Origin of the sequence: Pelosinus propionicus DSM 13327 (genome assembly GCF_900114615.1) — a bacterium.
GTDB classification, from domain to species: domain Bacteria; phylum Bacillota; class Negativicutes; order DSM-13327; family DSM-13327; genus Pelosinus; species Pelosinus propionicus.
The window spans coordinates 1-57,671 of record NZ_FOTS01000022.1 but is presented as its reverse complement, the minus strand read 5'-3'; the positions used below and the strand labels follow the sequence as shown (position 1 = coordinate 57,671).

Genomic DNA, 57,671 nt, shown 5'->3' with positions numbered 1-57,671 from the left:
AACACCTGTTGATGCTAAAAATGCTTTTTTTATATTGTAGTTTCTAAGAGAGGCTGTCACTCCTGTACCTGTAAGGGAATTGGTTCCCCGATAAAGTACGCCGCCAGTAGAAATTACATTTAAGTTTGGATATGGAATAGAAGCAGTAATAGCATGTAAATTGGTGGTAACAATCGTTATATTTTGTTTATTAGCCAGAAAAGGAATCATGTGTATCGTTGTGGTTCCAGAATCAATAAAAATAACGTCATCGTCATCTACTAGATCACTTGCGAGCTTTGCAATCTGGCTTTTTTCAACTTGATATTTTATCTCGCGTGATTCGAATGGTTCGCGGGATTCAACACCATTTTTCTGGTTGATTGTAATACCTCCATATACTTTTTTTATCGCTCCCCTTTTCGCCAACTCGCTAATGTCTCTTCGAATTGTATTTTTTGAGACTTTAAAGACATCACACAGCCGATCTAATGAAACATGCTCCAATTGACGTGTATACTTTTCAATTTCACTAATTCGATTGATTTTCAATTTAATACCTCACATTACCGTATTTGGTTAATATTATATGCAATTACAATTCATTATACAAGTTTTTTTGTTAAATGGATGAGTAGGTTTTGATAATATTTTATTCTGAAAAGGTACCTTATTAGGAGATTATTCCTTAATTGTAAAATAAATCGGAGATTTAAAATTAGTAAAATATTCTTAAATGCATTTATCAAGCGTAATAACATACAGAATATTGCTTACTATCATCAGATAAAAGAATATTTATAATCTTTAAAAATTATTATTGACAATAATTGGAAATAATAGTAAATTTATCAATAAGTAATCAAGTTATAATAATGACATAGGCAAATGTGATCATTTTATTGCAATTAAATGATCAAAATTTGTGATGTGTTAGGAAGTGCTAGATTCATATTCTCTAGCCATAAAAAGTATAAACTTTTGGCTGTTGAGGTTGGAATGTAAATGAATCATAAGGAAAGGTGGCATTATTATGTTAAAAATCGGTATCATTGGAGCAGGCAGAATTGGCAAGGTACATACAGAAAGTATTACTAAATATGTTAAAGGAGCAGAAGTAACATTCATTGCTGATCCATTTTTGGATGAGGCTGCAAAACAATGGTCCACATCATTAGGGATTCAGTATACGAGTAAAGACTATCATGATATTTTGGCAAACTCAGAAATTGATGCTGTGTTGATTTGTTCATCAACGGATACCCATTCACAAATTTCTTTAGAAGCGATTAAGGCTGGTAAGCATGTATTCTGTGAAAAACCTGTTGATCATGATGTAGACAAAATTAAAGAAGTACTTAAGGCAGTGAAAAACGCTGGTATTAAATATCAAGTTGGCTTTAACCGACGATTTGATCATAATTTTAAAGCAGTCAAAGAGGCAGTCGATGCGGGGAAAATTGGCGTGCAGCATATCATTAAAATTACTTCAAGAGATCCAGAGGAACCACCTATTAGCTATGTTAAAATCTCAGGCGGCATGTTTTTGGATATGACAATCCATGATTTTGATATGGTCAGATATCTTTCCGGCAGCGAAGTAGTAGAAGTGTATGCAATGGGGGGAGCTTTAGTAGACCCCGGGATTGGTGTGGCAGGTGATATTGACACAGCCATCATCACCATGAAACTTAATAATGGTGCAATGGCGGTTATTGATAACTCAAGGCGTGCGGTTTATGGCTATGATCAACGTGCTGAAGTATTTGGCTCCGAAGGTGCTGTTGCAGTTGGTAATGACAAATCCTCTACAGCGGTTCTTAGTACAAAAAAAGGTGTTATATCTGAAAAACCGTTATATTTTTTCCTGGAAAGATATATGCAGGCATATACTGCTGAAATTCAGGAATTTGTTGCTGCAATCGTAAATAATACCGATGTTCCAGTAAATATTACAGATGGCTTAGAACCTGTCATTATTGGTCTGGCTGCTAAAAAATCTTTGGATGAAAATCGGCCTGTTACAACAGCAGAAATCAAAAATACCTTTGGTTTATAAAAATCGTATCTCGTTAGTTAAAGAATGAAGCATCTACAGGAACGGCTAATATGGAATAACATAGTTGATTTTTTACTGCTATAAAGCATTCGATGTATCGGGAGGTTTATGTATGTGTGAATACCTTTTAAGTCTCAAAGGGATATGTAAAAGATTTCCTGGTGTAAATGCCTTAACAGATGTCAGTTTGGATGTTAAAAATGGTGAAATTCATGCTCTTTGCGGTGAAAACGGGGCAGGAAAATCCACGTTTATTAAAATACTAACAGGTGTGTATCAAAGCAATGATGGTGAGATGCTTTGTGAGGGCAAGGTAGTTCGATTTAACAATACGAAAGAGTCATTTTCTTTAGGGATTACAGCAATTTATCAGGAATTAAGCATATTGCCCAACCTGACAGTTACAGAAAACATTTTTCTAGGTAGAGAATTACGTATTCCAGGGTTTGGGCTATTGGATTACCGTAGAATGAATCAGTTAGCAAAGACGGCTTTACTGGAGCTGGGAATTGACATTGATGTGACTAAGACAGCTAGTGAATATACAATGGGATATCAACAGATGATTGAAATTGCTCGTGCGTTAATTGCCAATGTGAAGCTTATTATTATGGATGAACCAACATCCAGCCTGTCTGGTCGTGAAGTGGATGTTTTGTTGAAAAATATACATATGCTAAAAGAAAAGGGCATTGCAGTTATTTATATTTCCCATCGATTAGAAGAAGTACTGGCCATAGCTGATCGTATTACAGTGATCCGGGATGGCTGTAAAATTGGAACGATGGAAAGAAGTGAAGCGGATGAAGAAAAAATTATTCGATTAATGGTAGGACGCACTTTGGAGGAAAAATTCCCTAGGCACCAAACCCAAAAAGGAGAGATTGCTTTAAGAGTTAGAAATCTAAATCAAAGAGGCAGACTGAAAGACATTTCCTTTGACTTGCATAAAGGAGAAGTGATTGGCTTTGCGGGATTGGTTGGCGCAGGACGTACTGAATTGGCGAGAGCTATTTTTGGTGCAGACAAGATTGACGGAGGAATAATCGAAATATTTGGAAAAGTGGTTAAAATTAATAGCCCAAAGGATGCCATTCACCATGGTATGGCTTTTCTTACAGAAGACCGTAAGGGGCAAGGGCTGATTCTTATGCATGATATTATCGTTAATTCCACGTTGACGGGACTAAAGAAATTTTGCAAGTTTGGATACTTTATCGATCAAAAAATGGTAGTTGCTGAAGTTGATGAGATGATGCGTGAGCTGCAAATTCACCCTGCTATCCCAAAGATGACGACTCGCTTGTTATCGGGTGGTAATCAGCAGAAAGTAGTCATTGCTAAATGGTTGTGCTCAAAGGCAAAAATATTTATTTTTGATGAACCCACCCGTGGTATTGATGTGGGTGCCAAAGTCGAAGTTTATAATCTCATCAATCGTCTGGTTAACGAAGGAGCGGCAGTGATTGTCATTTCTTCTGAATTACCCGAGGTTATGGGAATTAGCGATCGCATTCTAGTGATGAACAGTGGGAAGATAACAGGTGAATTTTCTTGTTTGGAAGTTACACCAGAGGAAATTTTAAAAGCTGCTACAGGAGGTATTAGTCATGAATGCAAGCACGCCTGAAGTTCAAAGTCATGGGGGTACACAAAAAACACAACTTCGTCAGATGATAAAAAAAATGGGGTCACTCATTGGATTAATCGGTTTATCCCTGGTATTGACGTTTGCTTCTCCATACTTTTTAACAATTGACAACATTATGAATGTTGCCAGGCAATCCGCTATAAACAGTCTTATTGCCATTGGAATGTTACTAGCGATTTTAACAGCTGGAATTGATTTATCTGTTGGTTCGATTCTAGCATTGAGTACTGTTATGATGGGGATTGTTGTAGTAAAGATGGGAATGTCTCCTGTCGTAGGCGTGCTGGTATGTCTAGGGATTGGTATACTTCTTGGATGGCTGAATGGAATGATGCTAACTAAAATGTCGCTGCCTCATCCTTTTATTTCTACATTAGGTACGATGAATGTCGCTAGAGGATTAGCTTTGATTGTAACAGCAGCTTCGCCTATTTCCAACTTTCCTGCATCAATACAGTTTTTAGGAGCGGCTTTTATCGGTCCAATTCCTGTTAGCTTTATCTTGGTATTAGTTGTGTATGCTGTATTTCATGTTTTCCTCAATTATACGACTGTTGGACGTTATATTTATGCTGTAGGGGGCAATCCAGAAGCAACACGTTTGTCAGGGATCAATATTGATAAAGTATTAATCATTGTATATACCATTAGTGGCCTCATGGCAGCTCTAGGTGGACTGGTTCTTGTAGGACGAGTCAATTCGGCTTATCCTTTAGCGGGATTAGGGTATGAATTTGATGCGATTGCAGCCTGCATTATTGGCGGTGCCAGTTTTATGGGAGGGGAAGGCACAGTTTGGGGAACGTTGATTGGTTCTATGATCATGGCAGTTTTACGAAACGGATTAAATCTTTTAAGTGTTTCTGCCGAGATGCAAACCGTAGCCATTGGAATTGTTATTATTCTTGCAGTATATATAGATGTTTTGCGGCATAAGGCGGCTGCAAGGGTGAAAACTTGAAAATAAGGTATATGACTAAGTTCCAAGATATTATGTGAGGAGGTGTAAGGGGAAAAAGGTACTGATTACTAACATTCTGGGACTAAAAAATGAGAAAAGAGGAATTAGAATGAAAAAAAACATGTCTCTGTTGGCTGCATTGTTTTTGATGGTCACTCTCATAGTTGCTGGTTGTGGTAGTACCCAGACTCAAACGCAAAAAGCATCCGAAAAAATGAAAGTTGGGGTAGTAGTAAAAGCATTAAATAGTGATTATTGGAAGATCGTAGAATCTGGAGCGAAAGCAGCAGGCGAAAAATATGGTGTTGAAGTAAAAGTTCTTGGCCCTAATACGGAGACCGATGTGACGGGGCAGATTTCTTTAATTGAAGATCAAGTTACAAGAAAAGTAAATGCATTAGTTGTAGCCCCTTCACAAGCTGCGAGTGCAATCCCTGTTTTTAATCGCGCTAAAGAAGCTAAAATTCCTGTAATTCTTGCTGATACGGACGCCGCATGGGATGGGAAGGCTTCCTTTGTCGGTACTGGAAATTTTAACGGTGGTAAACTGGCAGGAGAATACTTTGGGAAAAAACTTCCTAAGGGTTCGAAAATTGTTATTTTACGTGGTGCATTAGGCGATCCTACTCATGATGAACGAGCTAACGGTTGTATTGAAGGATTAAAAGCTGCTGGCTTGGAAGTGGCTGTAACCCAGCCTGCCAATAGCGAACGTTCCATGGCTGTAACTGTAATCGAAAATATTCTGCAAAGTAAACAAGAATTTGCAGCAGTGTTTGCCACGAATGATGAGATGGCGCTAGGAGCAGCCAAAGCCTTAGAAGATGCTGGCAAGAAAATGATTGTTGTTGGTTTTGATGGTTCTCCTGATGCATTGGCTTCTATTAGTGCTGGAAAACTGGATGCATCTGTAGCGCAAAGCCCCTATAATATAGGATTTAAAAGTGTAGAAGCTGCTGTCAAAATTGCTAAGGGTGAAGCGATTGAAAATCGTATAGATACTGGTACGGAAATTGTTAATGCTGAAAATGTGAAACAAAAAAGTGATGATTTAAAAAAGATCTTAGGTAAATAGGTTTCAAATATCATTTAATAATCTTTACAAGCGCATGCATATATGGGATCATTTATACTTTCTTTACTGGTACTTTGCGAATTCAGTGCGTGCGCTTAAAAGAGGAAGAAAGTAAATTTTTGTAACAGTAATACCGTTGTTCTTTACAGAAGTGGCACTTGATTGTGATAAATAGGATCGGATGTGGCTAATATGAAAAAATCAGCATGTATTGAAATGATGTTTACGGAAGTTCCCTTTGAAGAACGTTTTACTTTAGCAAAAGAAGCAGGATTTCAGCATATCGAATTTTGGTCATGGAAAGATAAGGATATAACAAAGATAAAATCCTTATGTGAGAGTTGTAAGCTGAACGTTGCCAGTTTCTCAGGGGATCAAGATTTTTCAATGATCTATCAAGAGGAGAATGATGCTTATATTGCTTTTGTCATAGAATCAATAAAAACTGCCATATTTCTTGACTGTAAGTACCTTGTACTGCATTCTAACGCTTTGGGAGAGGGCGGAAGAGTAGTGAATGCTTTCGATGAAATAAATGCAGATAAAAAATTTGCTAATATGGTTTATGTATTAAAAAAAATAGTGCCGATTGCAGAAAAATATGAGATTACGCTAGTCGTAGAAGCGCTGAATACACAAGTTGATCATTTGAATAACTTTTTAGCCTATACTAAGGATGCTGTGGCATTAATTGATATAGTTAATTCAAAATACGTTAAGATTTTGTATGATGTTTACCATATGCAAGTCAATGAAGGTAATATTATAGATTCCATAACTCGATATATAAAATCAATTGGTTATATACATATAGCTGATGTGCCAGGCAGACATGAGCCTGGCACTGGAGAAATAAATTATAAGAATGTGATGGAGTGCTTGCGGCGGCTTGCTTATGATGGAATGATAGGCTTTGAACTTATTCCATCAAAAGAATCCAAGAATGTGGCCAGATACTTATTAGAGCTATAGGCTTTGTAGTTGTAATATATTGGTACTGCATGAGGGCGATAGACATTAAGATCTCTATAACTTATGCAAGCTTAGGAGGTACATTTTATGAATTTGCGTATTGGCGTGATTGGAACCGGAGCAATTGGCGAAGATCATATTCGCAGAATCACTAATGTTATTACAGGTGCTAGGGTTGTAGCATTATCTGATCTAAATGTGAATCGGGCAAAAAACCTTGCTAAGAAGTATGACGTCAAATTTTATGTAACAGGTGAAGAAGTCATTGAGGCCGCAGAGGTCGATGCGGTTGTTATTGCATCCTGGGATCCAACCCATGCACAGTATGTTGCTGCTTCGATTAAAGCAGGAAAATTTGTCCTATGCGAAAAGCCTTTGGCTACCTCAAAAGAGGATTGTAAAAGAATTGTAGAAGCTGAATTAGCAGGAGGAAAGCAGCTGGTACAGGTTGGCTTTATGAGACGTTTTGATAGCGGTTACAGACAACTTAAAGCTTGCATTGAAAGTGGAGAAATCGGCAATCCGTTGATGCTTCATTGTGTACATCGAAACCCCACTCCAGGACCTAAGCATACGACTGAAATGAGTATCAAGAATTCTGTTATTCATGAGATTGATGTATTGCGCTGGTTACTGGGGGAGGACTTTAAAACTGCTCAGGTCTTGCTGCCGAAAAGTTCCAGTCTTGCAGAAAATGGTCTGCGTGATCCACAGATCGTGCTATTGGAAACCCAAAGTGGAGTCAGAATTGATATAGAGTCCTTTGTGAGCTGTCAGTATGGATATGATGTTCAGTGTGAAGTTGTAGGTGAAACTGGTACCATTCGTCTTCCGGATCCGGCTGCTGTTGTGATGCGTTCCCATGGAAAATTATCCTATGAAATTTTTTCAGACTGGTCAGATCGATTTGTTGAAGCATATAATATTGAGTTTCAACAGTGGGTAGATGGAGTAAAGCTAGGTGTTGTAGCAGGACCAACTGCATGGGATGGATATGCTGCATGCATTACAGCAGATGCTTGTACTGAAGCTAGAGAGAAAGGGACGATTGTTCCCATTACAATGCCTCAATGTTCTGCATTTTATGGTAGATAAAGGAGAAGCTGCCGATGAAGCTATCTTATATACCTGATTCACTAGGATATATGTACTTTGAGGAAATGTTAGACATGGTTCAGAGTCTTGGCGTTCAGGCATTAGAAATTCCAACTGGTCAAAGGCAGCACATCTAAATCTTGATGAGCTTGTTAACAGTAAAATTGCCAGAGATAAATATATGGATGCCTTAAAAAAGCGAGATATTGAATTAATAGCGCTGAACTGTTCAGGCAATCCTCTGGCATATGAAAAAGACCTAGCTGTAACCCTAAAGACATTTCAGCTTGCCCAAATGTTAGGGATTAAAAAGATTATTATGATGAGCGGCCTGCCAGTGGGGTGCAAGGGCGATAGCACGCCTGTATGGGTGACAACAAGCTGGCCGCCCGAAACAAAAGATGTGCTTGACTATCAGTGGGAAGATGTAGCGATTCCTGCATGGCACAAGTTAGTAAAGGATGCAGAAAATTGTGGTATAGAATGCATAGCCTTGGAAAACCATGGCTATCAGTTGGTATATAATCCCGAAACCCTTCTTAGACTTAGGGGTGAAGTTGGCGACATGGTTGGCATGAACTTGGATCCGGGGCATATGTTTTGGATGGGAGGAGATCCCATTGAGGCTGTACGTTTATTAGATAAGGCACTTTATCATATTCATGGGAAAGATTCCAGATTGGAACGCAGAATGGTAGGTGCGAATGGGGTGCTAGATACTAAAACAATTGACCGTTTTGGGGAGCGTTCATGGAATTATGTCGCTATAGGATATGGACATGATTTGCTGTGGTGGAAAGAGTTTTTTTCTGTTTGCCGGATGGTAGGATATGAGGATTATGTGTCTCTAGAAATGGAAGATATGACCATGACTCCACTAGAAGGAGTAAAAACTTCAATTATTGCCCTGAGACAAGCGATTAGCAAATAAAGCATGAACACAATAATTCATTCATAATTCATTTTTCGCATGCAGAATACATAAAAGCAGTATGTAACACCGTTAAATGTTATATACTGCTTTACGTATTATTGATAATACTTATTAATTTAATAATGGAATTTTGGTCAGAAATATGATACATTGTTAGAAAATCGAAAGGAGGAGAACAATGGAAAAAAATGAAATTCACGTTATGTATGGTACTGATTCACGAAAAATGACTTATGAATTGCTAGAGAATATTCAACTTATCAAAGATTTAAATGTGAATATGCATATTGGCATAAAGCCAAATTTGGTTGTCGCTAAACCTGCCAATGAAGGAGCAACGACCTCACCTTCTATAGTGGAAGGCGTAATTCAGTATCTGCAAACTCATGGTTGTAAAAACATTAGTATCATGGAAGGATCCTGGGTAGGGGACAATACGAAACGGGCTTTTAAGATCTGTGGTTATGAAGAACTTGCAAGAAAATATAATGTACCTCTTTATGACTTAAAAGACGATTCTTCGGTCATGCATAAAGTCGGAGATATGGAATTAAATGTTTGTCAAAAACCGCTGCAAGTTGATTTTCTAATCAATATTCCAGTGTTAAAAGCTCACTGCCAGACACTAATGACTTGTGCATTAAAAAATTTAAAGGGATGTATTCCGGATAAGGAAAAGAGACGGTTTCATGCGTTGGGTCTTACGAAACCAATAGGATATTTAGCAAAAGCCATTCCTATTGGATTAATTATTGTTGATGGCATGGCCGGCGATCTTACCTTTGAAGAAGGGGGGAATCCTGTGCAAATGGATCGTATCATACTTGGAAAAGATCCTGTATTGATGGATACCTATGCAGCATCCTTACTTGGCTACACTAAAGAGGACATTGAGTATATTGGTATTGCTGAGAGCATGGGGGTAGGTTCTAGTAATCTTGCTGCAACTAAAATACAAGAGTATAATGTAGGACTCAAGAAAAGCAGTACCTTTAAGCCTTCGAATAAGGTACGGTATTTGACAAAGAAAGTCACAGCCGAAAGTGCCTGCTCAGCTTGTTATGGCAGTTTGGTTCATGCACTTCAGCGCCTGGATGATAGAGACATGTTGAAAAAGATAAAGCAGCCGATCTATATTGGGCAGGACTTTCAAGGCAAGGAATTAGAGGGAATTGGCATTGGCCGCTGCACGAATAAATGCACACGATATGTAGTAGGCTGTCCTCCTACCGCAGCTGATATTCTAAAAGTACTTGAGTCGGTCTAATGCTGTAGAATACTGATTGAATGGGTCATTATACGATTATTTGAATCTAGACAGTTGTTGAGACATTATTCAGTCGATTCTTCCAATCTTTAAAGCAAGATCTCCGTGACGTTTCAATTCGGCCCAAAGCCATAAGCCAATTTTTTTTATGAATTGCATATTGATACCCTTCTCTTAAATTATTTATTATAATTTCAGTATATAGCAAATGGGATTAATTGTAAAAATAAAAGAGAATTCATAAAAAATTGAGAATTACATAAATTATTAGTAGCGTTATGCAGGATTATTAATTTTTAATGCGAATTATCAAAAATATATGTTAGTGGTAGGATGACCGTATTATCTTATAAATAAAAAATAAGGAGGGGCTGTGCTGAAATTTCAATCTGTAAAACAAACGAAAACCTATGCTGAAATTGTGGGGCAAATTAGCAAACTTATTGAACAAGGTGAACTCAAGCCAGGTGAGCGCCTTCCTTCCGAAAGAACATTATCTTCAGCCTTAAATATTGGACGTCAATCGTTGCGAGAGGCACTCAGTGTCTTAGAAGCAATTGGTCTACTTGAAGTCAGACACGGTATAGGCACTTTTGTAAGGCATGATGCAGTATCAAATTTGACGACAATTTCTAAAGAGGATGAAAGTTTGATGAATCCTTTTGAGTTATTGGAAGCAAGACGAGTAATCGAAGTAGAGTTAGTTAGTCTTGCTGCTAAGAGGGCTACTGAAGAAGAAATTGGGGAAATGGAAACAGCCTTAGAAGCATTAAAAAATAATCTAGACGAAGGTCAGCATGCTTTTGAGCTGGATCGAAAAGTCCATTTAGCGTTTGCAAGAGGTGCAAAAAATGAAATATTATATCGAACAATGCTTGAAATAACAGATCAAATGAGTAAACACTTGTGGACAATTATGAAAGAAAAAAGTTTAGAAGTTTTAGGGCGCGGTGAGAAATATCATAAGGAGCACGAAACCATTTTTAATGCTATAAAAAGTAGAGATTCAAAAATGGCTACTCATGCAATGCTGGAACATCTCAAAAATATAGAACGTGCTTTTTTGCAACGATAGAGTAGATGGAACAGTCGATTTGATGACTGTTCGCTATTTTTAAAAAAGCTTTAAAATATTTTTTTTATAACTAGTGGTACGATCACCTAGACAGTCGATTATCGATAGAGTATTTAAGTGATGCAATGCTAGTTTTATATTTTTCGGGTGTATTTCTTTCTAGGGCTATTTTATCGATGATTCCTAGAAAGTTATAAAATATCTTATTCATTAGGTAGATTGTAAAATGTAAATGGAGAGGGGCTGAAGTTTTGTATACACAAAGTTTGGAAGAACTCAAGAAAAGCTGTAAAGATGTTCGGGGAGATATTGTAAGAATGACTGCTGCTGCTGGATCCGGTCATCCGGGAGGCAGCCTTTCTGCTGTGGAGTTAATGACAGCTTTATATTTTAACGTAATGAATCATAGGCCACAAGAAGTAGCATGGCCTGAGCGGGATCGTTTTATCTTGTCGAAAGGTCATGTTTGTCCAGTACTTTATTCTGTGATGGCCAGAAGCGGTTACTTTTCTGTTGAGGAATTACTGACTTTACGTACATTGGGTTCGAAATTGCAAGGACATCCTAGCAGCAAATTGCTTCCAGGAGTAGAAGTTTCCAGTGGTTCTTTAGGGCAAGGGTTATCGATTGCCAATGGCTTAGCCCTATCGGCTAGATTAAATAAAAAGGGCTTTCGGATTTATTGTCTTTTAGGAGATGGAGAATTGCAGGAGGGGCAGGTATGGGAAGCTGTAATGACTGCCGCACACTATAAATTGGATCAAGTTTGTGCTCTAGTTGACTATAATAATTTACAAATTGATGGTACTGTAGAAGCTGTTATGGGTGTTGCTCCCTTAGTAGAAAAATGGCAATCTTTCAATTGGCATACCATCCAAATTGATGGACATGATCTTTCACAAGTTCTTGCTGCTTATGAAGAGGCAAAGCAAACAAAAGGAAAACCAAGCGTGATCATTGCAACTACTGTTAAAGGAAAAGGCTGCTCTTTCATGGAGAATGTTGCAGGCTGGCATGGCAAAAGTTGCAATGAAAAAGAGCTGCAAATCGCATTAGATGATATCTATGGGAAGGGGAACTAATAATGAGCATAAAAATGTTACCAAATCGAGATGGTTATGGTCATGGGCTAATTGAACTTGGGGCAACGAATTCAGAAGTTGTAGTATTAGATGCGGATCTTGCAAAATCAACACGATCTGATTGGTTTGCCGATAAGTTTCCAGAGCGGTTTTTTGATCTTGGTATTGCGGAGCAGGATATGCTTGGTACAGCGGCAGGGCTGTCTTTAGGAGGAAAAATCCCTTTTGCAACTACTTACGGTGTTTTTGTTACAGGCAGAGCATGGGATCAAATTAGAACTACGATTTGTTATTCAGAGCTGAATGTTAAAATTGCCGGAGCTCACGGCGGGATTTCTGTTGGTCCTGATGGCGCTACCCATCAAGCGTTAGAAGATATTGCTTTAATGAGAGTATTGCCTCACATGCAAGTAATGGTTCCTTGTGATGCAGTTGAAGCTAAGAAGGCTACCATTGCAGCAGCTAGTGTAAAAGGACCTTGCTACTTGCGGTTTGCTAGAGAAGCAACGCCTGTATTTACTGAAGAAAGGGATTTTTTTGAAATTGGTAAAGCTAATGTGCTAAAGGAGGGGATGGACGTAACAATTATTGCTTGTGGTCCTATTGTTTATGAGGCTCTATTGGCTAATGAACAATTAGCAGCAATGGGAATCTCGGCTAGAGTTATTAACATGCATACGATAAAGCCTTTGGATGAAGCTGTTGTATTGCAAGCTGCAGAGGAAACCAAGGCAATTGTTACTGCTGAAGAACATCAGGTTGCCGGAGGGCTTGGCAGCGCTGTTTCTGAAGTATTGGTAAAAAATAAACCAGTACCTGTTGAAATGATAGGTATTCAAGATACCTTTGGGGAGAGTGGTACGCCAGAAGAACTGGCTGTTAAGTACCATCTTGTAGCTAATGATATTGTTTTGGCAGCGCAAAAAGTATTGGCAAGAAAATCGAAATAAATAGATTAAGGTATAAAAACTAAAGTTATATAAATATATAACGTGCTTTAAATCTAGCCTGGGCTAAACTATAAAAAACTGGAGGAAGAAACGATTATGAAAATTGTTGTATTAGATGGCTACACATTAAATCCTGGAGACTTAAGCTGGGATGGTCTGAAAGCATTAGGAGATGTTGTGGTCTATGACCGGACATCAGCAGAAAAAACGATAGAAAGAATTGGAGACGCCGAGATCGTTTTCACCAACAAAACCGTTATCGATCAAGAAGTCTTTGCTTCTTGCCCGAACATCAAATTTATCGGCGTATTAGCAACAGGTTACAACGTGGTAGATGTGGAAACTGCAAAAGCAAAAGGAATTCCGGTAGCCAACATTCCAACCTATGGCACTACTGCGGTATCACAAATTACGATTGCGCTTCTGCTGGAAGTATGCCATCATATTGGAGAACATAGCCGGAGTGTACTAAAAGGGGACTGGACCAATTGTCCAGACTGGTGCTATTGGAACTATCCTCTTATCGAACTTGCAGGTAAAACCTTAGGTATTATTGGGTTTGGCAGAATTGGTCAGGCAACGGCAAAGATCGCTCAGGCTTTGGGAATGAAAGTATTAGCCTTTGACTCCTATGAAATTGAAGAGCTTAAAAGCGATACCCTGCAGTATGCCAGTCTTGATGAGCTGTTAGCAAACTCCGACGTAATTTCTCTGCATTGCCCGCTGTTTGACAGTACCAAAGGCATTGTGAACAAAAATAATATTGCCAAAATGAAAGATGGAGTTATCATTATCAATACTTCTCGGGGACCTTTGATTGTGGAAGAAGATTTAGCAGAAGCATTAAATAGTGGAAAAGTATATGGAGCGGCATTAGATGTTGTTTCCTCAGAACCCATTAAAGCGGATAACCCATTGCTTACAGCAAAAAACTGCATTATTACGCCTCATATTGCTTGGGCACCAAAAGAATCCAGATCTAGACTAATGGATATTGCTGTAGATAATCTAGCAAAATTCTTGGCAAATACACCGGCCAATATTGTGAACAAGTAGAAGTTATTATTAGTTTTTCTCGGTCTTAATGCTGCCTATTCAGCAGATTTTTAGATCAAATAAATAAAACTCTCTTCAAGCGGTTAGAAGACCAATCTTCGAAATTGAAAATCGATTGAGATAAAACTTGTTATCAGTTCAGCAAGAGTCTGAACAATTTTAAGATATTGCTTAATACGCAAAAAATACACGATGTTGTGTAAATCCGAAAGAAAATATATACATTAAAAAGAAAGTATGGGGAGCTTCATTTCCATACTTTCTTTTTAATATATGATAAAAATCGGTAAATAACATGCTTGTATTGATTGTTGTCGAGACCTTAATTTAGTATGGTAGATTGAAAAAGAGTTCAGAATACAATCGAGATAGTTAAATACTATAACGATAGATTAGCAGGAATAATTTATGATGATGAAACAGTGTTCCCTTTTCTTGTTTAGCTAGATAATATAACCGAGAACAAAATATTCAGAATAATATTGACATGTTTAAATATTATGATAAAATTAAAAACAAGCTATTGATATTTGATATATCAGATATCAAATATAGAGTCTCTACTTCAAAAAACGCACTTATTTCAGCTTTTTTGTTGCGAATCGAGGGGGTTGTTATCTAAAAGGGCACTGTGCGTAATTGTGTAATTAGGAGGTGAGTTTCATAGGTTACATATGATCATATTGCATTACATAGTGGAGCAGCATAATGATCTAATCAAGGTAAGTATGAAAAAAGGAGGATCAAGTATGTCACAATCCTTAGAAGCGACTGAAAAGGTTACAACATCCTTAGAAAAAAGAACAAATTATCGCTGGGTGGTAATGGCATTAATTTTTATTATATGGGCTATTGCCTGTGCTGATCGTGCGAACTTAGGGATCGCTTTGCCATTTATGAAGAAAGAATATAATATTTCTAATACGGAAGCCGGAGCTATTATTAGTTTATTTTCCTTTGCGTATGGTATCGTGCAAATTCCCATGGGACTTATTTATAAAAGGTTAAGTAATAAGATCACGGGAAGACTTTTTCCCATGTTCATGATATTCACTTCCCTGTTTACTGGTTTGATGGGAACTACTTCTTCTGTGTTTCTGCTGAAGCTTTTCCGTGTAGGGTTAGGGGTTTCGGAAGAGCCTTTGGGGATCGGTTGTACCAATATTATTAATCGATGGTTTCCAGCAAAAGAAAAAGGGACTGCTACAGGGCTTTGGATCGCAGCATCCAAGCTAGGGCCGCTAGTTGTGCCTCCATTATGTGTAGTTATCATTGAATTGTGGGGTTGGAGGGAAATCTTTTTCGTATTTGCAATTCCGGGAATCTTATTTTCCGTTCTCTGGATGATCTTAGTGACAAACTCACCAGAAGATAATAAATTCTGCTCTGGTGCTGAATGCAATTATATTCGTAGTGAAGAAAGTTCCATGTTTAAGCAAGAAAAGCTTAAGACGCCTAGTAGAACTTATAATTTAGGATGGCTGGATACATTAAATCGGACCAAAAAAGTTGTAGAGCTAGAAACAATTCGCCAAGTCTTCTTTTCCTGGAATGTTTTGGGCGTTGCTATTGGCTATGGTTGTATGATTGGGATCAGCAATATATTCATGTCATGGATTCCCACATACTTGATGACATCAAAGGGTTTTGCATCTATTAAAATGGGTTTTTTAGCATCAGCTCCTTTTATGGGATCTGTATTAGGAAATTTATTAGGCGGTTTTATTTCAGATCGTCTACTTGATAAGCGACGAAAACCAATGATGATGCTTGGTGCCTTTGGGACAATTATGATGATGATTGCTTTAATTTATGCACCAAATAATGCTTTCTATTTAGGTGTTACCTTACTTATGGCTGGTTTGATGGTCGGCATCGGCTTTGCAGGGTATTCCGTTTATCCTATGGGGCTGGCAAGTAAGGCAACCTATCCAGTTGCGTTTGGTATTGTAAATAGCGTAGGACAGATTGGCGGTGCATGTGCTCCTTTATTTGTTGGGATGCTGTTAGATGCTTATAGCTGGAATAGTGTTTTTCTTTATATGGCGGGTAGTGGAATTTTATGTTTAACTGCTCTTGCCACCATAGATGAGCCTAGGGTAGAGCCAGAGAAGGCTGCATAAAAATCATAGTAATAACAAATGAGGTGATATCTATGAGATTCATAGTGTATCACCTCATTTTCAATTGAAAACCTAAAGATATATGACTAAAAATTTATATTAGATATAGTATATATAGCTCTTATTGGATCTGTTGGAAATTTATGATAGAATGATATATAAAATATCAATAGCTTGTAGGAAGGATGACTCAGATATGGAATTTGCGATGGATATTACTTCTAAGACTCGGTCTGTCAGGGATGTTGTATATGAAAAACTAAAAGAGGCGATTATAGTAGGGGACTACAAGCCAGGATTTCATTTAAATGAAAGGCAGCTTGCAGAACAATTTATGATCAGTACGACTCCCTTAAAAGAAGCTATGAGACGCTTAGAACAAGAGGGGCTTATAATAACTCGACCTAGAGTCGGTTCTTTTGTGTCAAACGATGTTATGGTTTCTATTGAAGAAATTAATTTAATACGTTCAGCAGTTGAGGGAATTGCCGCTCGATTGGCGGCCACCAAAATAAGTGATGATGAGATAAGCCAGTTAGAAGACGTTTTAAAGGAAATGGAACGTTATACCAAAGAGCGAAATCCGGAAAAAACTTTGGAAATGAATGCTTATTTTCATAAAATGATTGCGATTCTTGCAAAAAATAACTATGTATATAAGCAGATAGAAGCAATTCGTTCCTTTGATTTAGGTCCTAGAAATAAGATATTATCAAATCCGGAAGAATTAGATAGAGCACTTAGAGAGCATCAGCTCATTTTTAAAATGATTTCCATGAGAGATCCTGATGGTGCGGAAAATGCGGTACGATCACATATTCATCGTAGTACCACTTTTATATTAAATATAAAAAAATAGCTATTGAATGTTTGGATCTTACAGGATGCAACATTGCATTTTCGTAGGAAAAAGTTTCATAGTAGTATCCTCATAAACCTTGCATGTTAAGCCAATTATGCTTACATTGCAAGGTTTATAATTGTTTAAGAGCAATACTATAACTTCTATTTAAATCATCTGATACTGCAAATATTGCGAATAATATTGACATGTGAAAATATTGTGATAAAATAAAAAATGAGCATACTGATATATCAGATATCAGTATAGGGTGTCTAATTAAAAAACTCCGATAAGGTGTTTAAAAAAGATGTCATTATTAAAGAAGTATCTAAAAAGATAAATATTTTCTAGTTTAGAAATACAAAGTTAAAGGAGCAATTATGATGAAGAATAACTTAAAAGCACGTTTGAAAAGTGGCGAAAGTGTTATCGGGACTATGATTACAGTTTTTGACAGTCCAGAAATTGCGAAGATTTTAAAGGTATGCGGGTTTGATTATTTTATTATTGACTGTGAGCATGGACCTTATGATTATAGTGCAGTAGCGAATATATTAGCAATTGCTAGAGAAGCTGGGATTCCTGGAATCGTCCGAATCCCAGAGATTAAACGCGAAGTAGTACTAAAATATATGGAAATGGGGGCAGCCGGCCTTTTACTGCCGAATACAGAAACGGTTGAACAGGCTCAATTATTGGTACAACATGCGAAATACGCTCCCTTGGGGAATCGAGGGGTATCACTGTTAAGGGCACATACCGGATTTGAAAAGATAGGGAATGCAGTTGAATACATGAAGAGTGTGAATGAAGAAACAGTACTTATGGTACAAATTGAATCCCTAAAGGGAGTAGAAAATGTCGGGAGGATCTTGGATATCGATGGAATTGATGCAGCATTTATGGGACCGAATGATTTATCTCAAAGCATGGGAATACTTGGTCAGTTTGACAATCCAGATTTCATTGCTGCCATAGATCGGGTAATTTTATCTGCAAAAGAAAGAGGTAAATACTCTGGAACTCACTTAACGTCCTCTGATGCCCTGCAGCCTTGGATCGCAAAAGGGATGACAATAAATTTATGGGCAAATGATGTGGTTCTTATGATGGCTGGGGCAAAAAGTGGCCTAGAAGTGCTGAAAAAATAGAGGATGAATAATGATAAGTAAACACATTGCAAATAAAACCATTATTTTAAATAAATATCCTAATCTGAAGATCGGATTTACAACTGCAAATTTTGCAAAGGCTCTCCCGCCAACTAGATCAAATGTGAAAGAAATAATTGACTATGCTAGTGAACAAGGGTTTACTTTTATCGAATTAAGAGATCCAAATGCTGCACTGGCATTAGATGAATGTAAAGAATTAGCGGATTGGGCCCGTCAAAAATGCATCGAAGTAATTTACGCTGTTAATGTTGGAGGAATGGATCCAAAATATTTTGAGACTTTCGCTCGCGCTGTTGCAAACACCCTTGCCTTTGAAGGACCCAAGATGATTAGAACGGGAGCAAATGGTCCCGAGATGACAAATGATGAGAAAAAACAATATTGGACGGCTGAAGACTTTTCAAAGCTCAAAAAGAATATAAATAAAGCGGCAAATATGGCAAGAATGTTTGGTATAAGCCTTTCTGTAGAAAATGCCCGAGAAGGTTTGCAGGGAGATGGGATACAAACCTTTGGTACGGGGGATTTATTCGGGAAAAATGGTGTAAATGAAAATGTTGCTTGGCAATTGGATACTGCAAATTTCTTTTCTGTATCAAGGGATGTGAGTGACTCAGATGCAGTGAAAACGTTTTTTGAGCAGCATATTGAAAGAGTAGATTACACACATTTGAAAAGTGCTAAAGACGGAAAATCCCATTCGATACTTGGAGAAAATACGCTGCCTTTAGAGTTATATTTAGACGTTCTATCCAAAAAAAATAAAGTATACGTAGCAATTGAATTATCTCCTGCGGAAGAATTAGAGACTATCTATGAGAATCATAAAAAGAGCATTGCTTATCTAATAGAAAAGTATTAAAAGTCAGTTTGTAATTTTTGTTTTTAATAGTTTACAGTGATTTAAGATGTTAGGACTTAATAAAATGTGGCTGATGTTATTAATGGTTAGGAGGAGCAAGATGTCACAATCTGCAGAACTAAAAGAACCGGCTTATGCTTCCCAAGAAAAGAAGACCAATTATCGGTGGGTAGTAATGGCACTTATTTTTGTCATATGGGCTATTGCCTGTGCTGATCGCGCTAATTTGGGTATCGCGTTGCCATATATGAAGAAAGAATATGGAATTACGAATACAGAAGCTGGCGCTATTATTAGTTTGTTTTCCTTTGCTTACGGTGTAGTACAAATTCCCATAGGGCTTGTTTATAAAAGATTGAGTAACAAGGTGACAGGTAGATTATTTCCAATATTCATGATTTTGACCTCTGTATTTACGGGTTTGATGGGGACAACTTCTTCCGTGTTTTTATTGAAAACTTTTCGCGTTGGTTTAGGCCTTTCAGAGGGGCCGCTGGGAATTGGGTGCACCAATATCATTAATCGGTGGTTTCCTGCTAAAGAAAAAGGGACGGCTACTGGGCTTTGGATTGCAGCATCAAAGCTGGGACCATTAATTGTACCGCCGCTGTGCGTTGTAATTATTGAATTGTGGGGCTGGCGAGAAATTTTTTACATTTTTGCTGCCCCAGGAATACTATTTTCAATTTTGTGGATGATTATGGTGACTAATTCCCCAGAGGATAATAAATTCTGTTCTGGAGCTGAATGTCACTACATTCGAAGTGAAGAAGGTTCAATTATTAAAGAAAAAAATAAATCAGAAGGCCGCAGGCAATATGATTTAGGATGGTTAGATAAGTTAAATCGAACCAAAAAGGTTGTGCAGTTAGAAACTCTTCGTCAGGTATTTCTCTCTTGGAATGTGATTGGAGCTGCTGTTGGCTATGGTTGTATTATTGGTGTAAGTAACATTTTTATGTCGTGGATACCTACTTATCTTATGACGGTAAAAGGATTCACATCGGTCAAAATGGGATTCTTAGCGTCAGCGCCATTTCTAGGCTCCGTCCTAGGGAATTTGCTGGGAGGATTTATTTCAGATCGAGTGCTGGGGAAACGACGTAAGCCTATGATGATGCTCGGTGCCTTTGGGACAATCGTGATGATGGTTGCTTTAATTTATGCACCTAATAACGCTTTGTACTTGGGTTTAACATTATTGTTGGCTGGTTTGATGGTCGGCATCGGTTTTGCTGGATATTCTGTTTATCCTATGGGGCTGGCTAGTAAAGCTACCTATCCTGTTGCTTTTGGTATAGTGAATACCGTGGGGCAAATAGGTGGTGCTTGTGCTCCATTATTTGTTGGAATGTTATTAGATGCGTATAGTTGGAATAGTGTTTTTCTATATATGGCTGGAAGCGGCATATTGTGCCTAATTGCTCTTGCAACGATAGATGAGCCAATCATTGAGTCATCCAGTGCTCAATAAGAAAGGAGATGCAGAATATGGATATTAGTTTCATAAAAGGCGTAATACCGCCAGTAGTAACGCCCGTAAATAAAGATGACCAAGTAGATGAAGTGGTTTTTCGTCAAATTATTGAACATGTCATAGGTGGAGGCGTGCATGGTGTATTTGTATTAGGCAGTAATGGTGAATTTTATGGTCTTGACTATAATGAACAAAAGCGTGCTATTGAAATTGCAATTGATCAGGTAAGAGGACGAGTTCCAGTTTATGCAGGAATTGGAGCGATTACTACAAAAGAATCGGTTAAGCTTGCTAAAATGGCTGAAGAAGCAGGGACGCAAGCAATTACGGTTTTACCCCCTATGTTTATTAGTCCAAACGAAGAGGAATTGTACCAGCATTTTGTGACGATTGCTGAAGCAACATCGCTTCCAATACTCATTTATAATAATCCTGATCGTTTAAAGGTGAATATCTCAGCGAATCTTGTTGAGCGATTAGCGAATATTCCTAATATTGTTGGGGCCAAAGACAGTAGTGGCGACTTAACCCTGACTTCCGAATATATCCGCAGGACACGAGGTAACGGTTTTAAAGTGATGGCTGGCAGAGATACAATGATATTAGGTACGTTAGTTTATGGCGGCGTAGGATGCGTTGCGGCTACTGCCAACATTGCTCCAAAGTTAGTGGTCAAAATCTACGATACATTTATGGCTGGTGATATACAAGGATCACTAGAAGCTCAATATAAGCTTGCTCCATTGCGAGTAGCTATGGGGCTTGGCAGCTGGCCAGTGGTAACCAAGGATGCAATGAACCTTATCGGCTTTCAAGCTGGCGATCCAATTAAACCGAATACCAGCTGCTCAGAGGTTAATATGGTTAAATTGAAAAAAATTCTAGAAAATATGGGATTAGTTAAATAATATATGGAGGTAGTAAGAAATGATTGAATCTATGAAGAAATACATGAAAGTTGGAATCGTAAATTTTATGGCCTATCCTACGACGATAAAAGGAGAAGGTTCAATACTGGAATCCGCTAAAAAAATTGCTAACGATGATTATTTTGATGCGATTGAATTAACCTGGATCAAAGACAAAGACACTAGAAAACAAGTGGCAGATGCCGTAAAAACAGCAGGATTAACAGTAGGTTACGGCTGCCAGCCAAGGCATCTGACTACAGGATTAAACATCAACTCTCTGGATGAAAAAGTACGCCTCGAAGCCCTTGCATCTCTAAAAGAAGGAGTAGACGAAGCCTATGAGTTAGGTGCTGTAGGTTGCGCATTTCTTTCGGGAAAATATGAAGAATCTAAAAAAGAAGAAGCCTTCGCTGCATTGGTAAAATCAACAAAAGAATTATGTGCGTATGCCAAATCGAAAGGTGATCTAAAAATTATTCTCGAAGTCTTTGACTATGACTTTGATAAAAAATCACTAATCGGTCCTGCGTCACTTGCGAAACGTTTTGCCCAAGAGATAAGAGCTGAATATGATAATTTTGGTCTCATGGTAGACTTAAGTCATATTGCCCAATTGCATGAAACCGTTGAAGAAGCGATACTGCCGATCAAGGAGTATATTGTTCATGCTCACATTGCCAATTGTGTAGTAGAGGATCCAACCATGGAAGGGTATGGAGATTTACATCCGCGCTTTGGCTTTCCAAATGGTGTCATAGGTGTAAACGAAATCGTTCACTTCTTGCGAGTGCTTATGGATATTGGCTTTATTAGTGAAGCCAACCGTCCGATAGTAAGCTTTGAAGTAAAACCTTGGGGAGATGAAGACCCTGATTTGGTAGTCGCGAACGCAAAGCGTGCTTTAAATTTAGCCTGGGCTAAACTATAAAAAAACTGGAGGAAGAAACGATTATGAAAATTGTTGTATTAGATGGCTACACATTAAATCCTGGAGACTTAAGCTGGGATGGTCTGAAAGCATTAGGAGATGTTGTGGTCTATGACCGGACATCAGCAGAAAAAACGATAGAAAGAATTGGAGACGCCGAGATCGTTTTCACCAACAAAACCGTTATCGATCAAGAAGTCTTTGCTTCTTGCCCGAACATTAAATTTATCGGCGTATTAGCAACGGGCTACAATGTGGTAGATGTGGAAGCTGCAAAAGCAAAAGGGATCCCGGTAGCCAACATTCCAACCTATGGCACTACTGCGGTCTCACAAATTACCATTGCTCTCTTACTGGAAGTATGCCATCACATTGGAGAACATAGCCGGAGTGTGCTAAAAGGCGACTGGACCAATTGTCCAGACTGGTGCTATTGGAACTATCCTCTTATCGAACTTGCAGGTAAAACCTTAGGTATTATTGGGTTTGGCAGAATTGGTCAGGCAACGGCAAAGATCGCTCAGGCTTTGGGAATGAAAGTATTAGCCTTTGACTCCTATGAAATTGAAGAGCTTAAAAGTGATACTCTGCAGTATGCCAGTCTTGATGAGCTGTTAGCAAACTCTGATGTAATTTCCCTGCATTGCCCGTTGTTTGACAGCACCAAAGGCATTGTGAACAAAAATAATATTGCTAAAATGAAAGATGGAGTTATCATTATCAATACCTCTCGGGGACCTTTGATTGTAGAAGAAGATTTAGCAGAAGCGTTAAATAGTGGAAAAGTATATGGAGTGGCATTAGATGTTGTTTCCTCAGAACCCATTAAAGCGGATAACCCATTGCTTACAGCAAAAAACTGCATTATTACGCCTCATATTGCTTGGGCACCAAAAGAATCCAGATCTAGACTAATGGATATTGCTGTAGATAATCTGACAAAATTTTTGGCAAATACACCAGTCAACATTGTGAACAAGTAGAAGTTTATTTCAGAGTAGATTATAGTAAAAGATAGATTAATAATTAGTTAGATGATAAAATAAAATGATGAGAATGAGAGTATGAAAATGATTTCATACTCTCATTCTTACATACAGAATGAAAAAGATACCTAGATTGATAAAGGATGTGATGGGAGATGCGCATTGTTGTGGCCCCTGATTCATTTAAAGGGAGTGCATCAGCTGTAGCTGTAGCAAATGCTATGGAAGCAGGAATATTATCGGTTTTCTCAGATGCTGAGGTAATAAAAGTACCAATAGCGGACGGAGGAAAAGGTACAATAGAAGCTCTTGTCGTAGCTACAGGTGGGCAAATCATTACCGAAACTGTACTTGGGCCATTAGGAAATCCATTAGAGGCTCATTGGGGAATACTTGGCGATGGAGAAACCGCTGTCATTGAGATGGCAGCTGCATCCGGTCTGCCTTTGGTACCTCAGGACAAACGCAATCCTTGCATCACGACTACTTATGGAACAGGTGAATTGATAAAGGCAGCTCTTGATCGGGGAATCCGCAAATTAATCATTGGAATAGGCGGCAGTGCAACAAATGATGGCGGAATGGGCATGGCTTGTGCTTTAGGAGCAAAATTTCTAGATGCTGTTGGTAATTCCTTGCCTAGTGGAGGGGCAGCATTACAGCAGTTGACAAAGATTGATGTTAGTCAAATGGATGCACGTTTAGCCGAAACGACGATAGTCGTAGCCTGTGATGTTGATAACCCTTTATGCGGACCGCAGGGTGCATCGGCTATTTATGGCCCGCAAAAAGGTGCTACGATAGAAATGATTGCTGAATTAGATGCTGCATTAGCAAAATTTGCTGCGATTGCTAAGCAGGTTACAGGGAAAGATGTTGCCCAATATCCAGGGGCAGGAGCTGCTGGCGGTCTTGGAGCAGGCTTACTGCTTTTTACCAATGCCAAGCTATTGCCTGGTGTTGAGATTATACTTGAGGCAGTACGCTTTTCTAATATTGCCAGAGAAGCTGATTTTATCATTACTGGTGAAGGGTGTACTGATTTTCAAACTGCTTGTGGAAAAGCTCCAGTTGGTGTAGCGCGTATTGCTAGAACGCATGATGTTCCTACTTTTTGCCTATCAGGCAGTTTAGGCAAAGGATATGAAGAAGTATATTCTTGTGGTATTACAGGCTTGATGAGCATTATTCCTTCGCCAATGAATTTAGCTGATTGCATGACAAATGCTCCCGAATTGATAGAAGCGGCAGCCGAACGATTATGCCATGTCATAAAAAGGAGCATGAAGCTGGGGGATAGAAAAAATAAAGAGATTAGAAAAGCTCATGTCCTGTATTAGGATATGAGCTTTTCTTTATTTGGATCTTTTCAGTTCTAATAAGAAGAAAAAGGGAACATCTCTCTAATTAGCTGCCTTAGTACAGATGATAAATTTGAGAAAAGAGAGCAAAAATACGAAATAGAAAGCGCAAGTCTTTTTAAAGTAATACAAAAAAATGACAAATTTAGCAAGGAATTAGGTCGATCTTTGTGGAACCAAGTCATATATATTTGTTGTAACTATGTAAAGTATTTGCAAACCGAATGTGCAGGAAAGGAGTTGAGTGCCATGAGCAGCAAACTAATTTTTAGCATTTTTATTATGGGATTTGTTTTGCTTGGCAGCGGGTGTAATCACAATACGATTGGGCAGCAGCAAAATAAGAAGGATGATATTATTATTGCCAGTGCCAATCCTATGACCGGCAACTCTAAAGAGTTTGGCAGTATGAAAGTTAAGGCCATTCAATTAGCCGTAGAGGAAGTAAATGCAGCTGGCGGAATTCAAGGCAGAAAAATCAAGTTATTGGTGGGGGATGATGCCAGCTCACCAAAAGAAGCTCATAAGTTAGCAGAAAAAATAGCTGCAGATCAATCTGTAGTCGCAGTACTTGGCCATTGGAATAGTGCGAGTACTATGGCCGCTAGAAATGTATATAATGGTGCGGGGATTCCTGTAATTACAGATTCGGTAAACAAAACGATTACAGATGGTACAACACCCTATGTGTTTAGGGTTATACCAACAGATAAGGTAGAAGCAGAGCAACTAGGGGAATATTCTTTTTATCAGCTAGGGTTAAAAAGAATGGCTATTATTTACACAAATAATGATTACAGCAAGGGGATGAAAGACTATTTTCGTGAGAGGCTGCAGCGCATTGGCGGTGAGATTACAGCGATTGAAATTTTTTCTGAAGGACGAACTACGGATTTTACCTCTGAACTGTATAAAATAAAGTATTCAAAGCCTGATGGGCTTTTTATAGCGGGCTATTCTTCAGAAACAGCATCCATTATTCGCCAAGCAAGAGCGATCGGACTAGAGCTTCCCATAATCGGCACGGATGGAATTAGCTCAGAAGAATTTATTTTGTTAGGGAAAGAGGCAGTAGAAGGGGTCCGTTTTAATGGATTTTTTTATAATGGTATACAGGAAAATGGATCAGAAGAATTTAGAAAGCGTTTTCAAAATCGGTATCATAAAGAACCTGACAGTTATGCAGCCTTAGCTTACGATTCAGCTCTATTGTTAATTGAGGCGATGAAAAAGAATGGTATTAGCCGTGAGGGGATTTATGATTATCTTAGTAAGGTGGAAAATTATCCAGGTGTTACAGGGCATATTACTTTTGATCAGCATCATGATGTGAAAAGTAAGATAACGATACTGACGATTCGGAATGGAAAGATTATCAAGGATGATATACAGCTTTAAGGGAGCCGATCTTGGATAGGAGGTTAAACAGCATGAAGATTCGCTCTCAGCTGCTTTTAGTAATGGTGATATCATTATTTTTTATGACCTCACTTGTTACTGGGGTACAGATGTATACTGCTTACAATCAAGAGAAAGAAAGTATGCACGGAATTCTGCAAAATCAGGCTTTGCAATTTAGCAACCAAGTGGAAATGTGGTTTACTCTCATAAAGCAAGGCGGTCACCTTTTTGTAAGTGAATCTTTTGTTCAAAATGCAAATCAGAAAGAAATGCAAAAGCTTTTGGGCAATATGCATAATGAACTAAATGTTTTTGATGATCTTATTGTAGCAAAGGAAAATGGCGAAATTACTAATATTTATCCTCATAATCCCAGTGTAATTGGAAAGAGTATGGCAGGTTACAATTATTTCCAAACTACCATTACATCGAGAAACGCTCAAATTAGTAAGGTATTGCTTAGCCCTACCACTGGAAAGCCTGTTATTGTCATCACTCAGCCAATCATAAAAGAAAATGGGGAGTTAACAGGCGTATTATTGCAAAATATTAAGCTAGATGCATTACAGGATATGAGTGAAGATGCAAAGATTGGACAAACGGGCCAAACTCTTGTATTCACTTCTGATGGAAAAATAATTGTACCGCAAAATAGTGAATCTTCAGAGTATATTTCTTATATTTCAGGTGAGCTTAATGATTTATTTAAAAAAGATTTACGTAGCATGGGGAAGTTTACTAGAGAAAATGGAGAAGCAGCTATGGTTGCCACAGCTCGTGTAAAAACTCCGGGGTGGGGTATTGCTGTTACTATTACACAAAAAGAGGTTTTACAAGGTTTTTATGATAGTATTAAATACGGTGTGATTACTTTCTGCATTATATTTCTATTAATTTCTTTTGTTTCCCTCTTAATTTTTAATAAACTATTTCGTTCAATTACTACGGTGACTAAGCATTTTACGAGTATGAATGAGGGAAATTTTGCCTCTGCAAAAATCAGTGAAGAGGTAATTCACTCTGCTCCGCAAGAATTGCAAGAACTTTGTACAACTTTCAATACAATGTCACAAACGATTCAAAACAATATAGATGTAATTCAGAAAACAAACGAGGAGTTAATGGTCAGCGAAGAACGATGGCAGCTGGCGTTACAGGGGAATAATGAGGGAATTTGGGATTGGGATATAAAAACTGACCAAGCCTTCTTCTCTGCCAGAGTAATGCAAATGTTTGGGTATGATGATGTAGAAGAATTTAAGAGTATGGGGGAATGGCGAAAAAGAATCCATCCAAATGATTTTGAAAAGATTGAGCAATTTCTTCAAGATTATCTTGCAAAAAAAACAGATTTTTTTCGTGGAGAATATCGTTTTTGCTGTAAGGATCATAGCTTTAAATGGGCATTTGTAAGTGGGCAAGCCGTTTGGGATGAACAATGTATGCCATTGCGAGTCGTCGGCTCAATTAGTGATATTACGCAGCGTAAAGAAGCCGAGGAAGCATTGCACCAAGTACATGAACAGCTAGAGATTAAAGTGGAACGCAGAACAGAAGACTTGTTGGCAATGAACGAAGAATTACAAGCCGTTAATAAGGAATTGCAGTATGCATTAGAGAATTTGCAACAAACGCAAGCGCAGCTCGTGCATGCGGAGAAGATGGCTTCTCTTGGCAGTTTAGTTGCTGGAATTGCTCATGAGATTAATACGCCAGTAGGAGTAGGAGTAACAGCTACTTCTCATTTACAAGAAGTTACGAAGGAGTTTGCTGCGTTGTATGCCTCTGGTGATCTTAAACGGCGAGATTTGACCAATTACTTGGAGGATTCTGAAGAAGCTTTATCTATTATTTTTTCTAATTTAGAGCGAGCATCTCAATTAATTCGCAGCTTTAAACAAGTTTCTGCAGACCAATCAAGTGAAGCACGACGTATTTTTAATATCAAACAATACCTAAATGAAATTTTATTGAGCTTGCAGCCAAAAATCAAGCGAACAAGGCATAAAATAATACTTAAATGTAATGAAAGCTTGCAAATTGATAGCTTTCCTGGAGCCTTCGGACAAATTATCACCAATCTAATTATGAATTCTTTAATTCATGCTTATGATCCTGATCAAGAAGGAACGCTTACTATTGCTATATTTCAAGAAGTGGAGACCATATTCCTAATCTATTCTGATGATGGAAAAGGCATGAGTAATGAAGTAGTAGCGCAAATCTTCAATCCTTTTTTTACAACAAAACGAGGTATGGGGGGAACTGGTTTAGGATTATATATTCTATATAACCTTGTTAAAAAACAGTTTAATGGCACAATTGAATGTGAAAGTGAATTGGGAAAAGGGACGAAATTTATAATTGGCATTCCAGTAGAGAGGGAGACACATAATGACAAAGAATGATGATGAATTATTGTTTGAAAAATGGGAAGAGGAAATAGTAACATCAGATGGCGTTCTTCCTAGTCTGAGTGGCAGATGGAAAGTCTTAATCATTGATGATGAAGAAGAGGTTCATCATGTAACTAAATTAGCACTTCGCCGCTTTACTTTCGATGCTAAGCCTGTAGAGTTTTTCAGCGCATATTCATCAAGTGAAGGGCGGCAAGTATTAGCGGAGAATCCAGATATAGCTGTGATATTGCTGGATGTGGTAATGGAAGAAGAAAACTCAGGCTTGGAATTGGCACGTTATATTCGGAATGAATTACAGAATCATTTAGTTAGAATCATACTGCGGACTGGTCAGCCTGGTCAGGCTCCCGAACATGATGTTGTGGTAGAATATGATATTAATGATTATAAAGAAAAGACAGAACTAACGTCCCAGAAGCTGCATACTACTTTAGTAACAACTCTGCGATCTTTTAGAGATTTGAGTATTATTGATATGAATCGTCGCAGTTTGAAGCAAATCATTGATTCATCAGCTACTATTTTTCAGCTTCAATCAATGACGAAATTTGCTTCTGCGGTATTATCACAGCTGGTTGCAATTTTACACTTGAATCCGAACGCGTTATATTGCCATGCATCTTCTTTTGCTGCAACAAAAGAAGGGATAGACGATTTTTGCATACTAGCTGCAACTGGTGCCTATGAAAGATTAATTGGTACTAAGCTGCAGAAAGATATAGAAACGAAAGTTGGACAAGATATTGAAACAACATTTCAGCAAAAAAAGAGTCTGTATTTCCCTGATCGTTTTGTAATTTACTTTTGCAGCAAACAAGGCTCAGAAAATGTAATTTACTTAGATGGGGTCGCTTCTTTAAGTGTCTGGGATAAAGATTTAATTGAGGTTTTTTGTACTAACGTATCTATTGCTTTCGATAATATTTATCTAAATGAAGAAGTAGAAGATACACAAAAAGAAATTCTCTTTACATTAGGAGAAATTGCTGAAGCACGCTCTCAGGAAACAGGATGCCACGTGAAAAGAGTAGCTGAAATCGCAAAATTATTAGCATTAGCTTATGGGCTTTCTCCCGAAGACGCAGAAAAATTACGTTTAGCTGCTCCGATCCATGATGTCGGTAAATTAGCAATTCCAGATGCAATTTTAAATAAACCAGGTAAACTGACTCCTGAAGAGTTTAATATTATGAAAAGGCATTCACCTGTAGGCTATGAAATGCTAAGAAAATCAAAGCGCTCTATATTAAAAAGTGGAGCCCTTATCGCTCACGAACATCATGAACGATATGATGGCAGCGGATATCCACAAGGACTTGCAGGAGAAGAAATACATATTTATGGCAGAATTGTAGCATTAGCAGATGTTTTCGACGCCTTGAGAAGTGAGCGTATTTATAAAAGATCTTGGTCATTAGATGAAATATTACATTATATCTCCAAAGAACGAGGAGCTCATTTTGATCCGAAATTAGTAGATTTATTTATGAATAAGTTAGATGATATTCTACAAATATGCGAAAAATTCCCTGATTGCTAACGAATTAAAATAGTAGTTTAATTTATCAAAGAAGTTGGAGCCGATTCATAAAAAAAAATGCTTGGTATTAATCTAGAATTGTTAGTTTTTATAATTTTTTAAGCAAATAATGGAAGGTATTTGAAAAATAAATGGCGAATTTTATCAAAATACATCTGGTATATCAAAAAAATAGATAAGTTTTTAGTAAGATAATAGCAAAAAAACAACATTTATAAAAAAATAGGGAGGTAAAAGTAATGTACTCTTTTTCCTCACTTGCAGAATTTGCCATTCTGCGGGATTCAATAAAAAGAGAATTGGTTCAAACTTGTGAAGAAGATGCTCTTCGTTTATTTATTGCCATTAATGAAGGTGTTAATAATGCGATTTTTCATGGCAATAAGGAAGATAATACTAAAAAGGTTCAGATCATTATCGAAAGATCACCTGAAGATGTACAGATTATTATTCGAGATGAAGGTGACGGGTTTGTAAATACAAAGAAATCTGCCGATATGGAATTATGGGATGAAAATGGGCGAGGTCTTGACTTAATTGGCCTTTATGTAGATTCTTGCTGGTGGAATACAAAAGGTAATGAGATTACCTTAGTAAAAAAAATTAATCCTACCTATTGCAAGCCTTTTGGAACATGTACCAGTATATAAGATAAGAAATTTAACATGAAGAGGGGATATACAATTGGAGATTACTACAAATGTTAATGAAAAAGAAGTTATTGTAACGTTAGCAGGAAGTATGTATGTGGAGGATGCTGCTGTTTTACGAGAAAAGCTAATGGGATTTATTGAATCTGGATATAAACAATTTATCATTAATCTGCACAATGTAGACTATATTGATAGTTCAGGTCTTGGTGTACTTGTCGCGATTCAAAAGAAGGTACTGCCGAAAGAAGGGCATGTAACCTTGACAGGTGCCAAGGGCGTTGTAAAAGAACTATTTGAATTAACAAGATTAAACAAGGTATTTACGATGCAACCATAGTAAGGAGTTAGGCAGATGAGTGTTTCACAAGGGATCTTTAGCGGCATGTGTAGTTATTGCCAGCGTTTTGAACTGTTTAATATGATCAATGATGCATTGCTATTAATTGATTTCGAAGATGGAAAAATATTATTTATGAATCAAAAAGCACTGGAACTGTATCAATATACCAAAGAAGAATTTTTGACCTTTTTCGCCTATGATATCGCAAACAGTTCAATGGAAACGATGCGAGAAAATATGGAGCTAGCTAAGACACATAAAGAAGGGTATATTTATACTACCAACCATATTAAAAAAGATGGTACGATTTTTAAAGTTGAAGTAAGCGCTCGTTATATGACGCTGCATGGAACTCCTGTTTTTGCTGCAGTAGTCAGAAACTTGACTTTTGATGGGAAAATGCGAGAAGAAATTCAAATTGCTGGTAAAGTGCAACATAGAATGCTGCCACGGGATTTAGAAAATGAATTATTTCGTATTCGATCAGTTTATCAGCCTCATCATTATGTTAGTGGGGACTTATATGATTTTGTATATGAGGAAAAGTCCCAATTGTTGTTTGGCATTATGATTGATGTTATGGGACATAGTGTCGCAGCAGCACTGCAAACGAGTATTCTAAAATATCTTTTTTTAAAAGCGATTAAGAAGAATATTACGATAAGTGATAGGTTGGCATGGATAAATAAAGAAGTGATGCCCTTCTTTAAAGGAGGACAATTCGCTGGTGTATTTTTATTTGAGTTTGATTTTAGATGCAATACTCTCACCTATGCAGCGGGAGGAATTAATCATTTTATCATCTTAAAAGAGCAAGGGCCGCAGATTGTTAAAACACCTGGACTTTTCTTAGGTATTAATGAAGATGAGGTCTATGATCAAGGCAGTTATCATTTTACATCTGGTGAAAGTTTTCTTTTTTTAACAGATGGATTGTTCGAGAGAATCGTACAGCCTATGGATCATGAACTTGATTTCTGGAGTATTCATGAACTGTCTAAAAAGATTATTAACAGCGGTGAGTGTAATGATGATGCTTCAGGTGTGGGAATTTTAATCCGCTAAAAGAGTTTTTATAAAATGACTATTTCAAGATTGGTCAAATCTTTTCATAGTTGGAAAAATAATGATCAAAGGTGATGAGTTTAAAATGAAAATAAATTTAAAGATAGGCGCAAAAATTGCTGTTAGCTTCGCAATTATAATTGTCTTGATCTTTATTATGGCAGTTAATTCATTTATTTCATTAAATCATGCAAAAAATGATTTGGAAAATATCAAGCAGGCAAATGTCCGCATGGCGATTGCAGATGATATTGCAATTCAATACAAGATTACTGTATCGGATCTTCGTGCGTATGCCGCCTATGGAAGTGAAGTATATTTAAATCGAATCAATGGTGATTTTGAAAAGGTTATACAGCTAGAGAATGATTTTTTAGCACTTGCCAGACCTGAAAAAAAACAGGAATTTCAAGCCGTAATTGATGAAACGGTGAAGTATAAAAATACAATCATGGCAGAGTTTGTGCCACTTGCAAAAGAGTATAATCGACTGGTTGCAGCAGGTGATTATACTAAAGCACAAGAAGCCAAAGTCAAATTAGCTGACTTTGCCAAGAGGATAGCATCTCAATCTCAGGCTATTGAAGAGGCGTTAGACGGTTTTGCTCAAAGCAACGTTGAAGTGGCAAATCATTCGATAAAAGAAAGCATAAGTTCGAATAATACTGTAATTATCACTTCAGGAGTCATTAGTTTTGTGGTGCTAGTGTTAGGCATCATCATTGCAATCACTTTAACAAATATGATTCGCAGACCTGTCGTCAAACTCACTGAAATTGCGCATCAATATGCAAATGGTGATTTGCGTAAACAAGTTGAAGTTACCAGTTCAGATGAAATTGGTGAGTTGTCAGCTTCTCTGCAAGAAATGCATAAAAACTTCGTGGAGATGATTACGAATATTCGATCTGCATCAGGGCAATTAGCGAGTGCATCAGAGGAAATGGCGACGTCCACGGAGGAGGTAACTTCTTCTAGTGAAGATGTATCCAAGAATATGCAGCACCTAGCGCAAGAAGCAGATTTAGGCAATCAATCCATGTTGGAAGCATCTCAAGCACTAGTAGAGCTGTCCAGTCTTATTCAAATTGCAAAATCAAAATCAGAAAATACTATTACAAACTCCGAAAATACATTGCATGCAGCAGAAGAAGGGCGTAAAAGAGTTACTGAATCAGTGACAAAAATGGACAATATTAAAGAGCAAACGCAGAATTCCAGTCAAGTCATTGAAGAACTGAATACCTATTCACAACAAATTTCACAAATTACAAATACCATTACCAACTTAGCAAAACAGACCAATCTTTTGGCTCTTAACGCGGCGATTGAAGCTGCCCGAGCGGGTGAACATGGACGGGGATTTGCTGTTGTTGCCGAAGAAGTACGTAAATTGGCGGAACAATCCGATCAAGGTGCTCAAGAGATAACTTCCTTAGTGAAGATGGTCACTGAAAAAACAAACCTTGCAGTGACAGCTATGGCTCAAAATGCTGTTGAGGTAGATTCTGGTGTTTTTACAGTTAATGAAGCAGGAGGCGCTTTAGATAGTATTTTGCAGGCTGTGAAGCAAACAGTAACAGAAACCAAAGATATTGGAGAGGTAACTTCCTCGGAAGTTGCTAGTTCCGAGCAGATTGTAAAATTAATTAATGGTCTTGCAACGATGATAGAAAGTGTTGCAGCTCATGGCGAAGAAATTGCAGCTTCTTCTGAACAGCAGTCAGCAGCCATGCAGACGGTAGCAGCTAGTGCGGAGGAAACAAGCGCTATGGCACATCAATTAAGAACTTCTGTGGAGAAGTTTAAATTATAAAGAATGGCAAGACTGGTTAATGAAAGAGAATAGTAAGAAGATCTTGTCGATGATAAAAAACTGACAAGGTCTTTTTACTATTTTTCTAACGCCTGTATAGAATCATAGGATAAGAAAGAAGCCATGACGGAAATAATGTCTTTAGAAGATATAAATATAGAGTTGGAGGATCATGAATGTTAATCATGTATGTTATATTAATCGTCGTTGTGCTAGCCATCTTTTGGATTAATTGGCGATTGTTAACGCAGTGGTTTCTTAATGGTAATTTTTCTAGTAAAAATCATATATATTGGTTTATAACGGGAATGGCTTGGTTTTTTATTAACTATAATTGGTGGTTCCAGCCAGATGCTGCTTTTTTCTATCGATGGATAGCCCCAGCTGTAGATTTTGCTTATATTTGGATCATCAGCGGAGTTATTTTACTTTGTTTTTTTCCTGGATTATTTGCTATAAGAAGGCTGATAGATCTTACAAATATAAAAAAAGAAACTGGTAAGATGGACGTTAGTCGCCGCACTTTTTTACAAAGTATGCTTTATGCTGCTCCAGTACTATCCTTAGGAGTAAGTGCTAAAGGCGTATATTCAGCAGAAAAGGAAATGGTGGTCAAGCGTGTAGCGCTGCCTTTTGAAGAACTTTCTCAAGAATTGGCAGGGTTTAAAATAGCACAAATCAGTGATACCCATTTAGGACCTTTTTTTAGCTTGGAACGATTGGACGAAGTATTGCAACTGGTTGTAAAAGAAAAACCCAGCATGGTAGTGATAACAGGAGATCTAATTGATGACTTGAATCTACTTGACACAGCAATCATAAAACTTAGCGAATTCTGTTCTTTAATACCATATGGTGTCTATTTTTGTTGGGGTAATCATGAATATTTTCGAGATATTAATCGAATTAGCAAGGCTCTGCATAATAGTCCAATTCAAGTCCTGAAGAATAGTAATATTCCAGTTCGGGTAGGAGAAGCACTCATCTATATAGTAGGAGTTGATTATCCTTGGCCTAAAGATAGTGGAGAAAAGGAACGTACGCGACAGCAATTTATGGAAAAAGCTGAAAGAAATATACCTGAAGATTCCTTTAAAATATTATTGGCACATCATCCCGACTTTCTGTTTAATGCATTTTCATCACAAATACCTCTTACATTATCAGGACATACTCATGGAGGGCAAGTTAATATTTTAGGAAAGTCATTATTGCCGGTTAGTTACCATTATATGCGTGGTCTTTATCAGGAAGGTGATTCATATGGATATGTTAGTCCAGGAACGGGACAGTGGATACCTTTTCGACTGGGGTGTCCGCCTGAAATTAGTGTATTTACTTTAATGATTAAGGATCAAGAATAGGCTAGGTATTTTTTCCTTATGGTAAAAGTGCTGGTATAATTTAAGCTAGAGATCAGGAATTGTTATATTGTTCGCATAGTATTAGCATTCAGGAATAATTTCATTGATAATAACCAAATAAAGTTGAAAGATTGTGAGGAAGATGAGAAGCCCTAGAAAGAGCAAAAGCTAGTGGTTTCCCTTTTTTGTTGGCACATAGTGTACATTATAGGAATCGATACATATCAAGATTATGTATTTTGTATTTTCACAGTTAAATTGTTGTCTTTTTTAAAATTTATGATATGTTAATATAGTACTTTATGAGTGGTAGGATTATTGTTTATAGAAACTAATTGATTTCTTGGTTTGAGGTAAAAATTAGTTTGCATATAAAAATCTTAAAGAGAGGAAGCATGAAATGAAAAAATTTTGTACGTCGCTTCATTTTCAAGTATTTTTTTCCATCGTTTGTGGGATTGCCTTAGGACATTTTTATCCTGGATTTGGTGAGAGCATGAAGCCCCTCGGTGATGGATTTATAAAATTGATTAAAATGATTATTGCTCCAATTATCTTCTGTACAATAGTAACTGGCATTGCTGGTATGGATGATATGAAAAAAGTTGGCAGGGTGGGAGCAAAAGCATTGATTTACTTTGAAGTTGTTACAATCTTTGCTTTGATTATGGGATTATTTGTGGTAAATTGGTTTGAGCCAGGGGTAGGCATGAATGTTGATGTCAAAACGTTAGATACAGGGTCGATCTCTGCTTATACTACAGCAGCCAAGGCTCATAGCACAGCGGATTTTATTATGAATATTATTCCTTCAACCGTAGTTGATGCGTTTGCCAAGGGGGATATTTTACAGGTGCTGCTATTCTCTGTTATGTTTGGTGGCGCATTGTCAGCCATGGGAGGCAGAGAAACTAAATTGTTTGGTGTTATTACAGAAGTTTCTCATGCATTGTTTGGAATTGTAGATTTTATTATGAAGCTGGCTCCCATTGGTACTTTTGGTGCGATGGCTTTTACGATTGGTAAATACGGCATTGCTTCTTTAATACCCCTTGGTAAGCTGTTAGTTTGCTTTTATGCTACCTGTACTGTCTTTGTCTTTGTGGTCATTGGCTTGATTGCAAGGTGGGCGGGATTTAATATTATGAAATTCATTTCCTATATAAAAGAAGAATTCTTGATTGTACTGGGGACTGCATCTTCTGAAAGTGTACTGCCTCGCATGATTAATAAGTTAGAAAAGCTCGGATGCTCAAAATCCGTCGTTGGTCTCGTGATTCCAACAGGGTATTCTTTTAACCTTGACGGTACTTCTATCTATCTTACAATGTCAGCTATTTTCGTAGCCCAGGCTACTAATACGGATTTAACCATCGTGCAGCAGCTGACAATTCTTGCGGTACTGCTGCTGACTTCGAAAGGAGCCTCTGGAGTAACAGGAAGTGGCTTTATTGTACTTGCTGCAACCTTATCAGCAATACCAAGTATTCCTGTAGCCGGATTGGCTTTAATATTTGGCATTGATCGCTTTATGTCACAAGCAAGAGCAGTAACGAATCTAATTGGTAATGGAGTTGCTACCGTTATTGTTGCAAAATGGGAAAATGAATTAGATGAGAAAAAGTTTTTTCAGGAGCTAAATGAAATAGGTGAATCAAATCCGGATGAGGATCTATTGCAAAATCAAAATCCATAATGAGATTGAATAAAACAGGCATTGCTTTTAAGATAAAAGCAATGCCTTCTCATTCTATTCGCTGCTCTTTACAGTGCTGCTAAAGGATAGAGTTCTGTATTTTCTTTATTCACGCGTCTTTGAAGGGCTGTGAAGACTTTTTGTGATTCACTAAGAAAGGCAGCCGGATTAGCAGAAATTTTATTTGTAGTGGCAAAGTTGCTTTTAAATTCTTCGAATACTTGAGCTAAACCACCCATTTCTGCGTAAAAATTTTGGCTGATCGTTTTGACGCTACTGTTACTGTGATTCATTAAAGAAGGATATAAAAACTTATCTTCACTTATTGCATGAATTTTAAGCTTTCCTGATAATTGATTTAACAGCAGTGCAATAGCTGATGCATGAGCTTTTACCTGCCCTTCTGATTTATGTATGGATATTTTATCCATCAAAGCAAAAAAATCTTGATGCTGTCTTTCTAGATTCCCTGTATCAATCATGATTCATCCTCCACATCATTTTTTTAGTTCTTATATAGTAAGTATAGAGTAGAATATGTATAGATACTGTGATGCTTGTCACAATAACAGTATAGAATCTATTCTTCTTTATTTTTTGACGAATCCTTTTCGGCATCGTACAATATAAAGATATAGCATGTGATTAAAGGTCATTACACAGCATGTACTATTAGGAGGTAAAAGTGGCATATAATCCAGCGAATCCAATGATTGTTCAAGGCGATTTCTCAGTGTTGCTAGAAGCGTATCACCCTGATTTTGAAATCGTGCGCAGCGGATTGTCTGCATTTGCAGATTTAGAGAAGAGCCCTGAACATATCCATACATATCGTATTACTCCTCTATCTTTATGGAATGCTGCAGCCACAGGCCAGACTGCGGCTCAGGTGCTTGAATTTTTACTAGCCTATGTGAAGTTTCCTCTGCCTAATAATGTCTGCCGTGATATTGAAGGCTACATGAGTCGTTATGGCCTGGTTAAACTAATGTCATACCCGCCAATGATAGCAGAACATGAAGCTGATAAACTTGCTGTGCCTGGAGAGTTTTTGTATCTATACTCTCAGGATATTCCTACGATTATGACCATTGCTGGACACAAAGAGACTAAGACTATCTTTACAGCAAAATTAGATGAACATACCTTGGTTATTCCCGCAGGGAAAAGGGGGATTATAAAGCAGCTTTTAGTAAAAATAGGCTATCCTGTTGAGGATCTAGCTGGTTATGTTGATGGTGAAGAATTAGCAATAACGTTACGCCAGAAAGATTTAGCTGGACGGGAATTTGCCTTACGGGATTATCAGAGGCAGGCTGTTGAGCTTTTTTATGATAGCGGTCGAGAGACGGGTGGATCAGGGGTCTTGGTTTTACCCTGCGGTGCAGGTAAAACAATAATCGGCATCGGGGCAATGGAAAAAATCGGCATGAATACGCTGATATTGACAACCTCAACTAGTGCTGTACATCAATGGATGAGAGAAATTGTAGAGAAAACAGATTTGCCGTCAGAAGTAGTTGGTGAATATTCAGGAGACCGAAAAGATATCTGTCCCGTAACAGTTACTACGTATCAAATGGTAACCTATCGGCCTGTTAAAAACGGTCCCTTCCCTCATTTTGAAATTTTTAATGCCCGGGCTTGGGGATTGGTTATTTATGATGAAGTACATACGCTGCCAGCGCCTGTTTTTCAAGTTACAGCTGAATTACAGGCAAAGCGCAGGTTAGGTTTAACGGCTACCTTGGTGAGAGAAGATGGAAAGGAAGCGGATGTCTTTACTTTGATTGGTCCCAAAAAGCTTGATGTTCCATGGATTGAAATGGAGAGTGCTGGCTGGATTGCTACAGCGGTTTGTACAGAAGTACGCGTGCCCATGGATTTTTCCCTGCGCATGGAGTGTGCCCAAGTACCAGAGCGAATCGCTTATCGTATGGAAGCAGAGAATGTTGATAAGCTAAAGGCTATTGAATATATTTTGCATAAACATGCTGGAGAAGGTATATTGATTATTGGTCAATATATAAAGCAGTTAGAAGCTATTGCAGACTATTTTGGATTTCCTCTTATCACTGGTAAGATGGCAAGTGTAAAACGAGATGAGTTATATCAAGCATTTCGTAGTCGAAAAATTCCAGTACTAATTGTATCTAAAGTGGCTAATTTTGCCATTGATCTGCCTGATGCAGCAGTAGGTGTACAGGTTTCCGGAGCCTTTGGCTCTCGCCAGGAAGAGGCTCAGCGCTTGGGCAGAATCTTACGGCCTAAAGATGACGGACGGTCAGCTTATTTTTATAGTGTAGTTTCCAAGGATTCTCGCGAGCAGGAATTTGCTCACCATCGTCAATTATTTTTAACAGAGCAGGGGTACCAATATCAAATTCTGGATTTTGATGAAACATTGGCAAGGGAAGGAATGGGGAATTTTGCCAAATAAGAAATTATCCTTACGTTTGGATCATGCATATACCTTAGAAGAAATTTATGCATTAAATAAAACAGCCTTAAATAAAATGTGCTGGCTATTTGATGTAAGTGGCTGGGTGGGTAATGTTCCTAATTTGCTACGTGAGGCTATCTTCCATATCCCACGATTTGCGAGTGTATATCATGATTTGAGAGAAGAAGAGCAAAATATTATAGCTTTTTTATGTGAATTTGCTGGTAAGCCAGTAGCGATGGATCAAGTATATGAAAAATATCTTTTAACGGTACCCGCGAAATTAATTGATGCTGCGGTAACTGATTTGCTGCAGAAGGGGTGGCTGTTAGAAGGGCAGATGCCTCAGTCATTATTGGTAATACCCGATTTTAAGAAAACACTAGATAAAATGTCAGCATTTTATTATTTTTTAGAAGCGCAGCTTCCGGCCACGCATTCTGCAATTGATAGTGGAGGACAGTCTCTTACGGATTTGATTGAGCTATCCGCATTTTTGTATGTAGAAAAACCAAAACTTACTGTAAAGAAATTTATGGCAAAATCCGTATTGCGTCGTTTAATGTCACGTTTGAGTCCTGCAGCAGCTGATGGATGGGAAGAAGCCGCTGATGAAAATTTATATACCAATATGACACGTATGCTTTTAGGGATTTTACAAGAAATAGGAGCCTTAAAGATTGTAGTTGATAAAGGTGACTGCTGCTATTATCAATTAAATGGAGAGAAATGGGATGATTTTATATTTTCACCATCACCCCATCGTTTACTCTACATTTTGAGCTGGCAAATTTCCCGCATTCAATATCATAAGGGCGGAAGCCTGCCTTTTATTGCTAATTTATTAAAATATGCAGCACAAGTAAAAGGAACGTGGTTAACTGGAGCGTCTTTAATGATGAAAAGTATTCTAGATGAATCTTCCGTGCTTTTTCATGCCAAAGATCCTTTTAGCAGTGAAGAGTGGTTAGAGGCAGTGGTATTGGAGCCGCTTATGTATTGTGGATTATTCGAGAAGACTACAGTCGAATTACCAACCCAATGGCTTACAGAAGAGGAAATGCCACGAAATTTTTGGCGGTTGACTCCTTTGGGATTGGCCTTGTCCCAGTGGCTGGCTGAGGGGAAAGATGCAGGTAAGGCTATAAGTCAAATGATTAAAATTGATCTATATCATAAAAATACAGAAGAGATCTTTGCACTCTTATTTGATAATTTTCGGCAAGTTTTACCTGTTGAGCTAGAGCAGCAGTTGATCATTCAGCCGGATCTTTCCTTTTTTGTCCCCAAGAATGTAAGTCCTTACGTAGTGTGGATGTTATCGGTCTTTGCTGAAACTCAGGTGCAAGATTATGTTTACCAAGGAGGATTTACTCGCAACAGTGTACTTCGTGCGTTAAAGGGAGGAGCTTCAGTTGATGATTTATTTGCGCTGATTGCTGATCATAGTAAAGTTCCTCCTGCGGAAAATGTGCTATGCACGCTGCAGCAGTGGGCTGCTGCTTATGATAAAACTTTGTTTTCCAGAGCGATGATATTGGCTTGTGATACTCCTGAAATGGCAACGGAGATTCTTGCTCAAGGTAAATTATCAAATTGGATCATTGGTTTGGTTGGGCCAAAAGTTCTGCTGATAAAGCCAGATGGAGAGGGAAGTATTCGTAAATGGCTAGAAAAGAAAAATTGGGTTCCAAGACCCGGAGTCACTGCTGGAGAAGGGTTATATACTTGGCTGACAGCAGGAAAAAACGAAAAGTAACTGGATTTGTGCTATAATGTAGGTATAAAAATTTAAGACGATAGGGTGAGTAGAGTATGGCGAAAATACCTAAAAATTTAAGTGATACAGCTATGTTTGGCGATTATAAGGAAACTCTTACTTTTGAAAATGAAAATTATGAGGAAGAAGCAGCTGCTTCTCAGCCAGTGAGAGGGATACAAAAAGATAATAAGAACTATGTGAGTGAATTTTTTACGCCAGAATTGCAGGAAAGGGTAGGCAAAGCGTTACTTGACTTGAAAGTTAAACTATATAAAGAAGGAATTGTTGATTTTGATATTAAGGTAACAGCTCAGGATAAACAAATCATATTGACAGGTGTTCCTAGTAAAGCGGAAAAGAGAAAAGCCAAATAATTGGAGGTCCTATGAAGGAAAATGCTTTTTTATTTCTTAAGAACTGGTTTCAGCATTATGTTCATGGGTTTTATTCTATGGATGCGCAGCTGCAATTTCATATTCGATTGAAGGAAGAGCACACGATGCGGGTACTGGAAAATGCCAAGCGAATTGGTACTTGGTTATCTTGTACTTTTGAACAGATGCAGCATATCAAAATTGCTGCATTGCTTCATGATATTGGTAGGTTTCAGCAATACCAGACCTACAGAACTTTTAATGATGCATTGTCTGTAAATCATGCTCAATTGGGATTGGAAGTTTTGCAGGAATCGGGCAGTCTGCAAGCTGCTGGGCTAAATGATCAAGAACAGAAGATTGTTAAAAATGCTGTATTATATCATAATCGACGTGAGCTGCCAATCGATGAAAACTTGGAATGGTTAACTCCTGCAAAGATTGTTCGAGATGCAGATAAGATTGACATTTTTTCCATGTTAGTTACAAAAGAAGAGGAGAACAAAATCCCTTTGCCCCTAGAGCTAGGAAACGATACTGGGTATTCAGCAAAAATCGTTAAGGACATACTACAGGGGAAATTAGTGGAGTATCCAGACATCAAGACTGGAAATGATTTAATGCTTTTTCGTTTATCGTGGATATATGATATCTACTTTTCCTATTCCTTTTCCTACATAATAGAGCAAGGGTATATTGAAAAGCTGATAGCTGCTCTACCTGCTCAAGAGGAGATTGCGTGTGTTCAGCGGTGTTTATGGCAATACGCTAAAGAGCATGCTATTAAAAAATGAATTTTGATAACAATACCAATAAGGGGTAAGAAGTAGGAGTGAGGGGAATATGCAGGGGACTTTAGAATTGCCAGAAGGTACGTTTTTAATTCGGATTGCTTCTCTAAGTGATATTAAACAAATTACAGAGATTTATAATCAAGGCATACAAGACCGAATTGCTACATTAGAAACAAATACAAAAAGTGTCGAAGAAATGATAGCGTGGCTGAAAAACAGGAGTTCGAGGCATAAAGTATTAGTACTTGAAGATGCAGAGAAAAGGATAAAAGGCTGGGCTTCACTCAACGTTTTTAATGCACGGGAATGTTATAAAGGTGTTGCTGATCTTTCCATTTATATTAATAGAGAAGAACGAAATAAAAAGCTTGGGAAACATTTATTACTAGCTTTAATTCAAGTGGCTAAAGAGGAAGAATTTTATAAGATGGTATTGACTACGCTGGCCGTTAATCGTACAGGACATAAACTTTACTACGCTCTTGGTTTTACAAAGGTTGGTACTTATGTAAAACAAGGAATGTTAGATGGAAAATGGATTGATGTGCATGTGATGGAAAAATTCTTATTAGATTAAATAATTGGTATTCCACAACTGTCTTAACAGACTGTTGTTTTTTATTGTATTTATTGGATATATTAAATCACAATTATTACTGTAGGAGGAGGCGATATTTCCCGGTAATACTTTTCTTGCTATACAAGCAGAACTGTCAGGATGGCAAAGGGACATGTCCAACACTTTAAAGAAAGAAGATGACAAAATGTATACAACCACACTCTGTTTCTTGCTTAAAAAAGATAAAATTTTGCTTGGCATGAAAAAAACAGGCTTTGGTCAAGGAAAATATAATGGTTTTGGTGGTAAACTTAAAGACGGCGAAACAATATTGCAGGCAACTGTAAGGGAACTGAAAGAAGAAAGTGGCATTCAGGTCGCTGAGGGGCAGTTAGCGTATGTAGGTAAACTTGACTTCATTTTTCCCGCAAGCCCTCAGCTGCGGCATGATGTACATATCTTTCTAGTGCATACCTGGCAGGGAGAACCAGTAGAAACGAAAGAAATGAAGCCTCAATGGTTTTCACAGTCTGATATTCCTTATAATGAAATGTGGCAGGATGATATCTATTGGCTGCCTACAGTCTTGGCAGGAAAGATCATAGAGGGCACAGTAATTTTTGCCGAAAACAATGAAGATGTAGCTGAATTTAAATTTTTATAACAGGAATAAGAAATAAAGCCTCTTCTATGCTGTCAGACATAGTAAAGGCTTTACTGCTTTAATTAAACTAGAAGGAGCTACGTCCAAATCTAGGGTGGCATACTGGTCTTAAGCTAAGTTTTAATATAAAAGATAAAGCTTGCTTCAGATTGAGATCTTGTCGTCCGTTAGGTGTTTCCAAAACACATAACGGGTCTTCCATACCAATTTCACTGGCCGGCAAATAGACATATTCTGCAGTGTTATTATCACCAAAAATAATGCCTCTCTTAAGATGTGATGCTGTCATTCTGCTCATAGAATACCTCATAATAATTTATAGTGCTTAATTGATTATATAATATTCAGAAGTAAAAGTAACTAGGTATTGATTTGCAGTTAAATTGATTAAATTTTCTAAATTTACAGCGAATTAATGTCCGCCTGCAGGAGATAATGAAGATTTATAGAACTATAGTAAATGTATTTAAAATACATTTACTATAGGAGATCGGTTTTACCTTCAAATAGTAAAGAGGAAAGGGATATAATTAGGAGGAAAGAAAAATGTTGGGAATATTATTAGCACTTATAGTTACGTCAATGGTTGTCTACATGATTTTAAAGCAATATAAGACACAAGCTGTTTTGGTTTTTGGTGGTCTTATTCTTATGTCATGTGCTGTTATTTTTGGGTTGGGAACAATTTTACCAGTAAAGGAAAGTACAGGATTTATTTGGTTTGATTTATTTGAGTTTATAAAAAAGACGTTGAGTGGCAGGGCTGCTGGTCTTGGCCTTAGTATTATGGCAGTGGGAGGCTTTGCTCGATATATGGATCATATTGGGGCAAGTAAGGCGTTGGTCAACATTGCCATTAAACCTTTGCAAAAGCTTCATGCACCTTATGTAATGCTGGCTGCATGTTATTTGGTCGGTCAGGTATTAGGCTTGTTTATTAATAGTGCTTCTGGTTTAGGAATGTTGCTCATGGTTACGATGTTTCCTATTTTAGTGCGTCTAGGTGTTAGCCGATTAGCTGCGACGGCTGTTATTGGCACTACGTTATGTTTAGATTGGAGTCCTGGAGATCCTGGCAGTGTATTGTCAGCGAATACGGCTGGCATGGACATTGCAACGTACTGGACTCAGTATCAAATTCCTGTTGCTCTAACCGTAATGGTGGTAGTTGCTGTATTACATTATTTTGTCCAACAGTGGTTTGATAAAAAACAAGGACATATTGTAGAGCGGGCAGAGATAACCACGAATAAAGCAGAGGAAGAGCTTCCACCAGGTATTTTTGCTTTGTTACCTGCTGTACCTTTAGTACTGATTTTGGCTTTTAGCGATATTGGAATTAAGGGAATTAAAATGGATATTGTGAATGCAATGTTTATTAGTCTATTTGTAGCTATGATTTTTGAGTTTGTTCGTAAACGAGATATTAAAAAAGTATTTACTGATTTGCAAGTTTTCTTTGATGGTATGGGTATTCAGTTTGCTGCTGTAGTTACCTTAGTCGTAGCTGGGGAAACTTTTGCTCAAGGGTTAAAATCAGTGGGAGCTATTGAATCGATTATTAGCTCTGCCCAATCCGCGGGATTTGGCGGCGCAGGTATGATTATTGTCATGGTATCGATTATTGCTATATCATCTGTAGTAATGGGTTCAGGCAATGCACCATTCTTTGCTTTTGTTGCTTTGACTCCTGTTGTAGCCGCTAAGATGGATATTGCTCCTGTTTTAATGCTGTTGCCGATGCACTTTGCTGCAAGTATTGCCCGCAGCATGTCACCAATTACTGCGGTTATTGTAGTTGTTTCCGGTATTGCAAATGTATCGCCAATTGATGTAGTAAAACGTACGTCTATTCCCATGATTGGTGCTCTGATTGTGAATGTAGCTGCTACTTTTATTTATTTTTATCGCTAATAGCATGTAAGGGCCCTTTCATTTTACTCTTGGAGATGAAATGAGAGGGCTTTTTTGTTGTGTATAACTCTTTTACTTACCCAGAATAGGATAATAAAAAGACTATTTATTTAGTAAGTACTTCTATTTTGGGAGGGGGAGATATAAATGTGGCGAAGTATTGAACAAGTTATTTATTTTCCTAGCAAGTGTATGGGAGCCTATACTGCAATTTTTATCATAATCTGGTTAGGAGCCTGGATTCTAAATGGGTTAAAAAGTACGCAATTTGATTTATTTCAATTTCGTGATACCTACATTTGGTTGATGACCCAATTAAATGCGACACATGCGATTAATTCTATCTGGAATACTCCAAAGGGGACTTGTCCAGGTGATTTAGGAATAAAAGATGATATGACGGGTAAGTCTAACTGTAGCTAGATCGTATCATCAATAAAATGTTTGCTCCATTGAAAAGAAGGTAGAATATAAGACATATCGGATATATGCTAATTGATGGGAATTAAATTTTCATAAAAATAAGCCAATACGGTATACTGGAGTAGAGTGAACGCTGTGATAAGTAAGAGGGGAAAAGAAATAGACCTTTTCCCCAAGTCGATTTTATGATAGAATTTATGGATATAGAAGATTTTGGGAAAGGCGTATTTTGCCCAAGAACTATAATCGTTATAATTAAAATAGATTGCTCATATTGAAGATATAATAACCATTGAATAAATACACGTAAAATAAAGGTTGGAGGGATGCAAAGATGAATCTATGGATTAATGAGGCGCAAACAAAAGACTTAGAACTAAGAGCGCGCGTAAGAGAAACATTATTTATGGGGAAATCTGATTATCAAGAGATCGCGGTAGTAGATTCAGAACAATTCGGCCGTATGTTAGTGCTGGACGGTGTGTTTCAAACATCGGTGGCGGATGAATTTATTTATCATGAAATGATTGTTCATATTCCCTTATTTGCCCATCCTAGCCCTAAGAAAGTACTCGTTATTGGTGGTGGCGATGGTGGTACAATTCGTGAGGTTGTAAGGCATGAATGCGTTGAAAAAGTAGAAATGGTTGAAATTGACGGATTGGTCGTTGATGCTTGTAAAAAATTCCTTCCAGAAATTAGTGAAGCTATTATTCATAACCATCCTAAATTGGAGCTTAAAATTGGTGATGGTATATCTTATATGAAGGAAGCTGAAAATAAATATGATATTATCATTGTAGATTGCTCCGATCCTATCGGTCCAGGGAAAGGGCTATTTACACCTGATTTTTATAGTAATGTGTATAAGGCTCTAAAAGAGGATGGACTGTTTGTACAGCAAACAGAATCACCTTTTTATCATCAAGAATTAATTACATATGTAAATAAAGAGATTCGCCAATTATTTCCTATTACGAAACTGTATTTGGCAAGCATTCCTACTTACCCTAGCGGATTACATTGCTTCACTATAGGCTCCAAAAAATATGATCCGATTCAAACGAATAGTGAAAATGTTCAAGAGTTAATTACCCGTTATTATAATAACGAAATTCACAAAAGCTCATTTGTTCTGCCTAGTTTTGTACAAGAATTATTAAAATAAAATTGAAAAAAGTTAGTTTACCCTATTGCATTTATGGTTAAGATAATTTATAATAATAAATGTTGTTATTCCTCGATAGCTCAGTTGGTAGAGCAATCGGCTGTTAACCGATCGGTCGTAGGTTCGAGTCCTACTCGAGGAGCCATATGTGGCCCGTTGGTCAAGCGGTTAAGACACCGCCCTTTCACGGCGATAACGGGGGTTCGATTCCCCCACGGGTCACCAAATAGCTACGGGCGATTAGCTCAGCTGGGAGAGCGCCTGCCTTACAAGCAGGATGTCGGCAGTTCGATCCTGTCATCGCCCACCATATTATAAGTTGTAATGAGTATTGGAATGAAGATTCTGATACTCATTTTTTATATCATAATCTTATTGTTATGTGCTTTTATTCGTAAAAGTGGAGGAGCAGGAAAAAAAAAGCTTTTGACCGAATTGTGAATGAAAGAGATTTTGTTTAGTTAAAACGCGATCAATTTAATGATTGAAGTTTTCTTATTGTTAATAATATAGTGTAGGGGAGCATAGTAATGGATGCAAAAGAGCGACGAGGAAGATTATTAGAGAAACTAAAGACAGCAGAACAGCCATTAACAGGAACTCGACTGGCAAAAGAGCTAGGAGTGAGTCGCCAAGTGATTGTTACGGACTTTGCTATTTTACGAGCTGCAGGAAATGTGATATATGCTACGCCTCAAGGATACCTGTTGCCATTAGTGGATAGCTCGAAGAGTATAAAAGCTACTTTAGCCTGTAAGCACGGTCAAGATGAGTTGGAAGAAGAACTATCTATTATTGTGGATAATGGTGGCAAGGTACTTGATGTTATAGTAGATCATTCTTTATATGGGGAATTAAAGGCGAATTTGATGTTAGGATCACGTCGGGAAATTGGAGAATTTCTGCATAAGTTAAAGGATGGTAAGGCGGAACAGTTAGCAAGCATCACTGGTGGCGTACACTTGCATACTATAGAAATTCCTAATGAGGAAGTTTTGTCTAAGATCAAAGAAGAGCTAAAGGGGAAGGGGATTTTGATGCTGTCCTAGCTGCCTTTTCTCACATGGTTAGCAGCATCTTTGCGGAAAGTTTGTCTATAGCAAAAAAAACAAGAGATTGAGGGCAATCGCTCTCAATCTCTTGCTTTTTATTATTCTTTAATTTGTTCAGCAATGATTTCTGCAACATGCTTAATTTTAATAGTAGGAGCTTGTTTATCCAGTCCACCTTGGATTTGCATCATGCAGGCTGGGCAGGCTACAGCAATTACTTCAGCACCACTGTCTTTAATATTATCAATTTTCTTCTTTAAGATTGGCATAGATAGCTCAGTATATTTCACACCGAATGCACCGGCCATGCCGCAGCATTTATCACAATCTTTCATTTCTACGAAATCATAACCAGGTGCAGATTCCAATAGTTGTCTAGGTTCAGTGTGCACGCTAAGACCACGCTTCATATGACAAGAATCATGATAGGTTACTTTTTGTCTGCCACTCGTTTTGGTCAGACGACCAACTTTATCATATTCACCGGCAACAAAGCTGGTAAATTCCCGTACGTTATGAACCAGTTTTTCGACTCGCTTGCTCCATTCTGGATCGTCTTTAAACAACTCTACATAGGTAAGATGCCAAGTTTCAGCGCAAGTTGGGCAGGCAAACATAATATAGTCCGCTTTCGCTTCTTCAAAGGCAATAATGTTTTGTTTGGCAATCTTTCTTGCCGTTTCATGGTCGCCCATACCTAATACTGGCTTACCGCAGCAACTTTGATCTTCAGGGAAGACAACTTCCATATTGAGATCTTGTAGTACTTTATAAACGGACTCGCCCGTTTCAGGGAAGATAAAGTCTATATTACAGCCACTGAAGAAAGCAACACGTTTCACTGGTTTGTCTATCTTTTTAGTAACTTTTTTCACTCGATCTCTAAAAGGTTTGTCTGCTACAGCTGGTAAGCTGCGGTCAGCTGCTAAGCCAGCAAAAAACAACGGCAAATGTCTAATCACACGTCCAGTGGTAAATGGTTTTTGTCCAATTGAGGCCAAGCGAAGTAAATTATGGAAGACTTTTCGATTGGCAAGAACGTTTTCAAAGACTGCTTTCACGCCAAAAGGCAAGCCATCTTGCTCAACAGACTTAGCTCGAAGATATTCAATTAATCCAGGAATATCAATTTTTCCAGGGCAAATTTCAGTACAGCGACGACAGCCAATACACATTTCATTAATTTGTTTAAAATCGTTCATACTATTTAAAAGGGCTGTTAAAATGGCACCAATGCCGCCAGCATAAATGTGACCGTAAACATGCCCGCCAACCAAGGTATAAACAGGGCAAACATTCAAACAGGAAGCACAACGAACGCATTGGTAAATTTGTTTTAACTTATCGTCTTTTGCTGCTTTTAAACGTCCGTTGTCAAAAAGAATGACATGAAGTTCTTTTTCTTGTTCTACCCATTGACCATCTTTCTTGACTAAAGCAGGAGCAGCACCGGAAATCATGCTCATATAACTAGTCATAAGCTGCCCCGTTGCATTTCTTGGTAAAGTTCTCAGAATGGGAACAGCATCTTTAATGGTAGGAATTAATTTCTCATAGCCAATAATAACGACTTGAATTGGTGGTAATGTCGCTACTAAGCGAGCATTTCCTTCATTTGTTACCAATCCGGTGGCGCCATTTTCTGCAATGCCGAAATTTGCACCGGTAATACCCATATCGGCTTGTAAGAATTCGTCTCTTAAGGCAATTCTGGCTTCTTGAACCATGTAAGCAATATCAGGCTCAATGTCTTTATTAAGTTCCTGAGAAAAATATTGTGCAACTTGATTTCGGTCAAGGTGAATAGCAGGCATGACCATGTGTGATGGTTTATGTCCAGCAATGGAAATGATCCATTCTCCTAAATCTGTTTCTTTAACATGTAATCCTTTTTCTTCTAAAAAGTGATTCAGATGAATTTCCTCAGTAGCCATAGATTTGGATTTAGCAATTCTTTTGACGCCTTTCTCTTTACAGAGATTAAAAAGATATTCTTTTAATGCATCTCCATCTTTGGCGCGAAATACTTTACCACCTCTTTTGGTGACTTGTTCTTCAAATTGATCAGCGATTTTTTCCAGGTTTTCCACGGTTTCTATTTTCATATCTCTTACAGAGTTACGTAGGGAATCGATGTCATCAACACTTTCATAAGCCTTAGCGCGAGCGATTGGGTATGCTTCTGCAAAGCGATTTAAAGAACCGCGCAAGGTTTCATCCATTAACTTTTCATTGATTTCTTGTTTTAGATTACGATTGCTAGACATTATTTCATACCTCCCTTATTTCTTCATCAATAGCGATAATTACTAATTGACTAGGTCCGTGTACGCCGATGGTTAATACCCTCTCAATGTCGGATGTACGACTAGGACCAGTGATGAAGCTGATATAACCGCGATCAAATACTTTAGAAATTGTTTCAAAGGCTGCTGCTATGGTAGGAACCACATTTGCACTATTCATTACAACAATCGATATAGGAGGGAGAGTCGTAATGAGACGTTGTTCAATGGCAAGGCCATCTTCACAAACACTGCCCGTTTCCGCAATACCAAACTCTACACAAGCAACACCTACATCTGAGGTATCCGCATGGGTTCGAATATCTGATTGTTCAGTATATAATTTTACATTCAAAGGTTCTAGTATAGTAGGAAGATTTAAAGGGGATACTACTTCTGGAGTAGCCACTACTTTTTTTGCATCACTGGATTTTATGATCTCGGCAATTACTGACTGGGCCTCTGCTGCTGTTTTGACTCTAAATACCTTAGCTGCAACATTTTGGGCACGCATTGCAAATTCTTCAAAAAATGCGGTCCCGACGCTTTCGGGTGGAAAAGCTTGTTTCCAATTATTACTTACTTTCTTCATAAGTCACGCCTCGCTTTTTATTAAAATAAATTATAAATTCTGGATGTAGTGGTCTGACCAGTATATTCTAACTGTAAGATATAAATTCCTTCTAAATGTGAGAAAAAACATAAAATTTTATTTATTTGAATTTTTTAAATATATAGGCAGGAATTTGGCTGAGTCTGTTGAAATATTATATCTATGGTCAGACCACTAGTCCAGTGAGATGACTAAAATACTGGTTGATCAAAGAGAGGTGAGAAGAAGATTATACCAGTGAAAAGGACTAATACGATTTAAAAATGATGGAAAAACATAAAAAAGAGGTGTTTATTTAATGACATGGACTCAAGTTTATGATCCGATGAACAATTTGGCGCTCTCATCCCTTTTCGCAGCAATTCCTATTATTGTAATTTTCTATCTTTTGGCTATTCGCCGTACTCCAGGACAAATTGCAGGTGCACTAGCTGCAGGATCGGCAGTGTTAGTAGCTATTTTTGTATATAAAATGCCTGCGGGGATTGCAATTACTGCAACAGCTATGGGTGCTTTATATGGTGTATTCCCAATATTCTGGATTGTTCTTACCGCTATTTTCATCTATAATATGACGGTAGAAACGGGACAATTTGAAATTGTAAAAGATTCAATTGCGACGATTACTGACGACCGTCGTTTACAAGCACTTTTAATAGCTTTTGGTTTCGGTGCTTTCTTGGAAGGAGCAGCAGGCTTTGGTACTCCAGTTGCGATTTCTGCTGGGATGCTAGTAGGTCTTGGGTTTAATCCTCTATATGCAGCTGGATTATGTTTGATCGCTAATACGGCTCCTGTAGCCTTTGGTGGAATTGGTATTCCTATTATTGTTGCTGGTCAAGTAACAGGAATTGATACTATGAAAATTAGTGCTATGGTTGGTAGACAATTACCTTTCTTATCCATTATTATTCCGATCTGGTTAGTTGTACTAATGTCAGGCTGGAAAGCTGCAAAAGAAGTATTGCCTGCATGTTTAGTTGCAGGGATCTCTTTTGCTGGTGTACAATGGTTTTCTTCCAATTATATCGGACCAGAACTTCCCGATATTTTATCTTCACTTGCTTGTATTATCTCTTTAACGATTTTCTTAAAATATTGGAAACCTAAAAGCATTTGGCGCTTTGCTAATGAACCCGCACCTACTCTTGTTGCAAATCGTGCAGCATTAACTTTTGGTAAAGTAATGAAAGCGTGGTCTCCATTCATCATTTTGACTGTTATGGTTATCTTGTGGGGCTTAAAACCAGTAGTAGCAGCTTTGGATGCAGTTACGCTGAAATTCTTAGTACCAGGTTTGGATAAAGTCGTTATGCAGGTGGCTCCAATTGCGAAAGTGCCAACTGCGATGGCAGCTCTTTATAAACTTAACTGGCTTAGTGCAGCAGGTACGGCTTTGTTTATTGCAGCAATCATTACAGCCTTAGTTTTAGGCGTTGGTCCTGGAAGATTCATTTCCATTTTCACTAAAACGCTAAAACAATTAACAAAACCTTTGATTACGATTCCTTGTGTTCTTGGTTTGGCTTATATTATGAATTATTCCGGTATGAGCTCAACTCTTGGTTTATTCCTTGCAGGTACAGGTTCTTTCTTCCCATTCTTCTCCCCATTCTTAGGATGGTTAGGTGTATTCTTAACTGGTTCCGATACTTCTGCAAATGCGTTATTTGGCAACTTGCAGGCTGTTACAGGAACACAAGTTGGTGTTGATCCTATTTTGACAGTTGCTGCTAACTCTTCCGGTGGTGTTTGCGGTAAGATGATTTCACCACAAAGTATTGCAGTAGCTACTGCAGCTACTGGATTAGTTGGTAAAGAAGGCGATTTGTTCGGCTTTACAGTTAAACATTCTCTAGTGCTGGCTGTTATCGTTGGTATTATGACCTATGTGCAAGCTTACTGGCTGCAATGGATGATCCCATAAGATTTCCCAGTTAGATGAATTCTATACTAAAGTCTAGACTTATGTAAGAAAATAGTATATTATAAAAGAAAAATGATTATAAGTGATGTAATAGATAATCATCATCGTTACTAACACTTATCTAGTACATGGCGGGCGGCAAACTATGCAGCCCGCCATGTATTTAACTGATAAATCGTACTCCTTATCACTAACATTTATAGATCTCTGCAATGATTAAGGGAGATGGGGGATTATATGTTTAAACCAGTTAAAACCAAAAAAGTTTATGAGGAAGTAATTGAACAAGTTAAGCAGCTTATTGTTATCGGGGAATTGCAGCCAGGTGACAAATTATTATCTGAACGTGAATTATCAGAGAAGCTAAATGTTAGTCGTGCTTCTATACGGGAAGCTTTCAGTGCTCTAGAAATAATGGGAATTATAACGATACGTCCAGGAGAAGGTAGTTTTGTACGTCAGGTGTCTTTTGAAGGAATGCTTGAGCCATTATCTTTTTTATTACATGTAAACGTTGATGATGCAATGAATTTATTAGAAGTAAGAAAAACCTTAGAAGTAGAAATTGCCGCGTTAGCAGCTACTCGTGCTACGCCGGAAGATATAGAAGAGATGCGTGCGGCCCTGCATCGCATGGTAGATGAAGTGAATGATGGAGAAGTGGGTGATAAGGCAGATGCAGAGTTTCATTTTGCAATACTTAAAGCTGCTCATAATCCAATTCTGATTAAATTAATGGGAGCTGTTTCTGATTTAATGAATAGCACTTATCGGTTCTCCAGGCAAAAAATCTTTATGGAAGAAAATATGCAGAATGTTTTGTATGATTCTCATTGTTCGATTTTTCAGGCAATTGAACAAAAAAAACCTAACCTGGCTAGGAAAACAATGGGAAAACATATAACTATGGTAGAAGATTCATTAGTTCAACTCAAACGAGGTGGAATTACATCTTTAACCAAGAATGACAAGAACTTTGTACACAATAATATAAAAGCAGATTTTGGCTTTCCATCCTAACGGTTGGAGAGCTTTTCTTATAAAATATGTATGTTGAGCGGAGGTTTTTCGCAAACTAACTCTTGTCACCAAGAGGTAGAAACGTTATAATACAAACATGTGACAAGACAGATGTTAATTCATTGGAGGACTTTATGGATATTATTACAAGGTTAGAAAATGTGCCTGTGACCAAATTCCACTATCGTTTATTGGTAATCACTGGGTTAGGGTGGATGTTTGATGCTATGGATACTGGCATTATTGCTTTTGTTTTGCCCACGCTTGCAAAAGTATGGGGGCTGACTAGTGCGCAAGTTGGCTATATAGGAAGTATTGGCTTGGTGGGGATGGCATTAGGAGCTGTATTGTCTGGATCAATGGCGGATCATTTTGGACGTAAGAAAGTATTTTCAGCTACGCTTGTGATGTATAGTGTAGCTACAGGCTTGTGTGGCTTGGCATGGAATTTTGAGTCTTTATTATTGTTTCGATTTTTGGTGGGTTTCGGTCTAGGCGGACAACTTCCAGTAGCCGTTACCCTAGTAAGTGAATATGCGCCGCCTACAGCTAGAGGACGTTTTGTAGTATTATTAGAAAGCTTTTGGGGAATCGGATGGTTAGTTGCTGCCTTAATTTCTTATCTAGTAATTCCTAGCTATGGCTGGAATATCGCTTTTTTTATTGGTGCATTACCTGCCTTATATGTATTTAAGGTTTGGAAGTCAGTGCCAGAGTCAATTCCTTATTTGCTCGGCAAAGGAAAAGTTAAAGAGGCTCATGATCTTGTTAGCAAGCTGGAAGAGGCTGCTGGAATAAGGCCTGTTGCCAGCATCATTGCACCAGAGAATAAAGAGATAAAAGTAGCTGTTTTTGCAGATCTTTGGAAAACGCAGTTTGTTAAACGAACAATCATGTTGTGGATTTTATGGTTTGGTATTGTATATTCCTATTACGGTATATTTACTTGGCTGCCGTCATTAATGGTAGGACAGGGATATACTGTTATTAAAACCTTTGAATATGTACTAATTATGACATTGGCTCAATTACCGGGGTATTTCGCTGCGGCTTATCTCGTAGATCGCATAGGACGTAAAGCTACTTTATCTGGTTTTTTAGCTGCTTGTGCTGTATGTGCCTATTTTTTTGGGCAAGGTGGAAATGCTACGATTGTACTCTGGTGGGGCAGTATGATGTCATTTTTTAATTTAGGAGCATGGGGAGTCGTATATACCTATACGCCAGAGTTATACCCGACTAAAGTTCGTGCTTATGGGTCTGGTTGGGCAGCTGCTGTAGGTCGTATTGGCGGAATTTTAGCACCTACGGTTGTAGGCTATATGATTTCAGGAAATGATGGCTTTAATAAGGTGTTTATGATGTTTACCATTGTAATGTTAGGGGTAGCGGCTATCGTTTGGTTTTTAGGAGAAGAGACAAAGGGCAAGTCTTTGCAAGAAATTAGCAGCTAAGCCTTAGGTGTTGCCTACCTGCTGTTTTTGATGCTATAATAACGTATCATTAGGTAAGGTGGTTTTGCTATGGGAATTAGTATGTTGATTGGGTTAATCGTTGCATATTTTATATATAATGATGCAAAAAAGTTAGGTAAATCTTTTTCTTCGTCACTGCTTTGGGCTGTAGCTAGTATTCCAATGCCCATTATAATCGTTCCTTTATATTTGTTGCTTGGTCGTAAATCCAATATAGACAGGCGGAGGAACGCTGATCCAGATGTTATTGATATAGAAGCAACTGTGGTAGAAGAGACCACCCCTTGCCCTATGTGTGGCAGTAAGGTCCAGGAGAGTTTTTTAGTATGTCCTTATTGTAAGCATACTCTGCAGTTAAAATGTCAGTCTTGTGGGAATAATATAGAGAGGGAAGCTAAAGTGTGTCCTTATTGCCAAGCGCAGATTGATTATAAATGATGATAGTTTATAGTGACAATTGATTAGACAGGGCATTAGTTTTATGATATAATGAATTTTGTGATTTAAACCATTCATGTGCGCCCGTAGCTCAGGGGATAGAGCATTGGCCTCCGAAGCCATGTGCGTAGGTTCGATTCCTGCCGGGCGCACCATATAGAAATTCAAGCCTTTGAGGGTTTACCTCAAAGGCTTTTATGTTTACTTGGGAAACAGCTTGGGTAACAACAGTAGCAGACTGATTAACTCGTAGAATACATTTTTGCATATCAATATCTTGTCTTCGAAGTCCTAAATGAAATGAACAGTTCATACTGGTGTTAGCCTTAGTTGCAATGCAATATACAGTAAACCCTGATGATACGCTGCAGTCGATTGCTGAGCAGTATTGCCAGGGCGATGATTCTCGACAGGTTGCAGAGTTTCGCGAGGGGATCAGGGAATTGAATTATGATGTAATTGGTGAGAGTGATGTGTGGGCGGGGATGAAATTTCAGATTAACAGTTGGGAGTGAGTCTACTTGCTATCGGAATCGGATTCATCCTGATTATTCTCGTTCAGCGGTTTGCTCATGGCAGGCTGTACACTAGACATAGATACTAAACTAGTCGCTCCTTCTTGCCACATCTGGTATCCGTAGATAAGGATAGCTAGCGCAGTAGTGATAAGTAATATTTGAGAATAAGATATGTAAGCTTCCCAAGCACCACGCTGAATAAACCAATCAATCAGGAAAAATATTAAGATATAATCTAAAATGATATTTGTAATAAGAAACAGCCAAAAGTGTCCATAAGTGTATTTGAAAATCCAGATTGTACCAATAAAATAAGCACCATAAATGAATATTGGCAAATTTATAAGAGGGAAAAAAGACTCTTTTACTGCCCACCAATGCAAGGTAATACCAGACTCAAAGATAAAAGTAAATACAAACCCACAAAATAAAGAAACGGGCATAAACCGCCTTAGATCGTCCTTTTTTAGAAATAAGGCAGATGACCATGAAAATATTAAACTTGCCCAGAATAACGTTTGATTACTCGTATATACCATCTCCAATAAACTGGATGTTATAGTATTTGTTATTTTTGGGTAATTATGTGCAATGCAGGGATTCAATGACCTTAACTAAAGAAATCATAGCCAGATAAAGAAAGCGCAGCATCAGCTGGATTCTCTCAAGTTTGGAAATGTAGATTTTATCATACAAAACGGTGAAGTCACCCGAGTCGATATATGACATGTCATTATGAGCAAAATTATAGACGAGTGATGCCAATCTCGAAATAGAACTATTACCGTCTTACCTTTGAAGTGCCCCCTGTCAAGTAGACAGTATAAAAACAAAAAGTTTTATGATGCCAATCATTGAGTTGTGGTTGGCATCATTTTTTTATGCGGCTGTATTCAAAAGATACTGTCTATACTCTAGTGGAGTCATACAGTTGAGCCTCTTTTGATATCGATGATTATTGTAGTACTCTATGTATTCGTTGATCGCCTTTTCCAAATCGTCGTAGGAATTGAACTTTTTAAGATAATACATCTCTGATTTCATCATTCCCCAGAATGCCTCCATAGGACCGTTATCTATGCATCTTGAGACCCTGGACATGCTTTGTGTCATGCCTGCATCAA

The 57,671-nt window shown here is 37.9% G+C and carries 54 protein-coding genes and 4 tRNA genes (1 of these 58 running past the window's edge); 51 read left to right on the top strand and 7 right to left on the bottom strand.

Annotated features, from left to right (window positions below; translation table 11 throughout):
* Nucleotides 1–531, bottom strand: the 5' portion of a protein-coding gene (locus tag BMZ99_RS13135) for a DeoR/GlpR family DNA-binding transcription regulator (protein WP_090937908.1). The gene continues 234 nt to the left of window position 1, outside the view; 531 of the gene's 765 nt are visible here — the first part of the coding sequence; it begins with the start codon at nt 529–531; its stop codon lies beyond the left edge, outside the window.
* 481 nt (nt 532–1,012) lie between these two features.
* Between BMZ99_RS13135 and iolG the strand changes: the two genes are divergently transcribed.
* From iolG to BMZ99_RS12985, 31 genes are all read left to right on the top strand, one after another.
* Nucleotides 1,013–2,038 (top strand): inositol 2-dehydrogenase, encoded by a 1,026-nt coding sequence (iolG, locus tag BMZ99_RS13130; protein WP_090937905.1) that lies wholly within the window; start codon nt 1,013–1,015, stop codon nt 2,036–2,038.
* 112 nt (nt 2,039–2,150) lie between these two features.
* Nucleotides 2,151–3,668: a sugar ABC transporter ATP-binding protein gene (locus BMZ99_RS13125; protein ID WP_090937903.1), complete on the top strand. Its 1,518-nt coding sequence runs from the start codon at nt 2,151–2,153 to the stop codon at nt 3,666–3,668.
* Entirely contained in the window at nt 3,649–4,650 is a 1,002-nt protein-coding gene (locus BMZ99_RS13120) for an ABC transporter permease (protein ID WP_090937900.1), read from the top strand. Before BMZ99_RS13125 ends, BMZ99_RS13120 begins: the two co-directional genes overlap by 20 nt.
* A gap of 109 nt (nt 4,651–4,759) precedes the next feature.
* Entirely contained in the window at nt 4,760–5,725 is a 966-nt protein-coding gene (locus BMZ99_RS13115; RefSeq protein ID WP_090937897.1) for a sugar ABC transporter substrate-binding protein, read from the top strand.
* A 192-nt stretch (nt 5,726–5,917) separates the two neighbouring features.
* Nucleotides 5,918–6,697: a TIM barrel protein gene (locus tag BMZ99_RS13110; RefSeq protein WP_090937894.1), complete on the top strand. Its 780-nt coding sequence runs from the start codon at nt 5,918–5,920 to the stop codon at nt 6,695–6,697.
* Nucleotides 6,698–6,784: 87 nt separating this feature from the next.
* Complete coding sequence (locus BMZ99_RS13105; protein ID WP_090937891.1) at nt 6,785–7,792, top strand: Gfo/Idh/MocA family oxidoreductase; 1,008 nt, start codon at nt 6,785–6,787, stop codon at nt 7,790–7,792.
* Between the two features lie 14 nt (nt 7,793–7,806).
* A complete protein-coding gene (locus tag BMZ99_RS27380; RefSeq protein WP_281246796.1) occupies nt 7,807–7,929 on the top strand; it encodes a hypothetical protein in 123 nt (40 codons plus the stop codon).
* 44 nt (nt 7,930–7,973) lie between these two features.
* Nucleotides 7,974–8,723 carry a sugar phosphate isomerase/epimerase family protein gene (locus tag BMZ99_RS13100; RefSeq protein WP_245754960.1) on the top strand — a complete coding sequence of 250 codons (750 nt, stop codon included), beginning with the start codon at nt 7,974–7,976 and terminating at the stop codon, nt 8,721–8,723.
* Between the two features lie 181 nt (nt 8,724–8,904).
* Nucleotides 8,905–9,993 carry a DUF362 domain-containing protein gene (locus tag BMZ99_RS13095; protein WP_090937888.1) on the top strand — a complete coding sequence of 363 codons (1,089 nt, stop codon included), beginning with the start codon at nt 8,905–8,907 and terminating at the stop codon, nt 9,991–9,993.
* 373 nt (nt 9,994–10,366) lie between these two features.
* Complete coding sequence (locus tag BMZ99_RS13090; protein WP_245754959.1) at nt 10,367–11,068, top strand: FadR/GntR family transcriptional regulator; 702 nt, start codon at nt 10,367–10,369, stop codon at nt 11,066–11,068.
* 266 nt (nt 11,069–11,334) lie between these two features.
* On the top strand, nt 11,335–12,150 hold the full coding sequence (locus BMZ99_RS13085) for a transketolase (RefSeq protein ID WP_090937968.1): 816 nt from the start codon (nt 11,335–11,337) through the stop codon (nt 12,148–12,150).
* Nucleotides 12,151–12,152: 2 nt separating this feature from the next.
* Nucleotides 12,153–13,100, top strand: coding sequence for a transketolase family protein (locus tag BMZ99_RS13080; protein WP_090937885.1), 948 nt, complete (start codon nt 12,153–12,155; stop codon nt 13,098–13,100).
* A 96-nt stretch (nt 13,101–13,196) separates the two neighbouring features.
* Nucleotides 13,197–14,156 (top strand): D-2-hydroxyacid dehydrogenase, encoded by a 960-nt coding sequence (locus tag BMZ99_RS13075; protein WP_090937882.1) that lies wholly within the window; start codon nt 13,197–13,199, stop codon nt 14,154–14,156.
* Between the two features lie 749 nt (nt 14,157–14,905).
* Entirely contained in the window at nt 14,906–16,279 is a 1,374-nt protein-coding gene (locus BMZ99_RS13070; protein ID WP_090937879.1) for an MFS transporter, read from the top strand.
* A 196-nt stretch (nt 16,280–16,475) separates the two neighbouring features.
* Nucleotides 16,476–17,138, top strand: a complete 663-nt coding sequence (locus BMZ99_RS13065; RefSeq protein ID WP_090937876.1) for a GntR family transcriptional regulator — start codon at nt 16,476–16,478, stop codon at nt 17,136–17,138.
* A gap of 365 nt (nt 17,139–17,503) precedes the next feature.
* Nucleotides 17,504–18,274 (top strand): HpcH/HpaI aldolase family protein, encoded by a 771-nt coding sequence (locus tag BMZ99_RS13060; protein WP_217645084.1) that lies wholly within the window; start codon nt 17,504–17,506, stop codon nt 18,272–18,274.
* A gap of 10 nt (nt 18,275–18,284) precedes the next feature.
* Entirely contained in the window at nt 18,285–19,160 is an 876-nt protein-coding gene (locus BMZ99_RS13055) for a sugar phosphate isomerase/epimerase family protein (protein WP_090937874.1), read from the top strand.
* A gap of 100 nt (nt 19,161–19,260) precedes the next feature.
* Nucleotides 19,261–20,634 carry an MFS transporter gene (locus tag BMZ99_RS13050; RefSeq protein ID WP_090937871.1) on the top strand — a complete coding sequence of 458 codons (1,374 nt, stop codon included), beginning with the start codon at nt 19,261–19,263 and terminating at the stop codon, nt 20,632–20,634.
* Nucleotides 20,635–20,651: 17 nt separating this feature from the next.
* Entirely contained in the window at nt 20,652–21,545 is an 894-nt protein-coding gene (dapA, locus tag BMZ99_RS13045; RefSeq protein ID WP_090937868.1) for a 4-hydroxy-tetrahydrodipicolinate synthase, read from the top strand.
* Nucleotides 21,546–21,564: 19 nt separating this feature from the next.
* Nucleotides 21,565–22,476, top strand: a complete 912-nt coding sequence (locus BMZ99_RS13040; protein WP_090937866.1) for a sugar phosphate isomerase/epimerase family protein — start codon at nt 21,565–21,567, stop codon at nt 22,474–22,476.
* A gap of 23 nt (nt 22,477–22,499) precedes the next feature.
* Complete coding sequence (locus BMZ99_RS13035) at nt 22,500–23,459, top strand: D-2-hydroxyacid dehydrogenase (RefSeq protein ID WP_090937863.1); 960 nt, start codon at nt 22,500–22,502, stop codon at nt 23,457–23,459.
* Between the two features lie 158 nt (nt 23,460–23,617).
* On the top strand, nt 23,618–24,802 hold the full coding sequence (locus tag BMZ99_RS13030) for a glycerate kinase (protein ID WP_090937860.1): 1,185 nt from the start codon (nt 23,618–23,620) through the stop codon (nt 24,800–24,802).
* A 270-nt stretch (nt 24,803–25,072) separates the two neighbouring features.
* Nucleotides 25,073–26,221, top strand: a complete 1,149-nt coding sequence (locus BMZ99_RS13025) for an ABC transporter substrate-binding protein (RefSeq protein WP_090937857.1) — start codon at nt 25,073–25,075, stop codon at nt 26,219–26,221.
* 32 nt (nt 26,222–26,253) lie between these two features.
* On the top strand, nt 26,254–28,632 hold the full coding sequence (locus BMZ99_RS13020) for a cache domain-containing protein (RefSeq protein WP_090937854.1): 2,379 nt from the start codon (nt 26,254–26,256) through the stop codon (nt 28,630–28,632).
* Complete coding sequence (locus tag BMZ99_RS13015; RefSeq protein WP_090937851.1) at nt 28,619–30,184, top strand: response regulator; 1,566 nt, start codon at nt 28,619–28,621, stop codon at nt 30,182–30,184. Before BMZ99_RS13020 ends, BMZ99_RS13015 begins: the two co-directional genes overlap by 14 nt.
* A gap of 239 nt (nt 30,185–30,423) precedes the next feature.
* A complete protein-coding gene (locus BMZ99_RS13010) occupies nt 30,424–30,834 on the top strand; it encodes an ATP-binding protein (RefSeq protein ID WP_090937848.1) in 411 nt (136 codons plus the stop codon).
* 34 nt (nt 30,835–30,868) lie between these two features.
* Nucleotides 30,869–31,174: an STAS domain-containing protein gene (locus tag BMZ99_RS13005; RefSeq protein ID WP_090937845.1), complete on the top strand. Its 306-nt coding sequence runs from the start codon at nt 30,869–30,871 to the stop codon at nt 31,172–31,174.
* A gap of 15 nt (nt 31,175–31,189) precedes the next feature.
* Nucleotides 31,190–32,242, top strand: coding sequence for a SpoIIE family protein phosphatase (locus tag BMZ99_RS13000; protein WP_090937842.1), 1,053 nt, complete (start codon nt 31,190–31,192; stop codon nt 32,240–32,242).
* 85 nt (nt 32,243–32,327) lie between these two features.
* Nucleotides 32,328–34,058, top strand: a complete 1,731-nt coding sequence (locus BMZ99_RS12995) for a methyl-accepting chemotaxis protein (RefSeq protein WP_090937839.1) — start codon at nt 32,328–32,330, stop codon at nt 34,056–34,058.
* Nucleotides 34,059–34,234: 176 nt separating this feature from the next.
* A complete protein-coding gene (locus tag BMZ99_RS12990; RefSeq protein WP_090937836.1) occupies nt 34,235–35,422 on the top strand; it encodes a metallophosphoesterase in 1,188 nt (395 codons plus the stop codon).
* Between the two features lie 400 nt (nt 35,423–35,822).
* Complete coding sequence (locus tag BMZ99_RS12985; RefSeq protein WP_090937833.1) at nt 35,823–37,118, top strand: dicarboxylate/amino acid:cation symporter; 1,296 nt, start codon at nt 35,823–35,825, stop codon at nt 37,116–37,118.
* A gap of 68 nt (nt 37,119–37,186) precedes the next feature.
* Here the strand turns inward: BMZ99_RS12985 and BMZ99_RS12980 are convergent, their stop codons facing one another.
* Entirely contained in the window at nt 37,187–37,600 is a 414-nt protein-coding gene (locus tag BMZ99_RS12980) for a hemerythrin domain-containing protein (protein WP_090937830.1), read from the bottom strand.
* A gap of 203 nt (nt 37,601–37,803) precedes the next feature.
* Here BMZ99_RS12980 and BMZ99_RS12975 point away from each other — a divergent pair, with 203 nt between their 5' ends.
* The 6 genes from BMZ99_RS12975 (at nt 37,804) to BMZ99_RS12950 (ending at nt 43,714) form a co-directional block, all read left to right on the top strand.
* Nucleotides 37,804–39,558 (top strand): DNA repair helicase XPB, encoded by a 1,755-nt coding sequence (locus tag BMZ99_RS12975; RefSeq protein WP_090937827.1) that lies wholly within the window; start codon nt 37,804–37,806, stop codon nt 39,556–39,558.
* Nucleotides 39,515–41,320: a helicase-associated domain-containing protein gene (locus tag BMZ99_RS12970; RefSeq protein ID WP_090937825.1), complete on the top strand. Its 1,806-nt coding sequence runs from the start codon at nt 39,515–39,517 to the stop codon at nt 41,318–41,320. The genes BMZ99_RS12975 and BMZ99_RS12970 overlap by 44 nt, the downstream gene beginning before the upstream one ends.
* Before the next feature lie 56 nt (nt 41,321–41,376).
* A complete protein-coding gene (locus BMZ99_RS12965; protein WP_090937822.1) occupies nt 41,377–41,697 on the top strand; it encodes a BON domain-containing protein in 321 nt (106 codons plus the stop codon).
* Nucleotides 41,698–41,708: 11 nt separating this feature from the next.
* A complete protein-coding gene (locus BMZ99_RS12960) occupies nt 41,709–42,491 on the top strand; it encodes an HD domain-containing protein (RefSeq protein ID WP_090937819.1) in 783 nt (260 codons plus the stop codon).
* Nucleotides 42,492–42,540: 49 nt separating this feature from the next.
* Complete coding sequence (locus tag BMZ99_RS12955; RefSeq protein WP_090937816.1) at nt 42,541–43,068, top strand: arsinothricin resistance N-acetyltransferase ArsN1 family A; 528 nt, start codon at nt 42,541–42,543, stop codon at nt 43,066–43,068.
* A 154-nt stretch (nt 43,069–43,222) separates the two neighbouring features.
* On the top strand, nt 43,223–43,714 hold the full coding sequence (locus tag BMZ99_RS12950; protein WP_245754958.1) for an 8-oxo-dGTP diphosphatase: 492 nt from the start codon (nt 43,223–43,225) through the stop codon (nt 43,712–43,714).
* 67 nt (nt 43,715–43,781) lie between these two features.
* Here BMZ99_RS12950 and BMZ99_RS12945 read toward each other — a convergent pair whose 3' ends face one another.
* The gene (locus BMZ99_RS12945; RefSeq protein ID WP_090937813.1) at nt 43,782–44,012 is read right to left on the bottom strand and encodes a hypothetical protein; all 231 of its coding nucleotides are present in this window, start codon (nt 44,010–44,012) and stop codon (nt 43,782–43,784) included.
* A 248-nt stretch (nt 44,013–44,260) separates the two neighbouring features.
* On the opposite strand from BMZ99_RS12945, the gene dcuC reads away from it, so the two are divergent.
* The 7 genes from dcuC (at nt 44,261) to BMZ99_RS12910 (ending at nt 48,268) form a co-directional block, all read left to right on the top strand.
* Complete coding sequence (gene dcuC, locus BMZ99_RS12940) at nt 44,261–45,628, top strand: C4-dicarboxylate transporter DcuC (protein ID WP_090937810.1); 1,368 nt, start codon at nt 44,261–44,263, stop codon at nt 45,626–45,628.
* Between the two features lie 147 nt (nt 45,629–45,775).
* On the top strand, nt 45,776–46,051 hold the full coding sequence (locus BMZ99_RS12935) for a hypothetical protein (RefSeq protein ID WP_090937808.1): 276 nt from the start codon (nt 45,776–45,778) through the stop codon (nt 46,049–46,051).
* Between the two features lie 334 nt (nt 46,052–46,385).
* Nucleotides 46,386–47,219 (top strand): polyamine aminopropyltransferase, encoded by an 834-nt coding sequence (gene speE, locus BMZ99_RS12930; RefSeq protein ID WP_090937805.1) that lies wholly within the window; start codon nt 46,386–46,388, stop codon nt 47,217–47,219.
* A 69-nt stretch (nt 47,220–47,288) separates the two neighbouring features.
* A tRNA-Asn gene (locus BMZ99_RS12925) sits at nt 47,289–47,364 on the top strand.
* A gap of 5 nt (nt 47,365–47,369) precedes the next feature.
* Nucleotides 47,370–47,444 (top strand) — tRNA-Glu (locus tag BMZ99_RS12920).
* 9 nt (nt 47,445–47,453) lie between these two features.
* Nucleotides 47,454–47,529 (top strand) — tRNA-Val (locus BMZ99_RS12915).
* 220 nt (nt 47,530–47,749) lie between these two features.
* Nucleotides 47,750–48,268 (top strand): transcription repressor NadR, encoded by a 519-nt coding sequence (locus tag BMZ99_RS12910; RefSeq protein WP_090937803.1) that lies wholly within the window; start codon nt 47,750–47,752, stop codon nt 48,266–48,268.
* Between the two features lie 101 nt (nt 48,269–48,369).
* On the opposite strand, the gene ldhH is transcribed toward BMZ99_RS12910, so the two are convergent.
* Nucleotides 48,370–50,538 carry an L-lactate dehydrogenase (quinone) large subunit LdhH gene (gene ldhH / locus BMZ99_RS12905; RefSeq protein ID WP_090937800.1) on the bottom strand — a complete coding sequence of 723 codons (2,169 nt, stop codon included), beginning with the start codon at nt 50,536–50,538 and terminating at the stop codon, nt 48,370–48,372.
* Nucleotides 50,539–50,542: 4 nt separating this feature from the next.
* Complete coding sequence (locus tag BMZ99_RS12900) at nt 50,543–51,148, bottom strand: LutC/YkgG family protein (protein WP_090937797.1); 606 nt, start codon at nt 51,146–51,148, stop codon at nt 50,543–50,545.
* Nucleotides 51,149–51,467: 319 nt separating this feature from the next.
* Here BMZ99_RS12900 and BMZ99_RS12895 point away from each other — a divergent pair, with 319 nt between their 5' ends.
* From BMZ99_RS12895 to BMZ99_RS12870, 6 genes are all read left to right on the top strand, one after another.
* Nucleotides 51,468–53,096, top strand: a complete 1,629-nt coding sequence (locus BMZ99_RS12895; protein WP_090937795.1) for an L-lactate permease — start codon at nt 51,468–51,470, stop codon at nt 53,094–53,096.
* 237 nt (nt 53,097–53,333) lie between these two features.
* Entirely contained in the window at nt 53,334–54,116 is a 783-nt protein-coding gene (locus tag BMZ99_RS12890; protein ID WP_090937792.1) for a FadR/GntR family transcriptional regulator, read from the top strand.
* A 134-nt stretch (nt 54,117–54,250) separates the two neighbouring features.
* Nucleotides 54,251–55,570, top strand: a complete 1,320-nt coding sequence (locus tag BMZ99_RS12885) for an MFS transporter (RefSeq protein ID WP_090937790.1) — start codon at nt 54,251–54,253, stop codon at nt 55,568–55,570.
* A 69-nt stretch (nt 55,571–55,639) separates the two neighbouring features.
* Entirely contained in the window at nt 55,640–56,029 is a 390-nt protein-coding gene (locus BMZ99_RS12880; RefSeq protein WP_090937787.1) for a zinc ribbon domain-containing protein, read from the top strand.
* 80 nt (nt 56,030–56,109) lie between these two features.
* Nucleotides 56,110–56,184 (top strand) — tRNA-Arg (locus BMZ99_RS12875).
* 180 nt (nt 56,185–56,364) lie between these two features.
* Nucleotides 56,365–56,544, top strand: a complete 180-nt coding sequence (locus BMZ99_RS12870) for a LysM peptidoglycan-binding domain-containing protein (RefSeq protein ID WP_090937962.1) — start codon at nt 56,365–56,367, stop codon at nt 56,542–56,544.
* Nucleotides 56,545–56,546: 2 nt separating this feature from the next.
* Here the strand turns inward: BMZ99_RS12870 and BMZ99_RS12865 are convergent, their stop codons facing one another.
* Complete coding sequence (locus BMZ99_RS12865; protein ID WP_245754957.1) at nt 56,547–56,990, bottom strand: hypothetical protein; 444 nt, start codon at nt 56,988–56,990, stop codon at nt 56,547–56,549.
* Nucleotides 56,991–57,180: 190 nt separating this feature from the next.
* Here BMZ99_RS12865 and BMZ99_RS27575 point away from each other — a divergent pair, with 190 nt between their 5' ends.
* On the top strand, nt 57,181–57,273 hold the full coding sequence (locus BMZ99_RS27575; RefSeq protein ID WP_407670192.1) for a DUF2292 domain-containing protein: 93 nt from the start codon (nt 57,181–57,183) through the stop codon (nt 57,271–57,273).
* A gap of 153 nt (nt 57,274–57,426) precedes the next feature.
* Here BMZ99_RS27575 and BMZ99_RS12855 read toward each other — a convergent pair.
* The coding region (locus tag BMZ99_RS12855) for an IS3 family transposase (RefSeq protein ID WP_139214765.1) at nt 57,427–57,671 on the bottom strand (245 nt) is incomplete at its 5' end.

What these genes read in the sequence shown, in the direction of transcription:
- iolG (WP_090937905.1), top strand. Translation starts at nt 1,013, where the DNA reads ATGTTAAAAATCGGTATCATTGGAGCAGGCAGAATTGGCAAGGTACAT.
- BMZ99_RS13125 (WP_090937903.1), top strand. Translation starts at nt 2,151, where the DNA reads ATGTGTGAATACCTTTTAAGTCTCAAAGGGATATGTAAAAGATTTCCT.
- BMZ99_RS13120 (WP_090937900.1), top strand. Translation starts at nt 3,649, where the DNA reads ATGAATGCAAGCACGCCTGAAGTTCAAAGTCATGGGGGTACACAAAAA.
- BMZ99_RS13115 (WP_090937897.1), top strand. Translation starts at nt 4,760, where the DNA reads ATGAAAAAAAACATGTCTCTGTTGGCTGCATTGTTTTTGATGGTCACT.
- BMZ99_RS13110 (WP_090937894.1), top strand. Translation starts at nt 5,918, where the DNA reads ATGAAAAAATCAGCATGTATTGAAATGATGTTTACGGAAGTTCCCTTT.
- BMZ99_RS13105 (WP_090937891.1), top strand. Translation starts at nt 6,785, where the DNA reads ATGAATTTGCGTATTGGCGTGATTGGAACCGGAGCAATTGGCGAAGAT.
- BMZ99_RS27380 (WP_281246796.1), top strand. Translation starts at nt 7,807, where the DNA reads ATGAAGCTATCTTATATACCTGATTCACTAGGATATATGTACTTTGAG.
- BMZ99_RS13100 (WP_245754960.1), top strand. Translation starts at nt 7,974, where the DNA reads ATGGATGCCTTAAAAAAGCGAGATATTGAATTAATAGCGCTGAACTGT.
- BMZ99_RS13095 (WP_090937888.1), top strand. Translation starts at nt 8,905, where the DNA reads ATGGAAAAAAATGAAATTCACGTTATGTATGGTACTGATTCACGAAAA.
- BMZ99_RS13080 (WP_090937885.1), top strand. Translation starts at nt 12,153, where the DNA reads ATGAGCATAAAAATGTTACCAAATCGAGATGGTTATGGTCATGGGCTA.
- BMZ99_RS13075 (WP_090937882.1), top strand. Translation starts at nt 13,197, where the DNA reads ATGAAAATTGTTGTATTAGATGGCTACACATTAAATCCTGGAGACTTA.
- BMZ99_RS13070 (WP_090937879.1), top strand. Translation starts at nt 14,906, where the DNA reads ATGTCACAATCCTTAGAAGCGACTGAAAAGGTTACAACATCCTTAGAA.
- BMZ99_RS13065 (WP_090937876.1), top strand. Translation starts at nt 16,476, where the DNA reads ATGGAATTTGCGATGGATATTACTTCTAAGACTCGGTCTGTCAGGGAT.
- BMZ99_RS13060 (WP_217645084.1), top strand. Translation starts at nt 17,504, where the DNA reads ATGATGAAGAATAACTTAAAAGCACGTTTGAAAAGTGGCGAAAGTGTT.
- BMZ99_RS13055 (WP_090937874.1), top strand. Translation starts at nt 18,285, where the DNA reads ATGATAAGTAAACACATTGCAAATAAAACCATTATTTTAAATAAATAT.
- BMZ99_RS13050 (WP_090937871.1), top strand. Translation starts at nt 19,261, where the DNA reads ATGTCACAATCTGCAGAACTAAAAGAACCGGCTTATGCTTCCCAAGAA.
- dapA (WP_090937868.1), top strand. Translation starts at nt 20,652, where the DNA reads ATGGATATTAGTTTCATAAAAGGCGTAATACCGCCAGTAGTAACGCCC.
- BMZ99_RS13040 (WP_090937866.1), top strand. Translation starts at nt 21,565, where the DNA reads ATGATTGAATCTATGAAGAAATACATGAAAGTTGGAATCGTAAATTTT.
- BMZ99_RS13035 (WP_090937863.1), top strand. Translation starts at nt 22,500, where the DNA reads ATGAAAATTGTTGTATTAGATGGCTACACATTAAATCCTGGAGACTTA.
- BMZ99_RS13030 (WP_090937860.1), top strand. Translation starts at nt 23,618, where the DNA reads ATGCGCATTGTTGTGGCCCCTGATTCATTTAAAGGGAGTGCATCAGCT.
- BMZ99_RS13025 (WP_090937857.1), top strand. Translation starts at nt 25,073, where the DNA reads ATGAGCAGCAAACTAATTTTTAGCATTTTTATTATGGGATTTGTTTTG.
- BMZ99_RS13020 (WP_090937854.1), top strand. Translation starts at nt 26,254, where the DNA reads ATGAAGATTCGCTCTCAGCTGCTTTTAGTAATGGTGATATCATTATTT.
- BMZ99_RS13015 (WP_090937851.1), top strand. Translation starts at nt 28,619, where the DNA reads ATGACAAAGAATGATGATGAATTATTGTTTGAAAAATGGGAAGAGGAA.
- BMZ99_RS13010 (WP_090937848.1), top strand. Translation starts at nt 30,424, where the DNA reads ATGTACTCTTTTTCCTCACTTGCAGAATTTGCCATTCTGCGGGATTCA.
- BMZ99_RS13000 (WP_090937842.1), top strand. Translation starts at nt 31,190, where the DNA reads ATGAGTGTTTCACAAGGGATCTTTAGCGGCATGTGTAGTTATTGCCAG.
- BMZ99_RS12995 (WP_090937839.1), top strand. Translation starts at nt 32,328, where the DNA reads ATGAAAATAAATTTAAAGATAGGCGCAAAAATTGCTGTTAGCTTCGCA.
- BMZ99_RS12990 (WP_090937836.1), top strand. Translation starts at nt 34,235, where the DNA reads ATGTTAATCATGTATGTTATATTAATCGTCGTTGTGCTAGCCATCTTT.
- BMZ99_RS12985 (WP_090937833.1), top strand. Translation starts at nt 35,823, where the DNA reads ATGAAAAAATTTTGTACGTCGCTTCATTTTCAAGTATTTTTTTCCATC.
- BMZ99_RS12980 (WP_090937830.1), bottom strand. Translation starts at nt 37,600, where the DNA reads ATGATTGATACAGGGAATCTAGAAAGACAGCATCAAGATTTTTTTGCT.
- BMZ99_RS12970 (WP_090937825.1), top strand. Translation starts at nt 39,515, where the DNA reads ATGAAACATTGGCAAGGGAAGGAATGGGGAATTTTGCCAAATAAGAAA.
- BMZ99_RS12965 (WP_090937822.1), top strand. Translation starts at nt 41,377, where the DNA reads ATGGCGAAAATACCTAAAAATTTAAGTGATACAGCTATGTTTGGCGAT.
- BMZ99_RS12960 (WP_090937819.1), top strand. Translation starts at nt 41,709, where the DNA reads ATGAAGGAAAATGCTTTTTTATTTCTTAAGAACTGGTTTCAGCATTAT.
- BMZ99_RS12955 (WP_090937816.1), top strand. Translation starts at nt 42,541, where the DNA reads ATGCAGGGGACTTTAGAATTGCCAGAAGGTACGTTTTTAATTCGGATT.
- BMZ99_RS12950 (WP_245754958.1), top strand. Translation starts at nt 43,223, where the DNA reads ATGTCCAACACTTTAAAGAAAGAAGATGACAAAATGTATACAACCACA.
- BMZ99_RS12945 (WP_090937813.1), bottom strand. Translation starts at nt 44,012, where the DNA reads ATGAGCAGAATGACAGCATCACATCTTAAGAGAGGCATTATTTTTGGT.
- dcuC (WP_090937810.1), top strand. Translation starts at nt 44,261, where the DNA reads ATGTTGGGAATATTATTAGCACTTATAGTTACGTCAATGGTTGTCTAC.
- BMZ99_RS12935 (WP_090937808.1), top strand. Translation starts at nt 45,776, where the DNA reads ATGTGGCGAAGTATTGAACAAGTTATTTATTTTCCTAGCAAGTGTATG.
- speE (WP_090937805.1), top strand. Translation starts at nt 46,386, where the DNA reads ATGAATCTATGGATTAATGAGGCGCAAACAAAAGACTTAGAACTAAGA.
- BMZ99_RS12910 (WP_090937803.1), top strand. Translation starts at nt 47,750, where the DNA reads ATGGATGCAAAAGAGCGACGAGGAAGATTATTAGAGAAACTAAAGACA.
- ldhH (WP_090937800.1), bottom strand. Translation starts at nt 50,538, where the DNA reads ATGTCTAGCAATCGTAATCTAAAACAAGAAATCAATGAAAAGTTAATG.
- BMZ99_RS12900 (WP_090937797.1), bottom strand. Translation starts at nt 51,148, where the DNA reads ATGAAGAAAGTAAGTAATAATTGGAAACAAGCTTTTCCACCCGAAAGC.
- BMZ99_RS12895 (WP_090937795.1), top strand. Translation starts at nt 51,468, where the DNA reads ATGACATGGACTCAAGTTTATGATCCGATGAACAATTTGGCGCTCTCA.
- BMZ99_RS12890 (WP_090937792.1), top strand. Translation starts at nt 53,334, where the DNA reads ATGTTTAAACCAGTTAAAACCAAAAAAGTTTATGAGGAAGTAATTGAA.
- BMZ99_RS12885 (WP_090937790.1), top strand. Translation starts at nt 54,251, where the DNA reads ATGGATATTATTACAAGGTTAGAAAATGTGCCTGTGACCAAATTCCAC.
- BMZ99_RS12880 (WP_090937787.1), top strand. Translation starts at nt 55,640, where the DNA reads ATGGGAATTAGTATGTTGATTGGGTTAATCGTTGCATATTTTATATAT.
- BMZ99_RS12870 (WP_090937962.1), top strand. Translation starts at nt 56,365, where the DNA reads ATGCAATATACAGTAAACCCTGATGATACGCTGCAGTCGATTGCTGAG.
- BMZ99_RS12865 (WP_245754957.1), bottom strand. Translation starts at nt 56,990, where the DNA reads ATGCCCGTTTCTTTATTTTGTGGGTTTGTATTTACTTTTATCTTTGAG.